The sequence below is a fragment of the Metabacillus sp. Hm71 genome (assembly GCF_051842955.2).
Classification (GTDB): domain Bacteria; phylum Bacillota; class Bacilli; order Bacillales; family Bacillaceae; genus Metabacillus.
Genome location: NZ_CM200278.1, coordinates 688,358 through 746,028, shown reverse-complemented (window position 1 = coordinate 746,028; position 57,671 = coordinate 688,358). Strand labels below are relative to the sequence as shown.

The window sequence follows — 57,671 nt, the reverse complement described above, 5'->3', positions numbered from 1 at the left end:
GTATGCATATTTCCTATTTTTTTGCAAACGATATGGATTTATAATTCCTAAACTTGTTAAAAACATAATGACAACGGGAATTTCAAACAGAACTCCAAAAGGCAAAGTCATGTGAAGCAAAAATTGGAAATATTTCTCCGTTGTAAAGAAAGTAGTAAACATATCATTAGATAGCGACATTAAAAAATTTAGTACAAGAGGAAATAGAATAAAGTAACCAAAACTAATTCCTAATATGAATAGAATAAATAGTCCTGGAATATAAGCAATGGTAACTCTGCGTTCTTTTGGTGTTAAAGCTGGACGTACATACAACCAAGCTTGGTGCGCAGCAACTGGTATAGTAGCTGTTATAGCAACAACGCTTGCAATCATTAAATAAACGAGTAAGATATCACTCGGTCCTAACAGAGCCAGTTTAAATGGCAAGTCTTTAACTAACACATAATAAAAATCTTGGACATATATAAATGCTAGGACTAAAGACAGCAGAAAGACAACTAAAGTGATAATAATGCGTTTACGTAATTCCTCAAAGTGCTGAACTAAGCGCATGTTTTGATCTTCCAACCTAATCACTCCATGAAAAAGAAGATGTAAGACAGAACCTACATCTCCTATTATTTTTTGGTTAGTTATTCTTTCTTATTAGATGTTTCTGAATTTGAATCATCTGTTACAAGATCTCTGGTAGACTTTTTAAATTCCCTTAATGTTGAGCCAAAAGCTCTTCCGATTTCCGGTAACTTAGAAGGTCCGAAAATAATAAGGGCGATGATTAAAATTAGTATTAATCCTGGCCCGCCAATATTTTGAAGCATAATTTCCCCTCCTAATTTTTTGAAATTCATTAGACGCTTATAATCATTTTTAGAATAGCTTCAGCAAAAAAAGTCGTTTAAATCAATATTCTTACCGAGTTTTTTAAATCCTTGATTAATTTTAATTACAGTTGAGAATTTCGGGCGAATCGTTGCCGTACCCCAAATAGAGTAATAGCAGAGCAATAAATTACCAAACGATTGTTGTATTCGAATTAGCTTTATCTACCTCTAACGATGACGCAGAATGAACAATACGTGTATCCACACATGAACCATTGACTACAACTTTTCGATTCGAAGAAATACCATAAATCTTGGTATTAGTCACCCAGTTTCCATTACCACCCATAATTAGGATACGAGTGTTATTTTCTGGTTGAGCAGAATTGATAGTTGAAGCTGTGATATGATTATCATTTCCATTAACATGAATCAGTCCATAAAGACCATCACGCCCAATAGGGTCACTTTTCCAGTTACCTGCACCATCTCTAAGCGCTTGTACTTTTCCAGAAAATAAATTTCCATTTCCTTTAATAATAACAGCACCAGTGTAGTAGCTTTGGATATTATTCCCTGTAAACGTACAATCATTGGCTCCTATAGCTTCTAAACATACATGTCCATCAGGATAGATGTTGTTACCTACAATATTTGCCCAGTTAGGATTTTCTAAAAACACACTTTTTCCTAACGGTTGTGTTCCAAAGTAGTTATTAGCTACTAATAATTGCTGAGAAGCACCGACCGAAAGAAGTCCATTACGAACTTCTGAAATCCAACAGCCTCTTACTGTGCATGCGTCAGCTCCATTTAATCGTAAACCAGTATCTACGTTGATTGTTGAAACACCAATAATACGAACTGCATCATTATCTTGGTCGATATTAACAGCAATTTGACCTTTATCTGTTCCACGACCTTGAATCAAAAAGCTTTCCAGTTGAATCGAAGATACTCGTGGTGCTCCAACGCGTCTTTCAGAAACGATAGCTGTTTGACAGTTATTACCTAATACAAGTTTACTTCCTCCACCTGGATGAGTTAAACCTGTTTGTTCTTCGGGGTCGATATTCGAACGTGTACCTGCATTAACGCCTCTGATTGTCACATAAGAGCGATTAATTTTAATTGGAGAATGAATCCACATTTCTCCTGCTGGTAATTCAATGACTCCTCCAGATGGAGGCATATTATTAATAAGATTATTAATAATTGGTGCGTTGTCAAAATTGGGGTTATTTAACTGTGCTCCATGATCTACTGGGTAATAGATCGTTTCGTTGGCAGCGCTTACCTTTGTTGCCTTAAAAGGAAAACCACTTAAAAATGTTAAGAAAAAAACAGATAATCCTACTACAATGTTCCGTCGTTCTTTTGAATATGACCTTTCAATAGATATATTTGTTTCCATATTATCTCCCCCCTAAGGAATTTACGTATTTTCAAAACTTTTATAAGAAATAGGCTATAAAATACTTGATAGAGGGCTTTTATAAGCAAAAAAATTGCCACCCCCTGCCACATGCATCCCTTGAAGGAAAAGTACCCGTAGTAAACCAAAAATTACAAGGGCTTCCTACCATGCCACCACGTTGTACAAGCTTATAGAGTTAGCCTTACAATGGATGATCGAGCAACGGGTAGACTAACTATTTGTTTAGCAGACCTCTTGAACTAAATCAGCAATCGGCGTTAGCGAACTCTAGACAAACCGAACTTACCAATGGTTTAAAATGGAAAAACAATGACTTATTTGGCATGTCTTCTTTTTGTTCCCTTCGCCTTTGATATCCTTCTGTTAAACCATTGCGGAGCGATTACGTAGGATCACCACCTAAATAGTGGATAAGTTCTTGATACTTATTTAGTTTTCATAGAACTTTTGACACTACCGGAATTTAATTAATATGAACGATTTTCATAGCAAGACAAATATTGAAGATTGAATTTGTTAACGCTTACAAAACTGTTATTGATCACCCCCTTAAGACGTTCTATTATGAGTCATTTTCCTTAAAGATGTGAGTGAATCATTTTGATTAATCTTGTTGATAGGAGTTTCTATTAGTTAGTGGTTTCAAAGAAGTGGTAAGTAGAAACGGTGATTTTTTGTGGTTGAATACTCTGTTAAAACTGATTAAATTTGGATTTTCTTGATTGAATTTGATTATATTATGCTTTTCGAAGACTGTCAATATATTGGAGGAATTAAATAAATTATATTGTTAAAGGTTAACTATTCTCCCTATTTATAACTAATTACTTTTTTAAATCCCTTAGCGTTTTTAAACTTATTAAACTTTCATTCTGTCGTTTTCAAAAAACATTTTATAAAAAACTTTTTTTGTGAATCTCATTGTAAAGGTAAAAATTTTTAAAAGATTATTTGATAAGAATTGCAATGATAAGAGTCTTAATTTTTGAAGCCGGTGCAAAAGCAAACGCCATTTGTTTGAGTATTTCAGAAACCGCCAAAAGTAACGGCATTGATTTTTATGAATACATAAAGAAGCTTTTGACGGATCTACCGAATCTCGGCATTCATCAAAACCCCGAAATACTAGATCAATACATGCCCTGGTCAAAAATGATTCAGTTAGAATGTACTAAATAAATGAAACAGCTGTAATTCGATTAAAAAAATCAGAATTTACGGCTGTTTGTGATGCGGACCGAAAGGTGCGCTTTTTTTATATTTCGGGCTTACAGATGAAGTAAGTCTTTTATCAAAAATAACAATATCAAGATCAGAAGTTTCTGTTGCCTCTCCTCTAACTACACTTCCTGCTAATAAAGCCCCTTGGCAATTTGAAAAGTGCTTATCGATAAATTGTTTCGCTGCTGCTAATGGATCTTGCCTTTCGACCATTCATTTCACCTCAAACAATCTTTTAAATGCCTGTATAAATTGGTCAAAAAGTTTCTGAGAAATTGTCTGCTTATGTTATTGCAAAAAAGTCCCAGTTTGTAAAAGCATTATTTCATTTAAATATACTTCTTAATTAATAATCTTTAATTTATCAACTACTAGATAGAAGCTACTAGTGAATCTATGTAAAAGGAGGTGTGATAAAGTATGAATCCATCATTGGCCTGGAAGTTAAGAAAGGAAACAGCCAAGTTCAACCTTTTACCTCCGGTTCCTAATATTTAGAGCTTTAGGCTCATAAAGTTCGACTTGAAATTAAAGGTTTATTGCTTCGGTAATTCGGTAAAGCTCTGGACAAAAAACTCCCGAAACTTACGTTCCGCCAGGGACATATAGCGCCCTTCAAGCCATGCGATTTGGTAGGTACGCTGACAAATAGGATTATCGATAGGCACTAAATGAATTGACGTCTCTATTTTTTCAATTAAGGTTTCCGGCATAAAAGCAATACCAATTCCCATACGGATGAAATGACCTACTGCAGAATGTTCGTCGACTTCACATATAATATTCGGAGTAAATCCTGCTTTTTGACAAAATTCATCCGTCATTTCTCGGAATGGATTCCCTTGCTTTATACAAATAAAAGGATCATCAGCCACTTCACTCAAGTCTATGTTGCTCCGATTAGCAAATCGATGTGTATGAGGAACAGCTAGTAAGATTTTTTCAGTGAGAAAGGACAATCCCTCTATCCCCGTCTGCTCAATGGGAGGGAAAGTGATACAAAAATCGATATCTCCATTTCGGAGCTGTTGCACCTTTTCCCTCTCTGAAGCCTGAGTGATTTGAAGTTTGACATCAGGGTGCAAGGCTATAAAAGAACCTATTACATCAGAAAAGCATTTATGAGTTGTTGTTGCTAAAAATACACGCCCTCTTTCCACTCCCGCAAGATCTTCAACTTCTCTACGGCCCTCTTCAAGCAACATGAGTGCCATTTCTACTTTCTTCAAATACACTTTTCCGAATGAGTTGAGTCGAATGTTCCTTCCTTTGCGATCAAATAACGGTACACCCAAATCCTCTTCCAACCTAGCGATGGTTTTGCTGAGAGCAGGCTGCGCAATGCGAAGCTCTTGCGCAGCCTTTGTCATATGCTCCAACTTAGCGACTTTTAGAAAATAATGCAGTTGCAGCAGTTCCATGCTCGTCACTCCTTCATTCATATACTCGAGTATATATATAGATATATTAATATGTCTTTTTATTTATTAATAATCAATTATAGAATAAAACATGTAAGCAATAAAAGCTTGCAAAGATTTTAGAGGATTATACTGTTTTGATTATGAGTATTATTGATTAACTACTTCCAGTTTTGGGAGAGCATTTTTAAAAAGAAAATATAGGGAGTAAAAGATCATAACTATAGAGAGGAAGTGTAACCTTTGAAACTAAACCATATCAATCTAACGGTCACTGACGTTAACGCTGCTCGAGAGTTCTTGGAGAAATATTTCGACCTACAAACCAAGAGCACGCATGGTGATTCATTCGCTGTACTGTTAGACGAAGATGGATTATTGCTCGCTTTGATGAAAGGTACTCATGTCAGTTACCCAAAGTCCTTTCATATAGGTTTTTCGCAGGAGAGCGAAGAACGGGTGAACGAGATCTATCAACACTTGAAAAATGATGGATTTGATGTAAAACCGCCAAAAAGGGCTCATCGCTGGACATTTTATGTTAAAGCCCCGGGCGGATTTACCATCGAGGTTCTTAGTTGAATGAAGACATAAATATCGTTCAATAGCAGAATATGTTAATTCGTAATCCTAGGATTACATTTTAAAATAAATATGAAGGGACAATTATCTATGAATAAAGATCAGACAATTCGATTGCTTAACCTTATCGAACAAAAAAAAGAGATTTTAAATTTTGCCTGTCTGGATGATAAAAAGTTCAATTACCTAATTATACTCAATACCGTTCCATCTTCAGCTGGAACCCTTACCCCTTCAGGAGGGATTTAGCATGAAAGCCGCTGCAATTTCTACTTCTGGTCCTCCAAATGTTTTGCAAGTAATGGAATTTGATAACCCTCATTCTGGTGCAGGGCAAGTTCGGGTCCGGGTCAAGGCTGCTGGAATCCAGCCGTTCGACTTGGCGGTGCGTAGTAGTGGCTGGGCACCACCCGGTTTGGAGGTGCGGTATCCACAGATTCTCGGTAACGAGTTTGCAGGAATTATTGATCAAGTCGGGGATAAAGTCACAGACTTCTCTGTCGGCAATGAAGTACTTGGATGGGCTTTACTGGCCTGCTATGCAGAATATGTGGTGGTTAGTGTTGACCAGATTGTGCATAAGCCACAGAACATGCCTTGGGTAGAGGCTGGTGCAATAACAGCCTCTGGTCAAACCGCTCACACCGCGTTACAGGAACTTGGCGTTGACAAGGGAGACACCATATTGATTCACGCTGCAGCTGGTGGAGTTGGTACATTCGCAGTACAACTGGCCCAGGCATGGGGAGCAACTGTCATCGGCACCGCCAGTGAACACAACCACGATTACCTTCGATCGCTGGGTGCGATCCCCGTCACTTATGGAGAGGATCTTGCAGACAGAGTCCGTGCCCTAGCACCGGATGGCGTGGACGTAGCCTTCGATGCAGCTGGGGATGATGCTCTGCGCGCATCGTTGGAACTTGTCGAAAACAAAGACCGAATCGGCACAATTGTTGCGTTCGACCTTGCAGAGGAACTTGGTGTTCGCCCTATACGCAGCCAGAGGTCCGTGGATCGGCTAACTGAGCTAGTAGAACTATACTCGCAAGGGAAATTGCAGATCCATATCAGGAAGGCATTTCCGCTACACCAAGCCGTGGACGCCCATCGAGAGATCGAGAGTGGCCACGGCCGAGGAAAAGTGGTTCTTACAATTGGCTAAAGCGTACTATGGAAATGGATTTAGGGAATTTATGAAGAGTCTTCTCCCACTATTTGCGGCAGCCTCTTTGTATTACTTTTTTATTTAATTCTTTATTATCCTTACACTTTCTAAACAAGGGTGGAATAGCTTACAATCTGATGTGAAGGGTACCTCATTTCCAGTTTTACCTAACTTTATAACGAGTCTATTACTCTCAGATGTTCAACATGAAAAGGAGCGCTTATCTTTGTTCCTGAATAGCGCCCGATTCTAGAAGATCATTGCTTAAATCTCATTCAAGATAAGCACACGTAAGTCTTTTTGTATAACTTTCCTGAAGTCTTTCAGCAATTATATCAACAGTGGAGTTAGGAATCTTAGCGTGTTCAAATAGAATTTTAGCAGCAGATGGTAATGTTTCTTTATTAGCTCAAGTGGACGGGTCCCATAATTTTGACCTCTTAAAAGCTTTTGCACAATGTATGAAACATTCCTCTACTTTCACACCAATACCTACAATAGGTTTTTGTCCTTTAACAGCCATCTTTTCAAGAAGTTCATCATCTTTTACCAAACAAGCCTTACCGTTAACTCTGAGTGTTTCTCCTAATCCTGGAATAAAAAATAAAAGACCAACTTTTGGATTTAATAAAATATTACGCATTGAATCTATTCTTTTGTTTCCTGGTCTTTCTGGTATGATTAAATGCTTATTATCTAGTACACGAACAAATCCAGGCATATCCCCTCTTGGTGAAACATCACAGAAACCTAAATTATCAGAAGTTGAAATCACTAAAAAAGATGACTTAGAAATAAAATCATAACAATGATGGTCTAAATCTGTATCACCTTTCTTTTTATAATGATTTGGCTGTCTGAGTCATTTTGCTTAGAGCAGAATTTTCCCTTTGTTTTGTGACATCGGAAACGAACAGATGAGGAACCTTGCTTGGGCCCGCTTAATCAGCCGTTTATGTTGCGCTTATTCCATAACTCTACCCTTAAGGGCATAACTTACAATTTCCAGGTGAACCAAATAATTTCCTTCCTTACTCCACAATATGGCCCGATTAATTAATAAGAAAAAAATCCTCAAATATCAAAAATTCATATATAAAACGGTTGAACTTTTTCAAAACGGTGCAACTTTATTACAAATAGTTAAACTTTGTTTTAAACGGTCGAACTTTATTTTAAATCCAAATCGTTTCCATAAAACATGCAGAATCAGGAGGTATGATAATGTATTATGACGGGGACGCAATTGATATTATCCTCATATTCATTTTGCTTGCAATGGTACAGAGCCAGCCGACCTCGTGCAGTTGTAAATGAATCAGTAAGCTCTCAAACTTAAAGTTATTCGATGTTAATTTTACTAATTACTAAAAACCACTCACTTACTACAGTTCGCCAATACTTTTTCAGAGTAGAATAGGATATCGCTTATTTGAGAATAATACAAACTCGAACGGAAAGAAGATGGAAAAAGGTTCACGATTGTATAATCGTGAACCTTTTTCTGTTTTCAAGACAACGCATCCGTTTGTATCTACCCTGAGAAAGCTTGATCAATTACCTTTTCTAAGTTCAACTCTACATCACTAGTATAACGCTTCGTTACATTTACATCCTTGTGTCCTGCTAATTTTGCTACTGTGTGAATATCAATTCCTTTATTGATAAGCTTTTGGCAAAACGTATGACGTAACTTATGGGGATTCACATCGTATTTTTGCAACACATATTGTACTGCCCTAGTTGATAGTCTTTTATAGGTGCTTGAAACAAATAATGCTTCTCTGTTTGTATTTAAAGAATCGATATAATTTTTAAGGTGTTTCCTTACTTCTTTTGAAAGTGGAATTATTCTTTCGATTTCCCCATTTTTATCTTTTACAAGAAGCGTACCTTTCTTATCCGTTAGTTTAATATCATCAAAATTTAAATCACAGAGTTCTGAAATTCGAATCCCTGTATACAAAAGAGTATAAACGATTGCGATGTTTCGAAGGTTTCCGTCGAACTCAACCTCCAATAACAATTGCTTTTCTTCGCTTTCTTCAAGAGACTCGGGCATTTCACTTTCCTTGATTTTTTCTTTCCGTTTGATATCCAAGATAATTTGAGATCTCCCTAAAAAGCGTGAAAAAACACTTATTGCTGCAAGGTATTTTTCAATCGTACCCGCATTTTTTTGTTGTTCTTCCAAATAATCCATATATAATTGAACGTCATTCTTTGAAATCTGATCAAGGGATATATTTTTTGTTGTTAACCATGATTGAAATTTCTCAAGAACTCCTACATACGTTTTAATCGTACCATCAGCTTTTCCTTGTTCTTTTTGCCATTTTGCAAATTCATCAATTATACTTTCTTTGCCAGTGTTTTTCATATGAACCACCGCCTTAATTTTTAGAAAAGTATGATTTACTTTCATTATATAAGATGAATTCATATAACTCAACTTCTGTGAAATTATATATAAAAAAGAACTAATCCTAAAAAAGGATTAGTTCTTTTTGTTGTTAACTTTTGCCTGGCAACGTCCTACTCTCACAAGGGGAAACCCCTAACTACCATTGGCGCTGAAGAGCTTAACTTCCGTGTTCGGCATGGGAACGGGTGTGACCTCTTCGCTATCGCCACCAGACATATTTAGTTTAAAGGTTGTTCCTTCAAAACTAGATAACACTTCACAATTCAATTCACTAAAGTTTAACACATTATTAGGTTAAGTCCTCGATCGATTAGTATCTGTCAGCTCCACACGTCACCGCGCTTCCACCTCAGACCTATCAACCTGATCATCTTTCAGGGATCTTACTAGCTTACGCTATGGGAAATCTCATCTTGAGGGGGGCTTCATGCTTAGATGCTTTCAGCACTTATCCCTTCCGCACATAGCTACCCAGCTATGCCTTTGGCAAGACAACTGGTACACCAGCGGTGCGTCCATCCCGGTCCTCTCGTACTAAGGACAGCTCCTCTCAAATTTCCTGCGCCCACGACGGATAGGGACCGAACTGTCTCACGACGTTCTGAACCCAGCTCGCGTACCGCTTTAATGGGCGAACAGCCCAACCCTTGGGACCGACTACAGCCCCAGGATGCGATGAGCCGACATCGAGGTGCCAAACCTCCCCGTCGATGTGGACTCTTGGGGGAGATAAGCCTGTTATCCCCGGGGTAGCTTTTATCCGTTGAGCGATGGCCCTTCCATGCGGAACCACCGGATCACTAAGCCCGACTTTCGTCCCTGCTCGACTTGTAGGTCTCGCAGTCAAGCTCCCTTGTGCCTTTACACTCTGCGAATGATTTCCAACCATTCTGAGGGAACCTTTGGGCGCCTCCGTTACATTTTAGGAGGCGACCGCCCCAGTCAAACTGCCCACCTGACACTGTCTCCCGGCCCGATAAGGGCCGCGGGTTAGAATTTCAATACAGCCAGGGTAGTATCCCACCGACGCCTCCACCGAAGCTGGCGCTCCGGCTTCTCAGGCTCCTACCTATCCTGTACAAGCTGTACCAAAATTCAATATCAGGCTACAGTAAAGCTCCACGGGGTCTTTCCGTCCTGTCGCGGGTAACCTGCATCTTCACAGGTACTATAATTTCACCGAGTCTCTCGTTGAGACAGTGCCCAGATCGTTACGCCTTTCGTGCGGGTCGGAACTTACCCGACAAGGAATTTCGCTACCTTAGGACCGTTATAGTTACGGCCGCCGTTTACTGGGGCTTCAGTTCAAAGCTTCGCTTGCGCTAACCTCTCCCCTTAACCTTCCAGCACCGGGCAGGCGTCAGCCCCTATACTTCGCCTTGCGGCTTCGCAGAGACCTGTGTTTTTGCTAAACAGTCGCCTGGGCCTATTCACTGCGGCTTTTCCGGGCTATTCACCCTAAAAAGCACCCCTTCTCCCGAAGTTACGGGGTCATTTTGCCGAGTTCCTTAACGAGAGTTCTCTCGCTCACCTTAGGATTCTCTCCTCGCCTACCTGTGTCGGTTTGCGGTACGGGCACCTCACACCTCGCTAGAGGCTTTTCTTGGCAGTGTGGAATCAGGAACTTCGGTACTATAGTTCCCTCGCCATCACAGCTCAGCTTATGTGACAACGGGATTTGCCTCGTTGTCAGCCTAACTGCTTGGACGCGCTAATCCAACAGCGCGCTTACCCTATCCTTCTGCGTCCCCCCATTGCTCAAACGGTGAGGAGGTGGTACAGGAATTTCAACCTGTTGGCCATCGCCTACGCCTTTCGGCCTCGGCTTAGGTCCCGACTAACCCTGAGCGGACGAGCCTTCCTCAGGAAACCTTAGGCATTCGGTGGAGGGGATTCTCACCCCTCTTTCGCTACTCATACCGGCATTCTCACTTCTAAGCGCTCCACTAGTCCTTACGGTCTAGCTTCACAGCCCTTAGAACGCTCTCCTACCACTGTTCTAAAAGAACAGTCCACAGCTTCGGTGATACGTTTAGCCCCGGTACATTTTCGGCGCAGAGTCACTCGACCAGTGAGCTATTACGCACTCTTTAAATGGTGGCTGCTTCTAAGCCAACATCCTGGTTGTCTAAGCAACTCCACATCCTTTTCCACTTAACGTATACTTTGGGACCTTAGCTGGTGGTCTGGGCTGTTTCCCTCTTGACTACGGATCTTATCACTCGCAGTCTGACTCCTGAACATAAGTCTTTGGCATTCGGAGTTTGACTGAATTCGGTAACCCGATGGGGGCCCCTAGTCCAATCAGTGCTCTACCTCCAAGACTCTTAATTCAAGGCTAGCCCTAAAGCTATTTCGGAGAGAACCAGCTATCTCCAAGTTCGATTGGAATTTCTCCGCTACCCACACCTCATCCCCGCACTTTTCAACGTGCGTGGGTTCGGGCCTCCATTCAGTGTTACCTGAACTTCACCCTGGACATGGGTAGATCACCTGGTTTCGGGTCTACGACCACGTACTCATTCGCCCTATTTAAGACTCGCTTTCGCTGCGGCTCCGTCTCTTCAACTTAACCTTGCACGGGATCGTAACTCGCCGGTTCATTCTACAAAAGGCACGCCATTACCCATTAACGGGCTTTGACTACTTGTAGGCACACGGTTTCAGGATCTCTTTCACTCCCCTTCCGGGGTGCTTTTCACCTTTCCCTCACGGTACTGGTTCACTATCGGTCACTAGGGAGTATTTAGCCTTGGGAGATGGTCCTCCCTGCTTCCGACGGGATTTCACGTGTCCCGCCGTACTCAGGATCCACTCTGGAGGGAACGAAGTTTCAACTACAGGGTTGTTACCTTCTATGACGGGCCTTTCCAGACCGCTTCATTTACCCCGTTCCTTTGTAACTCCTAATAGAGTGTCCTACAACCCCAAGAGGCAAGCCTCTTGGTTTGGGCTTCTTCCGTTTCGCTCGCCGCTACTCAGGAAATCGCGTTTGCTTTCTCTTCCTCCGGGTACTTAGATGTTTCAGTTCCCCGGGTCTGCCTTCATTACCCTATGGATTCAGGTAAAGATACTGTTCCATTACGAACAGTGGGTTTCCCCATTCGGAAATCTCCGGATCAAAGCTTACTTACAGCTTCCCGAAGCATATCGGTGTTAGTACCGTCCTTCATCGGCTCCTAGTGCCAAGGCATCCACCGTGCGCCCTTAACAACTTAACCTTCGACAAACGATAAGCGTCGAATTTCTTCGTTGACTTCGCGTTCTGCGGTGCTCATGTACCAAAACCGTACACTCCGCTCCTCGACCACTCGTCGCCTCGAACTTCTCGCTTCTCCTTTGTCTCAAGACATAAGTGCTTACTTAATGTCCTGATTAAACATAATTAAGAGAATCACTAACTAAGCGTTTAAACTCAGTGAATTACTTGAATTGTTATTGTTATCTAGTTTTCAAGGAACAATGCCTGAGAGATAGTTCTCTCAAAACTAAACAAAATCAGAAACATCTTTTTATGAAGGATCTTGACCTTCATTTTATCCTTAGAAAGGAGGTGATCCAGCCGCACCTTCCGATACGGCTACCTTGTTACGACTTCACCCCAATCATCTGTCCCACCTTAGGCGGCTGGCTCCTTGCGGTTACCCCACCGACTTCGGGTGTTACAAACTCTCGTGGTGTGACGGGCGGTGTGTACAAGGCCCGGGAACGTATTCACCGCGGCATGCTGATCCGCGATTACTAGCGATTCCGGCTTCATGCAGGCGAGTTGCAGCCTGCAATCCGAACTGAGAATGGTTTTATGGGATTGGCTTGACCTCGCGGTCTTGCAGCCCTTTGTACCATCCATTGTAGCACGTGTGTAGCCCAGGTCATAAGGGGCATGATGATTTGACGTCATCCCCACCTTCCTCCGGTTTGTCACCGGCAGTCACCTTAGAGTGCCCAACTGAATGCTGGCAACTAAGATCAAGGGTTGCGCTCGTTGCGGGACTTAACCCAACATCTCACGACACGAGCTGACGACAACCATGCACCACCTGTCACTTCGTCCCCCGAAGGGGAACCTTCTATCTCTAGAAGTAGCGAAGGATGTCAAGACCTGGTAAGGTTCTTCGCGTTGCTTCGAATTAAACCACATGCTCCACCGCTTGTGCGGGCCCCCGTCAATTCCTTTGAGTTTCAGTCTTGCGACCGTACTCCCCAGGCGGAGTGCTTAATGCGTTTGCTGCAGCACTAAAGGGCGGAAACCCTCTAACACTTAGCACTCATCGTTTACGGCGTGGACTACCAGGGTATCTAATCCTGTTCGCTCCCCACGCTTTCGCGCCTCAGCGTCAGTTACAGACCAGAGAGTCGCCTTCGCCACTGGTGTTCCTCCACATCTCTACGCATTTCACCGCTACACGTGGAATTCCACTCTCCTCTTCTGCACTCAAGTTCCCCAGTTTCCAATGACCCTCCACGGTTGAGCCGTGGGCTTTCACATCAGACTTAAGAAACCGCCTGCGCGCGCTTTACGCCCAATAATTCCGGACAACGCTTGCCACCTACGTATTACCGCGGCTGCTGGCACGTAGTTAGCCGTGGCTTTCTGGTTAGGTACCGTCAAGGTACCGCCCTATTTGAACGGTACTTGTTCTTCCCTAACAACAGAGCTTTACGACCCGAAGGCCTTCTTCGCTCACGCGGCGTTGCTCCGTCAGACTTTCGTCCATTGCGGAAGATTCCCTACTGCTGCCTCCCGTAGGAGTCTGGGCCGTGTCTCAGTCCCAGTGTGGCCGATCACCCTCTCAGGTCGGCTACGCATCGTTGCCTTGGTGAGCCGTTACCTCACCAACTAGCTAATGCGCCGCGGGTCCATCTGTAAGTGGTAGCAAAAGCCACCTTTCAATTCCGAACCATGCGGTTCGAAATATTATCCGGTATTAGCTCCGGTTTCCCGGAGTTATCCCAATCTTACAGGCAGGTTACCCACGTGTTACTCACCCGTCCGCCGCTAATCTCAGGGAGCAAGCTCCCATTGATTCGCTCGACTTGCATGTATTAGGCACGCCGCCAGCGTTCGTCCTGAGCCAGGATCAAACTCTCCAATAAAGTAGTAGTTTGACTTGCTCATATAATGTCTTTATAAAAGACTTGAATTAACGTTGACGTTTCTGTTTTGTTTAGTTTTCAAAGAACTATTTTTCGAGATGAAAATGAACTGATTTCGAAGAATCAGCGACAAAAACTATTGTATCAAACAACTTCATTTTTGTCAACTTCTACGAAAATTTTTTAAAAGAAAAAATCCGCTAATCTCTATTTAATATTTTATAGCGACAAATAAAAACTTATCATTTAATTTTGTAGAAGTCAATGATAAATTCTCAATGTTTTTTTCAAATTAGGTAAATAATATACCATCCTGTTTGAAAAGAGTCAATATGTTTTAATCGACTACTAAATTAGCGACAAGAACTATTGAATCAAACAAATTCACCTTTATCAACTTCTGTTAAAAGTTTTAAAGGAAGAAAATATCGCTTAATATCTTGCAGCGATGAATAACATCTTATCACTTGTTTTCGTAGAAGTCAATAACTAAGTAAAGTGTTTTTTTAATTTTTATTTTGTTCAATATGAGGAACATAAATAATAGGGAATCTAAACATAAAGGCATGTTGAGGGAGGTTAAAGCCTAGAAAATAAGGTATATTCTTTCGACCTCTTACATAAAGTGTTACAGGTTAACGTTGTTAATGTGTTACAACCATTGTAAATAACGAAAAAAAGATTGAGGGAGGAAGGAGTAACAGTTAATGGAAAAGGAAGCTTTCTAAGGGATTATATGTATCAAAACGGAGAGGCATACGATACATATGTATATTCACTACTTAAAAAAATAGATAGGATTCTTCTTCAATTAAAGGAGTGCTTAAGTTCAACAAGAATGAACATATGTGAGAACCTTACTGAAGACTTTAATCAGGTTTAAACCTGATTTTAAACTTAAGTGTAAAAAAACGGCAGCGTAATAGCTGCCTTTTATCATGTTCACATAATAGGTTTACACCAAAGTTTTGATCGAATAAAGTTAAATTCCAAAGTCATATAACATAATATCTGATATTCTAGTGATAGATATTTTAAAAAGAGTGGTAAGAATGTAATGGAATTACAAACAAAGATATTAGATGAAATCATGAACAGTAAAAGGGAAATTGAGCTGATATTACTAAATGGATTCCGTATGAAAGGAACCATTGAAGGTCATGATAAATTTTCGATCGTTTTTAAGTCAAATGGACAGCAGCAGATGATTTTAAAACACGCAATCTCTACAAGCGTTAGATAATACACCCTACTTTAACATGGAATAATACATATATCGGATTAAATATATTTATAATATTAAAATAGCTTGGGTCAACGTTGTCTTCAAAGCATCAATAGTCCATATAAGGAGAGAGTGAAATTTTGAAACCAGAGGGAACTGAGACATTTATATTACTGGATCAAATTATTGTAACTGAAGGCTTTTTAAATTCTAATCCGAGTGTTAAAAAAATACAGCAAGCTATGAATCATGTTAAACGGACAGGCTACTTAGATGAACCTATTACGATTAAGAGGGATACAAAGATCCTTACAGATGGCTACACACGTTATCTTGCTGCTCAAAAGATCGGGATCGATTTAGTCCCTATTGCTTTTGATAATAAGTTTAATTAATTATAAAAAAAAACGCCCCAATTGGAGCTTTTTTTACCGATCAAAAAGGGAAAGGAAATTTCCCGAATGATTACCAATCCTTTTTGAAGCGAATAGAGAAATCAACCCAAGAATAAGAAGAAGAGCACCAATATAGAGGGAGTTTATTTCAATAAAGGCCAATAAGAATAAATAAAAACTAAAGGTTAAAAATAGCCACCCCACAATTAACAAGATGTTCGAATAAACCTCACGCATAGGGATTCAACCTTTCTATTAAACTTTTATTATATTTTAATGTACTCTCCAAATTTTGGAAAGGTTTTTGATGTATTGTAATTGTTGTTCAACATATGTGTAAACCTTAATCTTAATGAAGCTATTCAGACAGGTTGAAACCTGATTCCAACTTAAGTTTGCAAATAAAAAGGCCACTCATGTTAGAGCAGTCATTTGCTGAAATAATACTTTGGACAAAAGTAACAAAATCTATTTAACATACTTTTAAATATGCAAAGTTTTCATACTTATCTATTGTATTAAGTATTAAATGAAGTGATTTCTTTGTTTCTTGTATTTCTTTTTCGATCCTCTCTAACATTTGGATCATTTTTTCTATTTCACGAAGATCCATTGTTCACACTCCTTTAAAGCAGCAATTTACCGATAAGAAATTTAACTAGGAACAATCCCCACTTCAATTTCAGAATATTATACTTTAGACCTACTCTAAATTCATCTACCATGTAAGACAAGAATTATTTAAAAGTTGTAACATTATTGTGAAAGCATTGTAATAAACAAAAAATAAAAGCTAAGTGTCAACTTTCAATTAGGTGTTGTCCCTTAGCTTTTAAAACATGCTATCAAATACGTTTTTCCTTTTGATAAAAAAAGTGACTCTAAATGAGTCACTTCAGGCTGTCGACAAAGTCGGCAGCTATTTTCTTTATCTTTATAAGGTTCAATATATAGTATGATATTTTTGAATTGATATCAATATATGTGAAATTCATGAAGTGAAAACCCCTTTTTCTTCAGTGCTTTTTCTGAAGAAAGGGGTTTGTCTACGGTCTAAAGCCTAATTTCTCAACATTATTGAGAAATTAGGCTTTTTAATATTGAAAATTCCTTAACGTTGAAACCGCATTTTTATCAGAACTGGATAAGTGATAAAATCATTGGTATTATTTAGCACTTGAATTTTATTACATCTGCATGGCGTTTTTTGGACTTATCTTGGACTTACCCCTTATTCTATTCGCATCAAGTTAAAAAGTTAGCTGGCTGCTTGCTGACTCCGTCTTAGGAACAATAGGTTCTACCTTCCCAAGCCAGAAAAGATAAGTTAATGCACCGATTAAGGTAGCTGCTCCAGATACTAAAAGAGCTGGGATAAACGAATGGGTAGACGCAATAATGAAACCAGTTACAATAGGTCCCAAAATACCTCCCATATTCGAAACGCAGTTTTGAAGTCCCCCCACTATGGAAGTCATATTACGAGGTGCTACGTCTCCAGGAAGCGACCAAATAGCGCATGCGGCAGTGGTTAAACCGGCATAAGAAATGGACAATAACGCAATTGAAATGATAGCTGAATCAACTAATCCGGCAAAAGCAATCAAAGTTGCTAACAACATACCTCCAACAAGGTTCAATTTACGGACAAAGGTTAAAGAATACCCTTTTGTGTAAAGATGATCGGCAAACCAGCCTGCACAGAGTTCAGCTACAAGGCCAAATAAAGGGGGAATCATCGACACCCATCCCATTTTCATCAATTCAAAGCCGCGTTCTTGTACAAGGTAAGCCGGGAACCAGGTAATAAAGAAATAAATGGCATAGTTTAGCATGAAAAATCCGACACACATTGCTTGAATATTACGGTATTTAAGAAGTTGATACCATTTCATCGGCTGTGTTTTATCCAGTCCGTCTTTTTTGACCTGTCCATCACGAATATAGGTAAGTTCTTCTTGATTTACATACATATGTTTTTCCGGATCACGGTAATAGGCCCACCAGATAGCTACCCAAATCAGCCCTAAAAGACCGGATACAATAAATGGAACTTTCCATCCGAAAGCAGTCATTAACCAAACAACAAACGGCATCGCTAACGCTGTCCCTACTTTGGAACCGCTGTCAAAAATAGCAGAGACCCTTGTCCTTTCTTTGTCAGGGAACCATTTAGCTGTTACCCCGGCACTGCTTGGATATGCTCCAGCTTCCCCCACCCCTAAAAGAACACGGAATATTAAGAGAGATTTCATGCCTTGGCTAACAGCTGTCAATGCCGTGGCAATCGACCACCAAGCAACACAAAAAGCAAGCGAGAATCGTTGGCCAACTTTGTCAGCTAACCACCCCGCAGGAATCTGAAATAACGCATAGCTCCAAAAGAAAGCAGACATGATAATTCCCATTTGCGCCGCATCTAGTCCGAATTCCTTCATTAAAGCTGGGGTGGTAGCAGATAGGACTGTGCGGTCCAAATAATTAATGGCTATGGCTGCCCACATGAATATAGCAATCTTCCAACGAACGTTGGTTCTTTTTTGATGTATTTCTCTCATATAAAAACCTCCTATTACTGAAATCGAGCTCAAGTAAGGGTAAGAATATTATAACAATATTGAAATTCGATTTATTAATTTATCAAAGGCAAGGATACTATATTGGCAGGTCTATAGAGGAAAAACCGCCCCCTAAAATCATAATAAGATTTTAGGGAACCATCTTGTAATTCTATCTGTCTATGCTTTTACAAATACAGTTTTGATTGCGGTAAAAAATTCGATTGCTGCCTGCCCCTGCTCGCGGGAATGTGAGCTAGACTGTTTCATGCCGCCGAATGGTGCCTGTAATTCAACACCGGCGGTTTCAGCATTAATACGGACAAGTCCTGCATCTATGTCGATGATGAAGGACATCATTGCGCCGATGTCTTTCGTATAAATGGAGGCACTAAGCCCAAATTCAATATCATTAGCCTGCGCTAATGCTTCTTCGATCGTATCCACTTTGATAAGGGCCAACACCGGACCGAAGATTTCCTCCTGGGCAATGACCATTCCATTCGTAACATCCTCAAATACAGTCGGTTGGACATAAAAGCCGTTTTCGCATCCATTCCCGGTATGGCGTTCACCGCCGTATATCAATCTTGCTCCCTCTGCTTTCCCTTTTTCAATATAAGAAAGTACGGTATTTAATTGGTTCTCACTGGCGCATGGTCCCATCCATGATGTATCTTCCATGCCGTTTCCGATTTTTATCTCTTTCACCTTTTGAAGTAGTTTCTCTTTAAATAAATCATATACCTCTGTATGAACAAATACCCGGCTTGTGGCTGTACATTTTTGACCTGTCGATCGAAAGCCGCCGCTGATAGTTCCTTCCACCGCTAGATCGAGGTCAGCATCCGCTGCAATGATGACTGGATTTTTCCCTCCCATCTCCAGCTGATATTTCGCACCTCGAGCCAGGGCCGCCTGTCCGATCTGTTTGCCGGTAGCATTTGATCCTGTGAAGGTAATACCGTTGACATCTGTATGGTTGACCATCGCTGCTCCGACTACGGAGCCAGCCCCAGTCACCATATTCACTACACCATCCGGAATACCTGCCTCATCCATGCATTCGATGACTTTCGCCGCCGTAACAGATGTTTCTTGTGCAGGTTTAATCACAACCGTATTGCCGTAGATCAGCGCAGGTGCCATTTTCCAAATCGGGATGGCTACTGGAAAGTTCCACGGGGATATAACACCGATGACTCCAAGAGGAACACGTTTTGTAAACATCAACGCTTGACTGTCACTGGCTGGAATAACATCACCCGCCTTGCGCATCCCCTCGCCTGCATAGTATCGGAGAATAGCGACACCACGCATTGTCTCACCTTTGGCTTCAGAGAATGTTTTGCCCATTTCCATTGTCATCGTTTCAGCAATCTCATCAAGACGCCTTTCTAGACTATTCGCTATTTTATAGAGATAATCACCGCGTTCTGCTCCTGAAAGACGGCGCCATTCTTTTTGAGCCCTCTTTGCTGCTTCTACAGCTCTATCTACATCTTCCCCACTCGAACTCTGAATGTAGCCGACGATTTCGTTTTTATTAGCAGGATTAATGGATATATCGACTTTTTTTCCGAGAGATGATACCCATTCTCCATTAATATAGTTAAGGTAGGTTTTTACCTGTGTTATAGTGGTCAAAGTTCTAACTCCTTTTCATCTTTTTTTAAAATGTAGGGCCAATCCGCCAAATACCGAAATCATGCTGTTTAAGAATTTCCGCTTTTGTCAGCTTACCAGAAGCAACAAGCTCGATTTCATCGAAAATACGCTGGCCGACCGACTCAATCGATTCTTTGCCTTCGATGATGGTTCCGGCGTTCATATCAATGTTCTCTTCCATTCTTTCAAAAATTCCTGAATTAGTCGCAATCTTGATAACAGGCGCGATTGGTGAACCGGTAGGTGTGCCCCTTCCAGTAGTAAATAAAACAATTTGGGACCCGCCTGCTACCATACCTGTCATCTGTTCAATATCATGCCCAGGGGTATCCATCCACACCAGTCCTTTTTTGGATGGCACCTGAGCATAATCGATCACCTCTTGTAAGGGCCTGCTTCCAGATTTATTTGAAGCACCTAACGATTTTTCTTCTAAGGAACTCAAGCCTCCCTTGATATTTCCAGGGCTCGGATTCCCTGTCCGGATATCCACTCCCATCGTAATGGCACGGTTTTCCATAGCACCGATTACTTCATATACACGCTTGGCTGTCCTATCATCCACTGCACGCTCCGCCAATAGATGTTCCGCACCAATTAGTTCTGTTGTTTCTGCTAAAATCGCAGTGCCACCTTGGTCAACAAGCATATCGCTAACAACCCCTACGGCAGGATTGGCTGATAAACCAGAACAGGCGTCCGAACCGCCGCATTCTGTTCCGATAATAAGCTCACTGAAATCACAGAGTTCCTTCATTTGAGCGGAAGCAGCCTGTACCATTTTCGCTGCTATTCTTGATCCTTCAGCAATAGCGCCAAGCGTTCCACTGTAGTCCTGAATGGAAACTACTTCAACGGGCTTTCCTGTTTTAGCAATTTCTCCCGCAACACTGCGTGCCTGATGAGTTTCGCAGCCAAGACCCAGAACAACTACTCCATAAACATTTGGATTTGCGCCCATTCCTACATAAGTCCGGAATGTTTGATCATAATCGACACCTACTTGTGCACACCCATGCTGATGGATGAAAGAAACCGTTCCTTGCACCAATTCCGTAATTTGTTTAGCCGCCTGTGCAGCACAAGTAATCGTAGGCAAAATTAAAACATGATTTCTGACTCCAACTTGACCGTTGGGACGCCTATATCCCCAAAACCGTTTTCCTTCAATCAACTTTATCCCCCCGTCCTCTTTTTCCTTCCAGATTATGAATATGAACGTGTTCACCCGTACTGATATCAGTAGTGGCAGAGCCAATTACCGCGCCATATTTAAGAATATCCTCCCCTTTGGAGATCGGCGTGACAGCAAATTTATGCCCGAATTCAATTTTTTCTTTTATTTCAACATTAAAGCTTCTCCCTTGGCATGTGACCCTGACATCACTTCCTTTTGGAATACACTCTAAAGCCACAGCCACTTTATCATTTGGTTTCATCATCACCGTTTTAAAAGCTGTACTCATTAAAAATCTCTCCTAAGATATTGGCTTTCTTATTTAATTAGTTAGAAAACTTTTTACAAATTGGGTACCACTGCTTCGGCCAGACGTACCGTATTTTTTAATACCCCAATATCCGAAATTTCAATTTCTATTTGGTCTCCATCCGCCAAAGTAAATTCATTTGGTGGAACAATACATGTTCCTGTTAATAAAACTGTTCCGTTAAAAATCTGATTGTCTTTAATGAGATAAGAAACAAGCTCATCAAAGGTTCGCTTTAATTGACGGGTATTGGCGCTCCCTTCCACCACTCTCTCACCGTTTCTATAGATTCTGCATGTAATCTTAAACTGATAAGGATCTTTAACCGCTTCCGTCAAAAGAATAGCAGGGCCAATAGAGCAGGAATTTCTCCAGATTTTTGCTTGAGGCAAATAAAGTGGATTTTCTCCCTCAATATCACGGCAGCTCATGTCATTTCCGATTGTATATCCTAAAATTTCTCCCTCACTATTGATGACAAGTCCTAACTCCGGCTCAGGGATTTGCCATTTAGAATCTGTTCGAAGAAATACCTGATCATTTGGCCCCACAGTTCTTACAGCAGTGGATTTAAGAAAAATTTCGGGGCGTTTGGCATCATAAACCTTGTCATAAAAAGTAGCTGAGCCGATTATTGTGTCAGTGGATTCGAAGTTTCTGGCATCTCTGCTTTTTTCATATGTAACTCCTGCTGCCCACACTTCTGGAGCTTCAATCGGAACAAGCAATGATAGTTCTTCTAGAGATTGCGGAATTGGATTCAATCCAGAGATAACGCTTTCAACAAAGTGAAGAAGAGAAGTATTTTGATCTTTAGCTTGTTGTGTCAACTCCAAAAAGTCTTTTTGCGGCAGTGAATAGATGAGCCCATCATTAGTTAATGCAGCTAGAACGGGAACAGATTTTTCATTTAAAAAACAAATAATACGCATATAGTCCTCCTTTTTATTTCAGAAATTATTCCTGATAAATGGTTGTTTCCCTCTTCCTCTACTATTTTTTTGGCGTTGCTCACTAAATTTAATTGCAAATTTCGTGCCAAAAGGATAAACATTATTAATTTTCAAAAAATAAAAACCCTTACAACTCTGAATTTGTCAGGCTGCAAAAAAAAAAGCTCCTTTTCATTAAAAGGCAAGGAACCCTTAATATTTGCTACTAATTTACTTTTAACTTTTCATATTTGAAATCCAGATTTCAAATATGAAACACACTGATCAATTTATATAAAAGTTAACTTATTCTGTAAGATCTTTGTTTATTACAAAATCGTTGAAAAAAATAAATAAGGACGTGTACATTACCGCGCTTGTTAATCCTCCGTTTTTATTCTATTCTTCTATCAATCTATTAGTTAATCTGCCTAGTTGTTCAAATAATTCGCATGCACTATAGACTCATTTTTACAACGTTGGCCTTAACCAAAATACTCCTTATCTGTTGTTCCCCCCGCTCATCCAACTTAGTCCCTTGGGCTTTTACCACAGGTATCATTGTTCTTCCTGTAAGCATAACCGACGTCTTCATTGCTGAAATAAAAGGTTGTGAACCATCATAAATACTCATAAGCTCGCTAATTATTTTCTGCATGGAAACTACTTTAGATAAATCCCCACCCCAGTAGGCTTTATAAAGCTCATTGAAAAGTTCAGGTACTACATTCGTAAGTCCACACAGTACCCCATCGCCACCAGCCATTAAGTTCGGAACAAAATATTCGTCAAAACAAGAGAAAACACTAAAGTTTTTAACCGCAGATTTTACAACCTAATCAACCGGCGAGTGAGTGAAATGCTATCCACTGTATCTTTAATAGCGACAATATTCGGAAAATCTAGAGCCAGCCTTAGAACTAACTCTGGACTTATATTGATCGTCCTATCTGGGAAATTGTAAATCATGATGGAAGTTTCGTAGACTGATGTAGCTTTGAAATAAAGTTTAATCAAAAACATCTCACAAACCCGTATTTTATGGTAGATAAGAAAAATCCATTTTGAAAAAAGTTTGATCAAAATGGATTCTTATCTGCAGATTTAAGTTTCAGTTCTATAAAAAAGTTTGATCATTTTCTACCTCCGTTGCTCCACAATCGCGCCCTTCTGGCATAACTAAAATATGATCTCATTCTTAAAATCAATTAATTCTTCTTTCACTAACGTCCCGTTGAACAATCTCGAACAAAGTAAAGACTATGGCTATTTATATATTAAAACCCTCAATAAATCTCAATGCACTTTGTGAATGGTGATCAGCTAGACCTTTTGCAAATTGTTTATCTGGAAATCCTCGATGGAATAGCTTTAAACCACCTGAGGTTAACGAGATATGATGGTGGAATCGATAAAATAACATCCTGTTATAATCAAGAGCATCATTCTTTAGAAATCGGTAAAAATCCCCAAAACGAAACTCTAAAAAACTGTGTTCATGTTCAATATCAAAGAACATTGCTCCTTCAATATCAATCAAAAAGGGGTCTAATTCATCATTAACCAAAACATGGTCAGGACCTAGTTCTCCGTGTATAAATCTATACTGCGTTCTGGGTTTAATTCTTGATTCAAGCTCGTACAAAGTGTCGAGTAATTTAATTTGATTAGCTCTGATGCATTCAAGATATTGAGAGGCATAAGATAACTGTTCTTTTGCATTCTCCATTAGTAACAGATGACAACTTTCTGTATTAATCAACTCATGATTTAATTTCCCATAAGATTTTTTATTATTGGTATGCATGCGAGCCAGCATATCACCCAACTTCTGAAACAATTTATTTTGAACTTTTGAATCTGAATGATGAAAATAATCTTCTGCTTTGTGTCCAGCCACATATTCAACGAGAGCGTAATCAAACGGGTAACGGGTTCTTTCTGTATTTAAATCATATAGAGCAGGAGTTCTAATACCTTGTTGGATTAAATATTGGTTGTTTAATTCAAATAAATCACTACCATAAGAGCGTTCATTTATATCTGCATTTGCTTGTTCTTCTTGAAAATAATTCGAAGCAGGATCCCATATATACAAAACGCAGGAAAATCCATTACTAAAATCAAGTTTAAAAATTACCTTTTGTGCACCGCCATTTATTTTCAAAATCCTCACAACTAAATAATCGGAACCAAAAACCTTCTTTACATAATCCTGTAAATCATCAAGAGCGAGGTGACAAGTAACTTCCATCTAACAACACTCCATTTCTCAATTTTTTCTTGCACCAACTATACAAGAAAAAATTCAGAAAATATAGACTATTTGTTTGTGATTTGTTATGATGTTGAATAGAGTCTTGATAAAAATAGACATGAAAAAAACTCCTTCGGATTTTATACCAAATGGCGTTTTTTTGATCATATTCATAACATCAAATTTTTACTAGTGTTAACCTGCCATGTTTAAGTGAAAACCCTCACAATCTCTACTCTATATTTCAACATAAATATACAATTTTATTGAAAACGTTCCTCAACAATCCGGCCCTTTTCATGCAAAATAAGCGCAGATCCTTATTCCGGAAATGCGCCAGATTCTTGAATAAAAACAACAACTTAAACTAGAGGTGAAACCCTACCCCTTCAATAACCGCCATCCGTTTGCAAAAGAGGAAGTGGTGACGTTAAAAGGTAATAAGTTACCTTTTGGACACTGTTAGATAGGAAATGATAAGTTGAATTTTGACCTTAATCCATAATACATTTTTCGCATGATACATCCCCTTGTTTCTTTATTGTTGCAGTGCTTTTAAAATTATACATGTTCAAAAATATGCCAGCACATATAAGAAGTGCCCCGATAATAATACCAACTGTTATGATCTCCCCAAGTTGTAGCCATCCAAATATAATACCTAGAATAGGAACAAACATTAATGCCATAGATGCTTTTGAAGCATCTATTTTATTTAGTACCCAAAACCAAACTACAAATGTAAAGGCAGTTGAGAACAAACCATTAAATAATAGTGATAACACTGCCGCATTAGACCACTCGATTGAATGGTTTGGTTCTAATATTAAATAGAAAATAAATAAAAATATTGTTCCCATAATAAGTTGCCAACCATTCATATGAATAATATCTATATTTTTGAACTTTAATTTGCTAAAAACATTTGCTGATGCCCAACTAAGGGCTGAAAATAATACTAATAACTCTCCAAATACTACTTTTGGATCAAAATTAATAATTTCTGTTCCTAAAATAAATAAAAGACCGACTAGGCCAAATATCAATCCCACCATTTTATAAATAGTAACTTTCTCATTTAATTTAAAATGACTAATAATTGTAACAAATATAGGCATTGTGTACACTAAAACAGAAGTTTTTCCTGAATCAACAAATTGCATACCATAAGTCAATATTCCCATATAACCTAGAGCCATGAACAAGCTCATGATGAGATAGTTTTTAAAATTCTCCTTACCTACTTTAATCCTTTTCCTTTGTATTATGAGAAGGATAAACAAAGGAATCGCCCCAATTAATAAACGTAGAGATGAAAATAAAATCGGGGGGATGTCACTAATTGCTATTTTCATCGTAACCCATGTATACCCCCAAACAAGAGTAACAGAGATCATTCCCAAGAAAACTTTAAACATAATTTAATCCCCTTTCTTCTGAAGTGATTTCATAGTATGTTATATTTATTTATAACTCAAATACATTTATTTTATAGGAGGTATAACTGATTGGTTATGAACATGAATAACCTAAAAATATTTATGAAAGTCGCCGAAAAATTAAATATTACAGAGGCTTCTAAAGATTTATTTATATCACAACCAGCAGTAAGTAAGGCGGTAAAAAATTTAGAAAAGTCCCTCAATATTAAATTATTCATTAGGGATAAACAAAAGGGATTAATGCTTACTGAAGTGGGGAAAGAAATTCTGATTTTAGCGAGACAAATGAAAGTTATTGAGAACAAAATATATCAAGTTGCTGATCGAGAAAATAAACTTCTTAGCGGTAAGATTAAAGTAGGTTCTTTTCCTGCTGTATCAACAAATATTTTACCAAATACCATCGCATTATTCAGGTCAAAATATCCACTTGTTACTATAGAATTAGTAGAAGGGACATCAAATCAAATAAAAGAATGGGTGGAGGATCGGACTGTTGATATGGGTATAGTTGCCTCTCCCTTTGATCCGTATGAATTTGAAATAATAAACAATGATTATATGGTTGCAATAATTCCTGAAAATCATAGACTAAGTCAAGAAAATAAGATTGATTTAGAAAAATATCAGAATGAAATTATTTTTTGTAAAGGTGGACATGAAATTGCTATATCAAGAATATTTCAAAAAAATAATATTGAGTTTAAAGAGAATCTAACAGTCCAAAATGCTCAAACTTTAATTAATATGGTCAAAAATAACTTAGGTATAGGTATTATTTCGAAATTTACACTTTCTTCTATGTCTCATAATTTAATCATAAAAAACATTAATCCAAGGATAACTCGTGATATCGGTATAATAACACACTCATTTAATGAGGTAACACCTGCCACAAAAGAATTCATCACCATTATGATTCAATCTCATAAATCTGAGTCTTTTATGGATCAAGAAGTTTCAGAAATTGACATTTAAAGAGCTTAACCAGGAAATAAATTTATCTTACAATAGCCAGACTCCTATAAACGTTTGATCCATTCTCGAGAACCTAAACGTTGAGAGGAGTCATTTTTTTATTATAAAGGCTTATTCAATAATATGGCCCGTTTGTGGAATACTGTTTTTCGATAAATAACTCCTTTGGACACAACATAATCTAAAGGGTTAAAACGGTGCAATTTTTTTACAAACGATTCAACTTTTTTCAAAACGGTTTAACTTTTTTATAAACGATTCAACTTTATTTCAAATCTACAACTGAGCTGTAGCTGCATAATAGTTATATAGGTTTTCATCATCGAGTTTGAAATAGTATGGTAAGATAACGACCGCAGCATCCGCGCCTTGATGCTCAGCAACCTGAGTTAGATGAACAACCTCTTCGACGGAAGTTCCTCCTTTTCCTATTAAAACTGGTACCCTGTGATTCACTGTTTAGGTTGCAAACGTAATAAAACCCTTTTCTCTTCCTGTGTAAATGGGGAAGAACTCTCCCATGCTTCCAAGAAATAACAGACCATCAATACCATTATCTATTAAATAGTCAATGTGTTCATGCATACCTTTAAAGCCAATCTTTCCTTCTTGGTCCAGAAGCGTAATAACGGGTGAAATAACCCCTTTAAACACTATAGTCCCTCCACTAAAATTTTCTTGCATGCTCACTAAAACTTAAATACAAATTTCGTGCCAAAATGACGTGATTATATCTATTTTATTAAATATTCCAAACAGCCAAATATTTGGTTATCAGGCTTAAAAAAAGCAGCTCTTATTCATTTAAGAACAAGAACTACTTATAACAGCATGATTACTATTTATATTTCATATTTGGAATTTGTTTTTAATATGAAACGCAATTTCATTTATGAATGTTCAGCTTACGCCAAAGGGTAGTTTTGCTTATTCCAAAATCCATGCAAAGTCTATCCCTGTTTCCATTGTATCGCTCAAGGAGCTGCTTCCAGAGCTGGTTTTCCATTTCCTCGAATTGTTTTGAAAAGGTAATCTGTAACTCGTCAAAATTTTGTCCACCTTTTTCGCAAAGTTTTCCTTTCTTCTCGGCCAGCAGCTCAAGGAGCTTGGACTCTTTTAACTCCTCACCATCCTCAGCACAAATCACTAATCTCTCGATGAAGTTTTGCAATTCACGTGCATTTCCGAACCAATCATAACTCTTTAGACAATCAAAAAGTTGATCCTGTGGCCAAAACAAAACTTTTTGCTCTTTTATACATTCACTCTTTAAAAAAGATAAAGCCATGGGGACTATATCGTCTTTACGTTGCCTGAGTGGAATTAATGGTAACTCCAATACACTCAGTCGGTAATAAAGATCTTCACGAAACCGTCCTAAACGAACCTCTTCACGTAGATCCCGGTTGGTTGCACAGATTATCCGGACATCAATAGGGATTAGCCGATCACCTCCGACTCGACGAACCTCCTTTTCTTGCAATACCCTTAGAAGTTTCGCTTGAAAGTTAAGGGAGATTTCCCCCAATTCATCGAGAAATAACGTCCCGCCATGGGCTAATTCAAAAAGCCCCATCTTACCGCCTTTAACAGCTCCTGTAAAAGTACCCTCAACATAGCCAAAAAGTTCACTTTCCAGAAGACTTTCACTTAAGGCAGCACAGTTTACGGAAACAAAAGGTCCCTTAGCCCGCTTGCTCTCATTATGAATACTCTGTGCAAAGATCTCCTTTCCAGTACCTGTCTCACCATAAATCAAAACTGTACCATTAGATCTAGCGTACTGTCTCGCTCGATTAATACATTTGATTATTTCTGGACTACTACCTTGAATATCTTTAAAAGTTTGCTTGGCCACTAACCCCTTCTCATTAAGCCGAGTCCTGATGTTCATTTCTAAATTTTGAATGTCACGGATTTCTTGGAAAATAGCTACAGTACCATGAAACCTGCCATGAATGATAATAGGAACCCGGTTACAAATAATCTTCTTACCATTAATCTTAAGAAGGATATTTTTTTCTTCATTATGTATGGATAGGATTTTATTTAATCGACTTTCAGGTAAACACTCATCTAGCTTTCGGCCAAGAACTTGGTTTATGGGCACTCCAAATATTCTCTCAGCTGATGTATTATATACAGAAACATTCTCGTCACTATCAATTGTAAGAACTGCCTCTGTTGTAAAATTAAGAATCGTTTCTAGTTGTTTTAAACGGGCCTTCTCTTTTTCCATAGATTTCAAAATGGTAGACGCTTCATTAAGGGCCATTTGAAGGGACATAGGACCTGATTCTAAAAGACATCCATATATCCCATGGTTTACCGCCTGTTGTGTGGCTACTACATCACCCACTACTGCTTCTATGCCTCCGTCTTCAATTAGATGTTTTACCATTTCTGGTATTTCGTTAACATCTTGACAGGGCACGAATTGCAAATCCAAGTCCATAATGTTCTTAAAATGTTGCGCTTGAAATAAAATATTTAAAGTTGTAATAAAGGCGATTTTTTTGAAACCTTGCTCACTTGCCTTACTTAACGCCATTAAAATGTCAACTGACGTTACGGGTATTTCAATTACTGGTAAATCGAATGTATTTCGTAAAGCTTGGGCCGTTCCCCCACGAGAGATAAGGATTTTTGCACCTTGATTAATGCAAGTTCTGATTTCGTTAAGATTTTCCTTGAGATTCCCAGGAATAACTGTAAAAGGAATATTACTACTTTTAATCATCCTTTCGGCCTGCTGCACCATGGTTTCATAGGGGGCAATGATGAGTATATTGTTCATTGGGTAGACACCTCTAATTTTTAAATAATTTCTCCGTAATTAATTCCCGACATAAGCTCCCTTATAGTTTTAATAAAATTTCCTTAGTATTTTGAAGTCAGATTATTATGAGTAACACTAAATTACGTAGATAAAGCATATAATAAGTTTTTGCATCGCGAACAAACCAAATATTCCCTTTCTCGCAGCTGATGTTTGAATACATCAGAAGTAAATCTTCTATTCTTTAAAGAAGGATTTTATATTTTGTTTCCCCCAATCGTACATCATTAAAATGACCGGCATTAAGCTTTGGCCTAATTCTGTTAATGAATATTCCACTCTTGGTGGAACTTCAGGGAATACTTTTCGATGAACAATACCATCTTCCTCTAATTCTCTAATCTGAGTTGTCAATACCTTGTGGGTGATTTTTGGAAACAGACGCTTAATTTCGCTGAATCGTAAAGTACCATCAGTTCCTAAATAATAAATAATCGTTATTTTCCACTTGCCGCTAATAAGGGACAATGTCAATTCTTTTTCACAATTAAATTCTCCATTTTTTATTTTCTTCCTTACTTCCCTCCGTAATTCATCCATAAAATAACCTCCACTTCCCTGCAGTCTAAAGGTATCCTTTTAGTAACCTTCTCACAAAAAAGTGCGTTCTTCCATAAAAAAGGATTATTTTTTAGAATAAATTCAAGATAGAGAATATTGGGATTTAAAGTTTTTATAAAATTAGAGTGTACATTCTAAAAAAAAGCTCTATCAAAATGATAACCAATATCTCTATGTAAGGTAAATAGAATGGAGGATGGAAGAATGATAGGAAACAGAGCAGTAGTTTACAGGGGTGCAGGACGTGTAGCCGTTGAAGATATTAGCTATCCAGATTTAATCCTAAGAGACGGACCTGGAGTAAATCCTTTAAATGTCGGCCGTAAGTGTGAACATGGAGTTATTCTTAAAGTCGTTACGACCAATATTTGTGGAAGTGATCAGCATATGGTTCGCGGTCGGACAACTGCTCCTGAGGGACTTGTTCTCGGTCATGAGATCACGGGTGAAGTCATTGAGGTAGGACGCGATGTTGAATTTATAAAAAAAGGAGATCTTGTATCCGTTCCATTTAATATTGCTTGTGGCCGTTGCCGTAGTTGCAAAGAACGCAACACTCATATTTGCGAGAACGTTAACCCGGATCGTCCCGGTTCCGCTTATGGCTATGTAGATATGGGCGGATGGGTCGGAGGCCAATCCGAGTATGTAATGGTACCATACGCAGACTTCCAATTACTGAAATTCCCAGATAAAGAACAGGCCATGGAAAAAATTCTCGATTTAACGATGCTTTCCGATATCTTTCCAACTGGTTATCACGGTGCGGTAAGCGCTGGCGTGAAGCCTGGTTCTACCGTATATGTTGCTGGAGCTGGACCAGTCGGCTTGGCTGCTGCCCATTCTGCTCAACTTCTTGGCGCCTCTGTCGTTATTGTTGGTGACTTGAATAACGAGCGACTTGTCCAAGCTAGAAGCTTCGGCTGTGAAACGGTAAACCTAAAAGAATATCCAAATCTTGGGGAACAAATTGAGCAAATTTTAGGCATTCCAGAAGTTGATTGTGCAATTGATTGTGTCGGTTTTGAAGCCCATGGACATGGTGCAGGAGCCGGTGAAGCTCCAGCAACTGTATTAAACTCTATAATGGAAGTAACACGTGCCGGCGGACGGCTTGGTATTCCAGGTCTTTATGTTACTGGTGATCCGGGCGCGATCGATAATGATGCGAAAATTGGTACATTGAAGGTCCGTTTGGGGCTCGGCTGGGCCAAAGCACATACCTTTGTGACTGGTCAAACACCGGTTATGAACTATCACCGTGACTTAATGATGGCTATCCTAAGCGGAAAAGCGCAAATCGCCAAAGCTGTTAATGCAACACTGATTTCATTGGATCAAGCACCAGCAGCATATACTGAATTTGATCAGGGTGCTTCCAAGAAATTTGTTATTGACCCTCACGGAATTTTTAATAAATAAAGTCTGTCAGAAGCATTCTCTAAAAAACCCGATGAGCACATTTTGAGACAAAAGGGCATTTTGTAGGTGAACAACACGCTTGAAAAAAGTATTATCCCGGTTATCTAATCATAAAAAATTAGGAGGTTCATTAAGATGAGCAAAATCACATTAGATTTAGCCAAAGAAATTATCGCAGGTGCTGAAGAAGAAGCACAAAGAATTGGGGTTTCCATGGTTATCTCAGTAATGGATGAGGGTGGAAATCTAATTGCTACTCACCGAATGGATGATGCTTGGTTTGCCAGCATCGAAATTGCCCAAAATAAGGCCTGGACGTCTGTTGCCTTAAAAATGCCTTCTGCAAACTTAGCCGATGCAACGGTTCCTGCAGCTGAGCTTTACGGTTTAAATACAACAAACAGTGGACGCCTTGTCGTTTTTGGCGGAGGAATCCCTCTAGTCAATGATGGAAAAGTGGTAGGCGCTGTAGGAGTTAGCGGCAGTACGGTTCCCCATGATATCCAAGTTGCAGAGGCTGCTGTTAAAGTATTTAACAATAAGTTATCGCTATAATAAATGTTCGGAGTTAATGGTTATTTTTGTTATCTTGTTAAAAAACTGAGTTTCAAGCATTTAATGGGAATAAGTTGTACCACATGTTTTTTAGCCAAATAAACATGTGGTATTTTACTTTTTTACAGCATTTCTCATCCTCAGATGATTTCCCTTCACTTTATTGAAAATCCCCCTAGTGAAACATTCAAATTCCCAACGGCTTATTTGCTATATCAGTCTTCATCACTTCCTTAACCAATCCCTCTTCTATCGAAGATAAACATACATTCCACTTGAATAATATAAAAACCTACTTACTTTTATGTCGTCCTTTTTGCTTCTGATTGATTGTCAATGTCTACGTTTTATCAAAAACAACTACATAACAAAAAATGCTTTACTAAACAAAAAACCACATTTACTTTATGATATGCTTATCCACAATTAATCTTAAACTAATTCAACTTCTGTAAAATCAGCAACTCTTCCTCCTCAATCTGGCCCGATCGTGTTATAAGGTTAGCCAGATATTTCTGGTTGAGCATTTTTTATATCGATATATGATTACTATAGCCGGGGTAGAACGTATGGCCCGTGGGACAAAGATCCCCTCCGCAAAACATTTCACCCCCTACTTGTAGAAACATGTTTGAGGCTGGTTGGGACTAAGATCTCGTATAACAAACGAAGCTATGATACTACAGGGATGATATAGGGGTACCGGTAAATATTTTTGGAGGAGGAATTTTATGAGTCCAGTCATTGGTGAACAAACTTAGAAATTGTCAGGGCCATGGCTAAAAATAGAAAATTAATTATACTCTATACAAACTTAGTTTACATAAACACAATTTTAAGAAATCAAAGAGCTTGAGCACCTTTTTAGGTATCTAACCTCTTTTTTTGATAATTTTGAATCCATTTTTGTCTTCATCTCATACAGTATTGAAAAGGCAAAAAGGAGGTTTTGCTAATGGAAATACCTGTGTCTGGACTTATGTATCATTCAGATGATTCAGATCCTATGCATTCCCACCATCTTTATATAACTTCATGGGATGGAAGACCTGTCCATGTCCACGAATTTAAAGGAGTTACCTCTTATGATGTAGGACATGAACACAGATATGCTGGAACTACCGAACCTGCTCCAAGTGGAGTTCAGCATACTCACAAGTATTTTACTTTTACTTCTTTCAATGATGGTCACAAACATCAGATCCGTGGTGTAACAGGTCCTGCTATTCCCCTTCCTGGTGGAGGTCATTATCACAAATTTAATGGGGTTACCACTGTAGATGGCGCTACTCCTCATAGACATAAATATAGTGGAAAAACAAGTCGTTAATAATTTTTTATAAAAACTCATCTATTCGATGAGTTTTTATATTGATCAACATATCTAATCTGCTACTTGAATAGCAAAATGAGTTTTTAAGTAAGGGATAAGGACACATTTCCATTCAAACTCTATATTATTCTCTATCTATGTCCATTCAAAGTTAAGCCCTTGGGCGGCCACTTAAGAAAGTGGCCGTTTTGAATTTGTAATGGTATTTTTTTAGAAATAATATTTTATACAAATTAAAATTGTATTGCATACTGTTTGCTAACACTATAATAAGTAAAATCAAGATAAAATCGAAACAAAAAGCTGTTTTAAAATAAGCCTGAAGCTAAGAAAAAAATAGCCAATCCATGTGTCAAGGTAGAGGCAATAATCCCATACTTCATTCGAACAATAGAACAAACAATTCCTTCATATAGGGTGAAAACAAGTATTATTACTCCTAAATCTGTTACTGTTGCTGCAAGAAATATATGTCCCACTGCAAATAATAACCCCGACAGAAAAACAGATCGCCAAGGACCTGTTAATCTATTAAAATATCCTTGCAGATATCCTCTGAACAAAACTTCTTCCATAAAGTTCCCAAGCAATGCAATAAAAAATAAGGGAAGCAGAATATTTTCCGGAACTCCTCCTCTCTGTTCAATAGGGATAACATTATACATATATAAAAATGGGGAAATAACAACAGCTGCTCCTAACAATCCTGCACAAATTGAAATTACCTTTTTTTGTCCGAACCATAATAGATATACGCTCAATCTTGGATTTAAATAGATAACTACCAATGTAAGTAGCAAGGATGTCAATCCTAATGTATAAAGGATTGGTCCACTTTCTATAAAACGAAGCCATACTGTATTTTCGGTAACACCAAACTGCCAGAATCCCATTGGTGTCATTGCATCCCGTATCAATATAAATCCGAAAACAAGCAAAAACATTTTTATGATCTCATCTTTATTGGGCAGTAATAGATAAGTTATTAATATTAAAATTAGACCTGGTGAAATTCTCAAAGAATACTCTAAAATTTCCATAATAACTTCTCTTCACCTCCAATTTCAATGATCGCATCACAAGCAATGTTATCGACCAAAAGAGGTTGGGTTTCTTTATTTACCTAACCTCTTTGAATGCTTCATTTGTTTTAATTTAATGTCCTGTTCTTCTCTTGGAAGAGCGATTTGTTGATAAACGTACCCCATTCAACGACATAAAATTAATTAAGTTCTACATGAACATGAACATCATGTTCCTTTATTAAAACATGTTCTACATTTGTAGAAATATCATGAGCACTAGTAATATCCAGTGTTGAATTCACTAGGATGACAACATCAACAACCGTATTATTACCATACCTTCTTGCCTTAATGTCTTTAATTCCCTTAACACCATAAGTATTTAGAATGGCTTCTTTATACGACTGAATCTCCCCTTCGTCAAAACCATCTGTTAATTGATGGGAAATTGCTCTAAACCAGGCATACAACTCAATTTTTTTAGAAAACGCTTATCTTATTACGGATAAGCACTCTATAGCTTAATAATAGTCGTTGATGTGGTAAACTTTTATCTTATTCCAGATAGATTTCCAATTCTTTTTGGTTATACGTTCATTATAAATGTTAGCTCGTTCTTCAGATTCTGCAAAATAAGGTGTAGGTTTTACTTCTAAATGAATAACATCTCTAATTCCATAAGGGGCTGTTAATATTACATTGTCTTTTTCATCTAACTTTACTCCTAAAGCTGTTGCTGTTTCAGGAAACTTCGATATAGCATCAACAGAAGAAAAATATGGAGGCATATTACTTTTAAAATGCATTCTCGCTTCATTCTTTACAGACCAAGGGATATTCGGTAGTAGACATTTTAGCTTTTCTTCGATTTTCTTTTCTTCTAATACATCAATATTTGTCGTGTCAAAATAAATTACGTCAATGTCTGAAAGAGCTGTTCTTTCCCTAAAATCGTGTAAAACATCCCAAATTTTTGATCGAACAAATCCAGCACATACCCACCAATCCGGTAAATCCAACGATTTTGTACATTCCAATATTTCCATCATCCATTTATCTTCTCTAATAAGAGAAATGATTGTTTTTTCAGTAATCACTATAAGATTTCTCCTAATAAAATTTATCTTATTAGTTAATTCTTTAATTTCACGTGAAAATCCTTCCTCAACAATATGGCCCTGATTGTTGAAAAAACTAATGACGATTGTTCAACTAAAGGCAAATAGTTGATGAGTTAAGAATATAATTAATTCCAAATCGGGGACAAAAATTAGGTTGTAATTGAGTAGTGGAAGGATTGATTTGAAAAAGGATAAATTAGTTCTTATAGCGAATTTGTTGAAAATGCAGTTATTCAAGGGGAAGCAACCTTAGTAGGGAATCATATAAAAGGTAATAAAGCAAGTGATAAGCTATTTGAAATCATAAATATTGGATAAGGAGGGATATAAAATGAACGCTATTAATCGTTGGATTGTTTTTATACTTCTTGTTTTCATTTCTGGTTTAATGGTCAACAAAGGATTAGATTTATGGTCTCTTGGAGCAAATTTGGATGGTGATGGCATTGGAATACACTTTTTAGGATTAGAGATAAATGATCGAGTACCAGAAGCGAATATTCCTACATATGCAATTGGTTTCTTTGTTGCAAGTTTTATTACTTTGTTGATTGCCTTTGCACTTGTTGGAAAAACGTTTTTAAAGCTAAAAGGTAACACAACAATAAGTTAATTGTTGTTAGATATGCAACTAACCTCTGCAAGAGTTTAGATCAGAACAGTCATTTGAACAAAGGGGTGCAAGAATTAAAGTTAGGAACTGCAATTTTGATGGCTTTTTCTTATTCTACTAACGGCAAATAGTTAAAGAAGAATGAATGTGAATTGTAAAATTTATTCGGAGAAAATATTGACTTCAGGAAAATTCTTGAATACACTGTCATTAATTATGAAATAAAGGCTATGAAGAGAAAAAGTAAAATGATTTTGTTTTTCACCAGATATTGACTTCCCAAATGGCAATCAAATTAACAATATATTTGACAACAGATTTTCATTGTACAACAAGTTTGTCATCATTGAAAAAATCTTAGCATTTGGTTGTCATACCTAAAAACATGATAAAAACAAGAAAACGACGCGTTCCAATTCACGCGTCATTTTTATTGTCATTTTATTAATATGAAACTCATTTATGCACTTTCCTGTGCACTTACTTTTAAATTTGTTTTATTAACGCCCTTATGATTAAGGATTAAGCAAAAAAGAGAGAGAATCGATAATAATAGAAAACCTAAAACATAATCTCCTGCCAAATCTTTTGTTAAACCAAGGACAATTGGCGGAAAAAAGCCTCCAACTCCTCCAATTGCACCGACAATCCCTGTTACCGCACCTGTATTTCCTTTAGAGATTTCAGGTACCATTTTGAAAACCGCACCATTTCCTATTCCTACTAATAGTGAGATGATCAAACAATTTATACTAAAGAAAAGGAAGTTTTCCATAGTAAAAGCAATCAACAGCCCACAACATGTTACTCCACTAAAAACGAGAGCCAACAGCCCTTTTGCTCCAAAACGGTCGGAAAGATAGCCTCCAACCGGGCGTATAAGCGTAGCCAAAACAACGAAAATAGCTGTTTTTATTCCGGCTTCAAGGGCTGAAATCTTAAAAAGATCATTCAAAAATGTAGGTAAATAAATACTGAACGTCACAAAAGTTCCAAATGTAAGGAAGTAAAAAACCGATAAATACCATGTTTCTTTAAATTTTAATACGGAAAGAGATTCCTTTAAAGTTTTATGTTTATCTGTTCTTTGTCCATCTTTTGTCCCTACCCAGAAAAGAATGGACATACATGCCATCGCAATGGCAAGGCTCCAAAATACCCATGAGAGGCCATAAGAGCTAAAAATGGACGGTATCAAGAAATTCGCGACAGCTGATCCTAAATTTCCCATCCCAGCAATTCCTAAGATCAACCCTTGTTTTTGTGGAGGATACCATTTGGATACATAGGTGATGGAAATGGCAAATGTTGTCCCTGCCATCCCGATAAAGAATGCCCAAAATAACAACATGGCAAAAGAATCTGCAAAACCTGCTCCAACCATAGGTAAGATAAGCAGCAACATCGTCAACGCAAAAATTCTTCTCCCGCCATATCGATCTGTTAATATCCCCATTGGAATTCGCATTAAAGACCCCAATAATACTGGGGTAGCAATAAGAATGCTTTTTTGAGTAATACTTAACTGATAAATTTCTTGAATTTCTGTAGCAATCGGTGCAAAAACCGACCATACGGTAAATGAGACAATCATTGACACAGTTGATAAAACTAATACCGATGTTTGACCATTTGAATTCTTCATAAAAACCACCTTGTGATTCTCTTGGTGCTAACTATATAAGTTCCAAGATACTATTTAACAAAATGAAAATCATATATACGACGAGCACAGTGATTGATCAACAATTTTAAAATATGAGTGTTTAATATAAAACAGGAGCTTTTTTTGAAAAGATTACTCTTATTACTAATATTAAAAATGCAAAATGGCCGATGTTTTTCATTGTGATTTCCTCCTATTTTTTTCTGAACTTTTTGTTAATTTAAAAATATCACGTCTTGTAAAATCTTCACATAAACATGTAAGGAAATATAACACAGAATTTTCACAAGTATCGCGGACCACTAGATTTTTAAAGAGCATATTGATTGATCAACAATTTTAAAATATGAGTGTTTAATATAAAACAGGAGCTTTTTTTGAAAAGATTACTCTTATTACTAATATTAAAAACGCGAAATGGCCGATGTTTTTCATTGTAATTTCCCCCTAATTTTTCTGAACTTTTTGTTAACTTAAAAATATCACGTCTTGTAAAATCTTCACACAAACATGTAAGGAAAAATAACACGGAATTTTCACAAGTATCGCGGACCACTAGATTTTTATATACTTGTCGATGCGATGATTCAAGTAATGATGTTATTTTTCATTTGTGAATCGTTTTTTTGTTATCGGAAATGATGCATAGAGGGGAACACAAACATTATGGGGGAATTTTGTATACTAAAGGTGATTTTTCAAACTAAAAAAGCCGATTCCCCCAATTCTTTAAGGAATCAGCTGATTTGAATTTTATACTACAATCGGGCCCTTTTGTGGAATAACTCCTTCAATTTCATTCTTATAAGTTTTATTATTTGCTGAGAACTCCTTTAATTGAACAACATTCATTTCCTAAGTATTCATCCCTTAATAAACCGTATTGAGCTAAATCGTAAAATTTTTCAAATCTATAAACGTGTTGTTTTAAAGTGCCTTCATATTTTAATCCAATCTTCTCCATAATTCTCCACGAACCAGGATTTTCCGTAAATGCTTGGGCGTAAACCTTGTTTAATTTTAAATCGTTAAAACCAAACTCTAGAACAAACCTCGCTGCCTCTGTGCCATAACCTATATTCCAAAAAGGTTTACCAATCCAATAACCTACGCAGTGTCTCGTTCTGAACGATTTCCACTATTTAATCCAATTCCTCTTGCTCCTACATTTTTCGCAAATTTCTCAGCTTCAGTTTAAAAGCTTTCCAAAACCTTTATTTCTATAATTTGACTCCACTATCAAAGCAATTACACGAGCATAAATTCCATCATTGTTATAAAGAACTCCAGTATGAAATCCAATCATCCCTACAACTTTTTGATCATAAATAGCAACAAGTGGATAATGGTTTTACTTCTGACAATCCGCGTTCTGAAGACCCCATTAAGAGTATGAATGATATCGAAAAGGGAATTAAAAAATCTACTCCATCACAATATGCATTATTAGTTGATGGAGAAAAAGCAATTTTAAGGCCATTAAAATTGCTTTAAAAAATGACGTTGTGATTATAGCTGGTAAAGGGCATGAAACTTATCAAATACTTAAAGATAAAACAATTCAATTTGATGATAAAGACATAGTTAGAAAGGCTATTTCAGAAAAGTAGGTTATTCAAGAAAAGGGCGCGTTCGTATTATAAGGTCAACTAGTAGTGATACTGGTTGACCTATTTTATATGGGTTATGCTTTAGGTAGTCGGGGTAGGACGATAGGGCGCGTGGGACTTGATCCCGTCCAGAATAATGTCCACCTCCTACTTGTAGAAACATGTTTGAGGCTGGTTGGGGCTTTGATCCCGAATAACAAGCGAAGCTATGAAACTACAAGATAGTTAGGAGCTACCGGCAAATAAGTAAAAGGAGATGTGATAAAGTATGGATCCAGTTATTGGCCTGGATGTAGCAAAAGGAGAAAGCCAAGTCCAAGCCTTCTTGGCAAGAAAGCAACCTTTTGGAAAAACCTTTAAGTTTAAGCATGATACCAATGGTTTACATGATTTTTATGTATTTTACAAGGAAGTCAAAATGAACGCTGAAGCAGATCCTGTGATCATTTTTGAATCTACTGGACACTATCATGAACCTGTACTTCAATATCTTGAGGAGAGGAGGATAACCTACTATTTAATAAATCCAGTGGTTTCTTACGAAACTAAAAAGAGTAGCCTTCGAAAGGTTAAGTCAGACCCAGCTGATGCTCGACATTTATGCGAACTCTACTACAAGGAAGATCTAGAAACATTTCACCGAAAAAATGTTCAAACCATGAACTTACGTAATTTATCTAGACAACATGATTCATTAACTCGTAATTACGTACAGTTAAAGCTACAGTTTCAAACGATTCTAGATCAAGTTTTTCCTGAATATAAAGGCGTTTTTGGGAATTTGTATTCACAGGTATCTTTAAAGACCTTGCTTTTATATCCTACTTCAGACGTCGTTTTAAAGGTAACAACAGAAGAAATAGCGAGTATGATGCATAGTCTAGGAGGAAAACGTTCGTATGCATGGTTTTGGGATAAAGCGAATAAGCTTAAAGAAGCAGCAGAACGAAACCCATTTAAGAAAACCCTATATAAGAGCCATTTAGTGACCTTAAAGATGTACATCCAAATGCTTCTTCAACAAAAAGAGTTTCTATCCATCCTAGAACAAGAGATTAATGAATTAGCTATACAGTTTGAGGAGTATGAGATTCTCCGTTCCATACCGGGAGTAGGATGTAAGATTGCGGCTACACTCATTTCCGAAATCGGGGAAATCAGGCAGTTTAGTCACCCTAAAAAGCTAGTGGCCATGCAGGAATTGATCCCAGGATCTATCAATCAGGTAAGTTTACAGCTACTATAAACCGCATCACGAAAAGAGGCTCTTCCAAGCTAAGACAAGCTTTATATACAGCCGTTCAGTGTGGATTAACGAATAATCGAAACACCAAACTTAGAGAGTTTTACGACAAAAAAAGAAGTGAGGGAAAACCTCACAAAGTAGCGATAATAGCCTGCGCCAACAAGCTATTACATTGGATTTATGCCATTCTTAAGCATAAAGAGAGTTTCATAGCATAACCAACACCTAATAATTACATTATTTACAAAAACTTCAATTTAATATTTTGAAGTCTTTTTGTCATGCCTTCTTTTATTGTAACATTACTTATGAATTAATATTAAGCCAAAAATATTGACTTATATTAGCTGGTATTCTTTAAAAAGGAATGCTCTTTTCGTATCCAATTAAAAGGAAGTAAATGTTATTTTTATAATAAAGATGGTTGCTCTTCTATTATAGGGGGAGAAAGCTTTAATACGATATATGCTACAATATTAAAAAAGGTAAACTTTGGAGGCACTCCACTGCAATAAGACTTATAACGAAATTAAGTTCTTGATATATCCCGTCAAGGACATATTATGAAACAGTGCTTTAATAAAGGAGTTGTATAAAATGGATAAAAAAAAAGATACAGAAATAAAAAGCTCTTCAAAAGCAGAAAACATTCTACCTCAGATCAATAGTAAAACTAAGCTAGGCGACTTGCGAAAAATCGCGAAGGACATTAAAAAAGATCACGAACTAGCTATGGAACTTTGGTCAACCGAAGAGTTTTTGCCCAGACTATTAGCAATCTTAATTATGGACAAAAAACTTCTTTCAAAAGATGTGCTAAATAAGCTTGATAAGGATATGCAGACTCACACTTTTGATGAGCGAAATAACTTAATGGATTGGTTAATGGCTAATCAGCTCACCAAAGACAAGAAGAAAATTGCATTGATGGAGTCATGGGAAAATAGTCCTTCTGCTCTTCAAAGGCGAGCTTTCTGGTATTATCAAGGGCGATTGAGATGGACTGGACAAACACCGCCTGATAACACCGCAGACTTGCTAACTGCATTAGAAGCTAATATTGCGCAGGAAGAACCGGAAGTTCAATGGGCTATGAATTTCACCGCAGGCTGGATAGGCGTTTATGATGAAAAGAATCGTGCACGTTGTATTAAACTTGGTGAGAAAACGGAACTATACAAAGATGAAATAGTAGCAAAAGGATGTACTCCCAGCTATTTGCCGGAGTTCATTACGATTGAAGTTAACAAACGACATAATAATTAGTTACCTCTGAAAAATTTATTAGGGTTTAATGCAAAAAATAAAGGAATTCAAAGGCTCAATACGAAAATTGTAATAGGCTTGGACCGAAAAATAAAGAAAACAACGCGTTATGGCAGCTAGTTAGTGAAATATGCAAGGAAGATGTAAAGGATTAACCCATATTATCTCTTTTTGATCTGTAGGGCGCTTATCTTTAAGAAGAACAACTTTCCAGCTGAGCAGTACAACGATACTATTCAATAGAAAAAGATCTTCCACAATCGGGCGCATTTCTGCAAGAGGAAATACTTTTCTTTTTTAAGAGATAAGAAAGTATAAATTTTGTACTTAGTTTTGGTGTCTAGCTCCAGCGCCTAGCCCCTCGAGGTCATAAGCCACAAATGAATTGAAGACAAAGAACTTCTTCTATTCATTTGCGTCTTATGCTTGTCGGGGCTGATCAAGGCGTTTGCGCTTTTCTTATTAGTGACTGATTTTTAAGCATTTCTATTTTGGATTTTTTTAGTATTTAAATGAAAACAAAACGAGGAGAAATTTATGTGCCGAAACATTAGAACATTATTTAATTTCGACCCGCCAGCTACCGATGAAGAGATTCATGCAGCAGCTATTCAGTACGTCAGAAAGATAACGGGCTATAACAAGCCCTCAAAGGCGAACGAGGAGGCGTTTAATCGTGCAGTCAATGAAGTAGCAATGATTACTAGGAATTTATTGGACACTCTGGAAACCGGTGCAGAACCTCGTAATCGTGAGGTCGAAGCTGAGCGTGCTCGTGTCAGAGCAGCTAAAAGGTTTGGTACAAGTTAGCGAGGAAAAAAGAGTTAAAGCAATTGTTGATATTCTGCAATCGGGCACTATCCTTGAATTAAGGGTAGTGCTTTTTCCTTTTAAGGGCCATTTAATGGAGAAAAACTGTAACTCATTTAACTGGAAATCGTCTAACAATTAAGGGGGGATCTGATGAAAAAATGGATTGTAAAGTTCTTTGTAATTTTTACTTTTATACTAGTTCTAGTTGGTTGTAGTAAAAGTCAAGAAAATATTGATAAGGTAAATGTTTACGAAATGAAGAGTTTTTCGTCTGTTGAAAAAGATTCGTTGACTACATTTACCGACTCAAAAGTGGTTAATGATTTTATAAAGGCTTTTAACAATGCTAAAAGGGAACCCGGTATAGTGAATATGTCTGACCCCGATAATAAGGTTGACCTTGGAGACGAAACATATTTTCTTTGGATAAGTGAAGAATATGGAACTATAATGAATTTAAATGATACTAATACTATTTACACTCTGTCAAAAAGTTCAGCTAAAACTATTAACGAGTTATTAAATTAAAGGGCAATTCAGGAGAAGAATTGTGCTCCTTCTTTAACCGTTTATAATAAAATTGCACTATTTTAAAAGTTTCACAATTTATAAAAATGATGAATCAAAAAATATATGTGATTTCGTTTTTTCTAATTGAGCAGGATCGTATGAAGAAGCCTGGAGGATTGTCAATGAATATAGATGAGGAAATTTCCATTTTAGAATACAGTCCCGATTGGGAGAACTGGTTTGAAGAAGAAATAATTTCTCTAAAACCGATTTTTCGACCAAACACTACGTTTGAGCACTTTGGCAGCACATCAGTACCTGGACTCACTGCCAAGCCTATTGTTGATATATTGATAGGACTGCATGGAACATTGGAGATTACTGTTAGCCAAAAAAAGGAGTTAGAACAACTTGGATATGAATGTCTTGGAACAGCTGGTGTACAAGGAAGGATTTATTGTCGAAAGCGTGGCATACGCTCGTTCAACCTCGCAGTAACTCAATTCAATTCGACGTTATGGAATGACAATTTAGAGCTAAGAGATTATTTGCGTAGCCACCCTGATGAGGCCGAACTTTATGCTCAACATAAATTGGACGCATATCACCTTGGATATCGAAAATTATTAGCGTATTCGGATTACAAATCTGATTTTATTGCTCAACTTCTCAAACGTGCAAAGGGCTTCTAGGAACTTTTCGAAATTCATAGATCTATTTGACGGCGTGTTTGTCCTCGAGGTCGACATTGACACATTGAACCGGAGGCTTGACGAGCGACCAGAAAATGAATTTGGCAGAAAAAAAACGGAACGGGAACTCATTGCTCGATTGCACCAAACGAAAGAAGACATTCCAAAAAACGGAATTATAATCGACGCCACCGCACCGATCGAGCACGTCGTTGACGAGATCGTCCGTCAAAGCGAAGAAAATAAACGCCAACGACAGTAACTTACGGTCGCTCACGGACAGCCCAATACACCAGTGCACCTGGATACGAATAGTCCCATCAACTACGAACGGGGGCTTTTGTTCAATAACAATCTTCAACAATCGGGCCTCGATTGTTGAACAAAAAGTAAAAAGGTGGTACATATTATATATGACTAATATGTACCATCCCTTATTTTTATAAATTAGGTCTTGAAAACACTAAACCTAATTGTTTATTCCTGATTAATTGCACTTTCATCCATATAAGCAACTTCCCATAAATGACCGTCTATATCCTGAAACCCCCATATATACATAAAACCATGATCTTGAGGGTCACTAAAAGATTTACCACCAGATGATAATGCCTTATTTACTAACTCATCCACTTGATCCCGGCTTTCAGCTGATAAGCAGAAAATTGCTTCGGAAGAAGTAGCAGTATCTGCAATTTCCTTCTTACTAAACCCTTTGAAACGTTCTTCAATCATAATCATAGCAAAGATATTGTCACTGATGATCATACAAGATGTGGTCTCATCGGAGAATTGTGGGTTGAACTCAAAACCAAGCTCCTTGAAAAAATTGGTGGACTTGTTCGAGTCTTTTACCGGTAAATTGATAAAGATATTTTTAGATGTAAATGCCACTTTTATTACCTCCTGTTAATATTATTGGCAAGAATGCCATGCCCATTTTATTTCCTTTAACTAAACTGCACTGTTAAAGAATATCCCTATAGGTACAGGTTTCTTTACTGAACTACGTGGTATTCCCTTATTTCAGCTGCTGAAGAACTTCTTCCAGGCGGTCCCAAGTTTCGGTGATTCCTTGCAGCATGCCCATGTCCATGACGGTCTTGAGAGACTCTGCCGACGAATATTCAGCACGGTTGATCAGCTTCGTCTTGCTGCCCAAATCGATGAATTCCAATGTAACATCAGTCGATGGCATTGCGTCATTCGTATTGCCTGTGTCATCCGAGAAGAAATCGACGTAGACGATCTTCTCCGGCTCAATGATCATCTTATAAACCGCTTTGCCCCAAGATTCCATACCGTAAAATTCACCTTGGTTTTGATCCACACACTTCATACAGTAGTGCCAAACGCCACCCGGCCGGAAATCGACGTTGCAGACAGGAAGCTCCCAACCTCTAGGCCCCCACCAGCGTTTGAGATGCTCGGGATCTTTAAACATCTTGAAAACGAGGTCGCGCGGCGCGTCAAAAATACGCTCCAGCACTAATACCCGATCGTTCTCCACTCTCGAAATCATTGTGTTGTTGGACATTTCCATTCCTCCCATTAATTTTTGTATTAAGTCGTCACTTTTTTCTGTAGTAATCTTTTTTGTCACAATATCAGTCTTTTCTTTGCTGCAATTCACGCAAATAGTCATCCAAGCGATCGAATCTTTCATGCCAGACATGTTGGAATGACTCCAGCCAATTATCTAGATCTTGGAACGGCTGCTGCCGTAGCTTGTAAATTCGCCGATTAGCAATTGCTTGCACCTCGACGAGTCCTGATTCATTAAGTACACGGAGATGTTTAGAAGTTTGTGGCTGGAGAAGACCAAGTCGTTCAGCAATTTCCCCTACAGTGAGAGGGCCATCACGCAAAAGTTCAACAATGTGTAGTCGGTTGGGCTCAGCTAGTGCATTCAAAGTTGTTGTAATTTTTTTGCCCATATTACTATTCTCCTTTCACATTCAATATAACGCATAGGGAATATTCCTGTCAAGGAATATTAAAAGCTTATTATGTAAAAAAATTTCCTTATCTTTCCCTTCGTTCAAGAATCTCCATTTATTGGCCATTTAATGGATTATGATGATCGCTATTTTTAAAGGACTTTATTGTCTCTTAACATCCATTTCGAATGCTATTTATCGTTTAAAAAGTGTGCAATTTATCTTTTAAAGTCACACAAATGCCAACTTCACTTTTACGAAGTAGGGTTTCCGAAAGGTCGTAGAAAAGTAGAACGGCTTTTCCAGACAATGGACCTTTTCAACACATGCCTGGTCATAAAATAACATCTAAAAAAACTAAACACCTTTCCTTAGACGAATAAAAATATCCAGGAGGCTCACCCTTTCGACTAAAGCGAACATCATCTCAAAGGCTTTAAATATAACCAAATCAGGTCTTACTTTATATTGATTCTGACCTGCTTTTCTCATTCTTCGTTTTCTTCTTGAAACCATTACGAACCATGACAACAATCAGCATCAGCAAGGGAATAATGATAAAAAGAGCGAAAGCAACATAATGAGTGAGGAGACCTTCTTCCGTTTGTTCCGCAAAATCGGAAGCTATCACCATTGACATAAAAGTCAGAATAACGCCAACTGGTAACACAATTTGTTGATGGTTTTTTAACTTGAACAAATCTACTATTCCGATTAATACACTATAAAAATAGATAGATGCTTTGAAAAACACTGTAAGCAGCATCGTAAAAACAACAATAGCATCCATTCGTTGAATAAACTCGAAAAGGTTGACCTTTCCAATGGTTGATAACAAAGGAAAAGTAGATCTCTCCACTTGTTCAATATTAAGCACGGCGATATTTAAACTTGTTGTATAAGTTAAGACAAGACCGCTTGTAATTAAGGCAGACAGCCACACTTTTTTCACTAATTCAGGTCGATTTAAGTAAGGAAGAAGCATCGTAAAAACAAGCATTTCTGTAAAAGGGAAAATAAGTATGTCACGAAAAGCTGTCGTTACGATTGGTTTCCATCCATGTTCAAGAGACGGTTGTAAATTATGGATATCGACATTACCTGAAAGAAATACTAAAAGATTACCTGTGAAGCCCATAAAGACTAGAATGACTATAAATACTTCTGCTGTTCTCCCTACTACTTCAATCCCTAGATAAAGGACATAACAAATGGTAAAAACGAATAAGATAATGATTGCTAATAATGGTGTTTCCGGCAATGTCGATGAAAGCAGCAACTCACTGAACTCACGTGTATTTCTAGCAGAAATGTACAAAAAGAAGAGGATGTATAACAATCCAATCATCCATCCTACGTATTTACCAAATATTTTTCTGGCATATCCGGTAAGTGGTAGATTAGGATATTGACGAAATAAAAAGTAATAAATGAAAAATACGATCATTCCCCCCGCACATTCCTAAAAGAATCGCAAGCCAAGCGTCCTTTTTGGCACCTACTCCATAACTTATGACCAATGCAGTCCCCATCTCAAACATGAACATCATGGCAAATAATTGAATGACGCTAATTTTGGCTTTCTCCATCTTCTAGGCCTCTCCCCTCCTTACTGGCTTGATCCGTACGTTTGTATGTCTCATCTAATCATTCATTCTATCCTAGATTCCTATCTTTAATACTTTTAGGGATCGAGGGATGTGTACTACATTTAGTGCGTCCGTTTTTGTATTGAAGATAAAGTTTTTTCTTCATATTAGCATCGATTAGCTCAGACCTCTTGTAATTGTGTTCGTAAGTGCACCAGGTTTGGCTAAATTAAGAAAAGCGCAAGCGCCTTGATCAGCCTAGGGCAAATAAGACGCTCATGAATAGAAGGCGTTCTTTGCCTTCTATTCATGTTTGACTAGACCCTAGAGCTGATGGCTCCTGGAGCTAGATTCAGAAACGCAAGCTATGTTAAGAAAATATATAAGTTCTGATTATTATAAAGAAAACTCGCCGACTTGCGAGCTTGAAAGGTTGAAGCGTGATGAGTAGTTGCGCTGTTACTTTATACTTAAAATTGGCCACTAAGTCGAATTCCCTTCTTCGCTGCCAATTTATACATTCTTAAAGTGTAAAACTTTCTTATATGATGTAGATGTTATAATAATGATTACGATAAAACACACAAAAAAGCGATTCTATATGAAATCGCTTTTCAACATTTCGTGATGAGGTTGCCTTGTTTCTTTCATTGTCTTCCTCGGTCAGACGGACAACTCTGTATCAATAAAAGAGTTGTTTCTTTTTCTAATTCACGATGTAATTCTTCTCCCATGCGCTTCATACCTTCAATAATTTTCTCTTTAGGCATATTCGAGTAATTTAAACGTAAAGTATTATTCTTTGTGCCATTACTTGCTCAAAACCTATTTATAAAACAACAATCTTTTAGTTTTTATAACGTTTAGTAATGATTTGAAAAGTTTATAAGCTATCCTTACTCTAAAAATGTTTCGAATTCTCAGTTACAGTTATTTTTTCGACCTTTCTCTCTTTTCTAGTCGCAAAAATGATAATTGGAATAAGCAGTAATGAAAGCACAGCACCAGCAATGGAAAGAGCTGCATAACTAGAATATGCTACAACTATTCCTGATAAGCCTCCACCTAATGCTCCTGACAAAGCAATTAAAACATCTACAGAACCCTGCGTCTTAGCCCGAGTAGCTGGTGATGTTGCATCTACAAGAATGGCTGTACCACTAATTAGACCAAAATTCCAGCCAAGTCCAAGTAAAACAAGTGCTGTAATGAGTACGACCATTGAATCAGCAGGACCCATAGCACTTAGAATGCCAGTAGCAAGCAGCGTAACGCCAGAAGCAATGGCCATTGTAACACGGCCAATTTTATCAACAAGAAAACCAGTTACTAACGAAGGTAAATACATAGCACCTATGTGAAATCCAATGACAAGCCCTACTTCATTCAACCCATGTCCATGGTGTCCCATATGTATGGGAGTCATCGTCATAATTGACGTCATCACAAATTGAGTTAGAACCATTACGGAAGCACCTGCAAAAATGCCTCGCCTGTTTATCGATAAAACAGTAGATTTTTCCTCTAAAAGACTATTATTTGTTTGAGTGTCTGCTATTGCTTTTGCAACAATAAAGGGATCAGGACGAAGAAAAATTAAAAGAACCAAACCGGCAAGTAGATAAGCTGTAGCAGCTAATATAAATGGACCAGCTAAAGAAGGAATTCCGATCGATATCGCAAACTCACCCATTACATCCACCAGGTTTGGTCCTGCAACTGCACCGAATGTGGTGGAAACCATGGCCATACTAACAGCCTTTGCTCTTTGTGCCCGGTTTGCCAAGTCTGTTCCTGCGTAACGTGCTTGTAAGTTTGTTGCAGATCCTGCTCCATAGATAAGCAGTGAAATAAATAGAAGGAAAATGCTATTTAATAATGCTGAAATGACTACTCCAATGGCACCGATACCGCCAGCCAAAAATCCTGCCGCAAGTCCAGAACGACGTCCAAATCTCTGAGAAAGTCGTCCCACAAGCAGTGCAGCCCCTGCTGATCCTAAAGTAAATAATGCCGTAGGAAGTCCCGTTACACTATCTGTTCCTAACATGTCTTGAGCTAGAAGTGCCCCCACTGTTATTCCTGCTGCAAGTCCTGCTCCTCCAAAAATCTGGGATATGACAACAACCATTAATGTTCTCTTATATAGTTGTTTTTGTTTTTCTGAAGAACGAATGTAGACTTGTAACCAAGCTGATTGATCGTCTAATTTTTTTACGCTATCTTGTAACATTATCGAACCTACCTTTCTAGAAAACTCATTCTCTTTTATATAGTCCTCCAAACTAGATTTCAAACATCTTAACACGCATAAAAAAACCATACAATATTATAATTGTATGGCAAACGATTTTATAAATGTATATCTTTTAATATTAGGTAAGATCGTTCAGTAAACGTTTAAGGATCATCAATCCTTGCTCAAGCTCTTCAAGCGTTTCTGGTGCACAGACAGCAACCCTTACAGCCCTTTCTGGACAACTATTACCAACGACAAAACGTTCCGCCGCATACACTTGTACCCCATGCTGTGCAGCTAATCTTTCAAATTCAGCTCCTGTGGTTTTGCCTGGTAATAGTAACCAGCGAAAGATACCTGAATCAGTTCCTAAACAGGTATAATCTTCCAAATATCGATTAACGACTTGGTTTCTGCGAATGGTTTGTTCCCGATGAACATCAATGATCGTTTCAAATTGATTCGACACAATCGTACGTGCCGCCAGTTCTGCTAATAATGGTGAAACGGATATATTTAAATTATATAGTGCCTTTGAAATTTGCTCCTTGAATCGACTCGGAACTGCTGCATAGGCTAGTCGTAACCCCGGTGCTATTGATTTCGATAAACTCGCAATATAGATAGCCTGGTCTGGTGCGAATGATGCGACTGCTGGAAGTGTTTTTTCGTTGTGAAGATGATACGTCGCATCTTCAATAATGAACTGATTATACTTTTTGGCAATTGCTGCAATCACTTTTCGATTCTCGACAGACATACAGCAAGCTTTCGGATTATGATAATCTGGAATCAAGTAAATGCCTTTAATTTTGTCATTTTTACACGCATATTCAAAGGCACTTGGACTCATTTCATTGTTCGCTGATTTTATCGGTACAATTTGCACACTAAGCATCGCTGCAACCGTTTTTAAGCCAGGGTACGTATGATGGTCAGCACCAATGCGATCTCCAGGCTTACAAAGACTTGCCAGTGTAGCAGCAATCGCATTTTGGCCCCCGTTAGCAAATAAAATGTGATCAACAGTTGTTTCAAATCCACCTCTTCGGATTAGCTTTACAGCTGCATCCTTTTGCCAAAGGCTTTCGCCTGCTCGACCATAACCAAACCATCTTTCATAATCTGTCTCTTGCAGCATACTTTTTAGTTGCAGCAGCAGTGGCTCGTAAGAAGCATTATCTGGAAGTGTTGCTCCCATTTCAATTAATTGCTTCGGCTTTGTTTCTTCGAGTAAATACGCATTCGATAACGCATCATACGATACAAATGTCCCGCTTCCCACCGATGCACTTAACAAGCCCTTTAACTCACACACTTTAAACGCTTTTGAAATCGTACTCAGATTTAAATCTAAATAATCGGCCAGTTCTCGCTGTGGGGGAAGTTTTGTTCCCGGCAATAAAACTCCGTTTAAAATATCCTCTTCCAATTGCCCTGCAAGTGCTTGATAAATTGGCTTTTTCGTTTTATCAATCGATGGTTTCCAGCTCATCGGATAGTTTTCAAAAGAATTGATCGGCATGATACCCATCCTTTTTTACACAATTATATTATTATATCGTTTTTAAAACTATTATAATTTCCCCTTAATATAATGCCCTTTAGTGAGATATCCGAGCAGCAATTATTTTTACTTATTTTGTCGGATATTGCAAAGGCATAAAAAATGCCTTATTCCAATAACGAAATAGAAATCTCCAAAAATTTGTATAATTTTACATTCTGTACATATTCTATGGGTACAGAATTAAACAGTTGAAAGGAATTAATTCATATGGATCGAAATATCTCACAAGCGATTTTATGGTCACTCATTGGAAGTACGATCTTATCCACAATATTTAGTTTTATTGTGATTTATCGGCTAGAAAGAGGTATCAGGAAGGTATCTAAAATTGAACAGCGTTTAGTTGATACAAAAGGAATGTATAATTTGGTTTGAAGGAAATGTAAAATCAATAAAAAGCCGATCCGTCATTATTCTCCCCCATGTAAGGGTTCCCTGTTAGAGTATGATCATTTTTGATAGTCCTTTAACACCCATTTTTCTTGCTCTTACTTTTTTTGCTACTTTAAATCCTCTTATTTATGAACATTTAACTTATAAGCGGGGAGAACTCCTTTGGATCACCATTAAAATGATCATGTATTTATCCCCCTCATATTGACCATATTTTTCCACCTGTTTATAATTGATAGTAAAGTATAAACGAAAATAACCAAAGGAGATGCAAATATGCCACATTATGCAAGACCTCCTTGTTAAGATTTAGAGTTAAATCGAGCGCGAGCACCTCCACTCCCTGATTGACAAACTGTAATCAGAATGGAGAGGAGTGCTTGATCAGCATGGATTATAGGACGAATATTTGGAAACTATATGGCATTCGTTTTTTTCAGAGCCTTATCCCTGCATATGTGATTGAAAGGTTGTTCTGGGAAGAAAGAGGCATGACGATTCAAATGGTCGTGTACACAGAAATTATTTTTGCGATTACCGTTTTTTTCCTTGAGGTTCCGTCAGGTATTATGGCCGACAAGTGGGGCCGGAAGAACATGATCCTGGTAGGTTCCCTATTGGAAGCCTGTATGTTTCTCATCCTGATTTTCGCAACGGAATTCTGGCATTTCGCAGCTGCGATTTTTCTCTCGGGAATTGCTCGTTCTGCATGCAGCGGAGCGGAAAATGCCCTGCTTTATGACTCATTATTGGTAAATGGTAAGGAACGATTGTTTGAAAAGTATCTTGGTCGCTTGAATGTCTTTGATATAACGGCCGCTATCGTAGCAGCATTAAGTGGAAGTTTTTTGGCAAGCTTGTTTCCCTTTGAATATAACTATTGGTTATCGCTTTCCAGCATGCTTGTGTGTGTCTGTTTGTCGTTCATGCTGTCTGAGCCAGTGGTTAAAAGTGATACCGAGGAATCGTTAGCGTTCAAGGAATATATCATTGCATCTGTGCGGTTCTTCAAAAGGAACCCAAGCGTTTGTCTCGTGGTCCTTTCCGGTATGGTAACGGGTGCCGCCTTGAATTTCATCTGGGAGTTTTGGCAGCTTTACTTGAACAGGCTTGAGATTCCAGTGGTCTATTTCGGATTATTTTCAGCGATGTTTATGCTGTTAAGCCTCCCTGGAAATTTGCTTGCCCACATATTGATCAACCGATTCAGGTACAGAACCTTGCTTTTAGCTGTGGCTGCCGTGTTGGCTATTGGATTTTTATATGTTTCAATTATTAGAGACTTCACTGGTTTAGTAGCAGTTTTCCTGATATTTTTGGTTTCAGGCATCATTGAACCGATTGTTAGCGGATATTTGCACCATAAAATGGATTCCTCGATGAGAGCCACTATTGATTCGTTTCAATCATTGGGGCTGAATGGAGTACTCATCTTGACTGGTTTGGGGTTTGGGTATTTTTCATCGGCATTTGATGTGTTTGGCGGATTTGGGTTTATTGGTTTGATTTGTGGAGGATTTTTTGTATATTTTTTGTTTGCGTCGAAAAAGGCAATTGAATAGAAAAAAGGAAATTGGCTGCCCTTGTGTCACTCTAGACCTCATGGGCAGCCTCTATTACTCTTTCACCTTATTTATCTCTACTATAGTAAGTCTGAGTCCATAATTACTGAAGTAAAAAACTTTTGTTTATTGATCACTTATCACTGTCAATGAACAGTGACAGGCACTTTAAATGATTACATCAATTCCTGAACTGCGGCAGCGATGTCTTTCGGAGTAAGTTTATAGAATTCTTTTAGGTAGTCGACTTTACCGACTTGGCCAAATTGTTCTTTTACTCCAATTCGTTTCATTGGAGTTGGGCAGTGTTCACTTAGTACTTCGGCTACTGCGCTTCCTAAGCCGCCAATAATGTTGTGGTTTTCTGCGGTGACAATGGCTTTTGTTTTTTTAGCATATTTCACGATTACGTCTTGGTCAATTGGTTTAATTGAGAACATATCAATGACGGTTGCTTCGATTCCTTGTTCTTGAAGCAAGTCGGCTGCTTTTAACGATTCTGCTACCATGATGCCGCTCGCAATGATGGTCACGTCGACGCCTTCGCGCAGCACCTTTCCTTTGCCTGTTTCAAAAACTTCACCCTCATCGTAAAGTTTTACCGCATGTTTACGAATGGTCCGGATGTAATGGATTCCGTGCTCTTTTTCAATTTTTCGAAGCAAATAGCGGAGCATGGTTGCATCGCTTACTTCATAAACCGTTGCATTCGGAATCAAGCGAACTAGACCAAGGTCCTCAAATGTCATGTGAGTGCCTCCGTTATGCTCAGCCGTTACCCCCGAATCAGACCCTAATATTTTCATATTCGTCTTTGCATATGCACCGGAAACAAAAAGCTGATCAAAGGCACGACGTGTAGCAAATTGGCCGAAAGTATGGACATAAGGGATTTTGCCTGTTAGCGACAGTCCAGCTGCAACTCCAAGCATATTGGCCTCCATGATCCCGCAGTTGATCAATTGATAAGGAATTTCTTTTATGATTTTATTCGTCGTAATCGCACTCATTAAATCGGCTTCTAAGCCAATCACATTCGGATTTTCTTTCGCCATTTCTAAGAGAGTATTGGCATACGTTTGCCGCATTTCCACTTTATCTAATTCATAGTTTTTGGATGGTGTCTGAATCATACACTCACAGCCTTTCCAAGTTTGTTTTCCAACTCAGCGATCGCAGCTAAAATTGCTTCTTCATCCTCTTGGTTTGGGCGGATATGATGGTTGTCTGCCTTCTCTTCTAAATAAGGCACACCCTGACCCTTGGTAGTATCCAAAATAATGGCAACAGGCTGATTTGTTTGCGCCTTTCCCTTTTCAATAGCTTCATAGATTTGTTCTAAGGAACTTCCATCTACTCTCATAGAATAAAAACCAAATGCTTTAAATTTATCCACAAAATCAAGTGGGTCAATAATATCCTTTGTTAAACCGTCCAGCTGTTTTTTATTGTCATCAACAAACACGAAGAGGTGATTCAATTTATGATGGGCTGCAAACTGGAAGGCTTCCCAGCATTGTCCTTCATTTAGTTCACCATCCCCAACAATACAATACGTAAAATGATCTTTAGCTGAAAGTTTATGAGAAAGTGCGACACCAACTGCTGCTGATATCCCTTGCCCTAAAGACCCTGTCGTCATATCAACACCTGGTGTTAAATTCCGATCAGGATGCGAAGGAAGGGACGTTCCATTTTGATTTAGTGTATAAAGCACTTCTTCAGAAAAAAAACCTTTCACTGCTAAAGTTGCATAAAGTCCTGGGCCGCCATGGCCTTTTGATAAAATAAAATAATCGCGATCTTCCCATTTCGGGTTTTTTGGATCCACTTTCATCACTTCGCCATATAAGACCGCTAAAACTTCAATGATCGACAAACTGCCGCCGTAATGTCCAAAACCAAGATTGTAAAGCTCCTTTAATGTCTTTAACCGAATTTCATCACGAAACGTTTCTAATTTTTGAAAATCGATGCCCATGTAAAATCCTCCCTTATTAAAATGAGGTGGCAAGCACCCTTCCATCATTTAATCATGAGACCTTGGGAAGGGGATTCTACCCAAGGTCTCCTAACTATTTAAAAATTAAGCTCCAATTTGTTTTGAGTTCGTACTTTCTTTACCTTTTTTGAAAAAACCCATTGCTACAGCAAGAACGACTAAGCCTACAACTGTAATCGTAACACCAGCAGCGCCAAACGATTTTGCGACATTTCCTAGAAGAATACCAGATGCAGCAAAGTCAGTATCAGAGAATGTTGTACTTGCAAAGCCTAAATCACCAAGAACAGGCATCAAGAATACAGGAAGGAAGGTAATCAACAAGCCATTGGCAAACGACCCAATGGTAGCACCGCGTACACCACCTGTTGCATTACCGAATACCCCTGCGGTGGCCCCTGTAAAAAAGTGAGGAACTACGCCTGGCAAGATAATAACCGCACCTGCAAAACCAAGGATCACCATCCCGACAATACCGCCAAGGAAACTGCAGAAGAACCCAATTAATACGGCATTTGGTGCATATGGGAATACAATCGGACAATCGAGAGCTGGTTTGGAGTTTGGAACAAGCTTCGTTGAAATCCCTTTGAAAGCGGGAACAATTTCAGCTAACACAAGACGAACACCTGACAGGATCACAAAAACTCCGGCAGCAAACGTAACAGCTTGAATGAGAGAGTATACAAGATAATGAGTGCCTCCGCTAAGCTCTTTCTCTACATAAGAAGGTCCGGCAAAGAGAGCAATGACGAAATACAGAATCGTCATCGTTAACGCAATGGTTACAGAGCTATCACGCAAGAATCCTAATCCTTTAGGGAATTTAATCTCTTCTGTCGAACGAGATCCTTTTCCAACAACCTTCCCTACAAGACCGGACAACACATATCCCAAGCTTGAGAAGTGTCCAAAGCCTACATTGTCATTACCCGTAATTTTACGCATAAATGGCTGACAAATCGCTGGGAAAAACGCCATGATTAGACCTAAAGCAAGAGAACCAACGATAATAAGAGGGACTCCCTTTAACCCTGAAACAACCAAGATAACAGCCAGCATACAAGCCATATATAATGTATGATGACCAGTTAAAAAGATATATTTTAATCTCGTAAAACGTGCGATCAAAATATTAGCCAGCATTCCAAAGAACATGATAAGCGCGGTAACGCTGCCATATTCTGATAAAGCCATCGCCACAATGGCCTCGTTATTTGGAACAACCCCGTTTACATGAAAAGCCTCTTGGAACATCTTACCGAATGGATCAAGCGATCCGACGATGATTCCCGCCCCTGCAGAGATAACGAGAAACCCTAAAAAGGTTTTCGTCGTTCCCTTCACAATTTCACTAACTGGCTTTTTCAAAATAAGCAGACCAACTAGTGATATTAACGCAACCAAAACAGCCGGTGTACTTAAAATATCCATGATTAATTTAAGAATTCTTTCACCCATAATATTGCCCCCTTTTACGAATGATTGATTAAAGCAATCCTTTTTGCTGGAGCACTTCCTTTAGTTTTAAGCGAAGACCTTCCATATCAATAATGCTGTCGATTACAATAACTTCTCCTAAATGACCCATTCCTTCCGCAATGTCCTTTGCAGCAATAAAGAGATCCGCTGAATCTGGAGTTGCTGAGCTAAGATCAGAATGTTCTACTTCGATCCCGCTTACACCAAGCTCGGATAAGATTTGCTGCACATTCATCTCTAACATGAAGCTGCTTCCTAAACCTGAACCACATACTGCTAAAATTTTCATAATCAATTCCCCCTAATAATTTGGTCATTTATGTGTATTAAAAATATCTACTAAACTACTGCAGAATATTGATTAAATAATTCCTTAATCTTTTCAATGGAATCCACTTCTTTTAATAGATCAACATTATTCTTTTCACTAAGAAGTTTCGTCAATTGTGAAAGTGCTTTAAGATGAGTCGTATTATCAATCGCTGCGATGCAAAACAACAAACG

General features: G+C 38.2%; 47 protein-coding genes, 3 rRNA genes and 9 pseudogenes (2 of these 59 running past the window's edge). 18 read left to right on the top strand and 41 right to left on the bottom strand.

The genetic code is table 11. The annotated features are described in order from the left end of the window. From tatC to ACSVDH_RS03810, 3 genes are all read right to left on the bottom strand, one after another. Positions 1-570, bottom strand: the 5' portion of a protein-coding gene (gene tatC, locus ACSVDH_RS03820; protein WP_439253818.1) for a twin-arginine translocase subunit TatC. The gene continues 174 nt to the left of window position 1, outside the view; 570 of the gene's 744 nt are visible here — the first part of the coding sequence; its start codon is at positions 568-570; its stop codon lies beyond the left edge, outside the window. 65 nt (positions 571-635) lie between these two features. Then, positions 636-821: a twin-arginine translocase TatA/TatE family subunit gene (tatA, locus tag ACSVDH_RS03815; RefSeq protein ID WP_046514233.1), complete on the bottom strand. Its 186-nt coding sequence runs from the start codon at positions 819-821 to the stop codon at positions 636-638. A gap of 190 nt (positions 822-1,011) precedes the next feature. After that, positions 1,012-2,238, bottom strand: coding sequence for a NosD domain-containing protein (locus ACSVDH_RS03810; RefSeq protein WP_439253819.1), 1,227 nt, complete (start codon positions 2,236-2,238; stop codon positions 1,012-1,014). Between the two features lie 1,005 nt (positions 2,239-3,243). On the opposite strand from ACSVDH_RS03810, the pseudogene ACSVDH_RS03805 reads away from it, so the two are divergent. Further along, positions 3,244-3,441: pseudogene (locus ACSVDH_RS03805) on the top strand (transposase domain-containing protein); the annotation flags it as partial. Between the two features lie 93 nt (positions 3,442-3,534). On the opposite strand, the pseudogene ACSVDH_RS03800 reads toward ACSVDH_RS03805, so the two are convergent. After that, positions 3,535-3,696 (bottom strand): annotated as a pseudogene (locus ACSVDH_RS03800) (nucleotidyltransferase domain-containing protein); the annotation flags it as partial. A gap of 323 nt (positions 3,697-4,019) precedes the next feature. Continuing rightward, positions 4,020-4,904, bottom strand: a complete 885-nt coding sequence (locus ACSVDH_RS03795; RefSeq protein WP_439253821.1) for a LysR family transcriptional regulator — start codon at positions 4,902-4,904, stop codon at positions 4,020-4,022. Positions 4,905-5,147: 243 nt separating this feature from the next. Here ACSVDH_RS03795 and ACSVDH_RS03790 point away from each other — a divergent pair, with 243 nt between their 5' ends. Continuing rightward, positions 5,148-5,486, top strand: a complete 339-nt coding sequence (locus ACSVDH_RS03790; protein WP_439253822.1) for a VOC family protein — start codon at positions 5,148-5,150, stop codon at positions 5,484-5,486. A gap of 250 nt (positions 5,487-5,736) precedes the next feature. Further along, entirely contained in the window at positions 5,737-6,651 is a 915-nt protein-coding gene (locus ACSVDH_RS03785; RefSeq protein WP_439253823.1) for an NADP-dependent oxidoreductase, read from the top strand. A gap of 274 nt (positions 6,652-6,925) precedes the next feature. Here ACSVDH_RS03785 and ACSVDH_RS03780 read toward each other — a convergent pair. The 5 genes and pseudogenes from ACSVDH_RS03780 to ACSVDH_RS03760 all read right to left on the bottom strand — a co-directional run. Then, positions 6,926-7,492: pseudogene (locus tag ACSVDH_RS03780) on the bottom strand (pyridoxamine 5'-phosphate oxidase family protein); the annotation flags it as partial. A 696-nt stretch (positions 7,493-8,188) separates the two neighbouring features. Next, positions 8,189-9,034, bottom strand: a complete 846-nt coding sequence (locus ACSVDH_RS03775) for a tyrosine-type recombinase/integrase (RefSeq protein ID WP_439253825.1) — start codon at positions 9,032-9,034, stop codon at positions 8,189-8,191. Between the two features lie 142 nt (positions 9,035-9,176). Beyond that, positions 9,177-9,292, bottom strand: a 5S ribosomal RNA gene (rrf, locus tag ACSVDH_RS03770). Positions 9,293-9,369: 77 nt separating this feature from the next. Continuing rightward, positions 9,370-12,300 (bottom strand): 23S ribosomal RNA (locus tag ACSVDH_RS03765). Positions 12,301-12,625: 325 nt separating this feature from the next. Further along, positions 12,626-14,176: ribosomal RNA gene (locus ACSVDH_RS03760) — 16S ribosomal RNA — on the bottom strand. Together the 16S, 23S and 5S rRNA genes form the textbook arrangement of a ribosomal RNA operon. Before the next feature lie 1,057 nt (positions 14,177-15,233). Here ACSVDH_RS03760 and hfq point away from each other — a divergent pair. Both hfq and ACSVDH_RS03750 read left to right on the top strand, forming a co-directional pair. Beyond that, positions 15,234-15,419: an RNA chaperone Hfq gene (hfq, locus tag ACSVDH_RS03755; protein ID WP_439253803.1), complete on the top strand. Its 186-nt coding sequence runs from the start codon at positions 15,234-15,236 to the stop codon at positions 15,417-15,419. 122 nt (positions 15,420-15,541) lie between these two features. Continuing rightward, entirely contained in the window at positions 15,542-15,796 is a 255-nt protein-coding gene (locus ACSVDH_RS03750) for a ParB N-terminal domain-containing protein (protein ID WP_439253802.1), read from the top strand. A 472-nt stretch (positions 15,797-16,268) separates the two neighbouring features. On the opposite strand, the gene ACSVDH_RS03745 is transcribed toward ACSVDH_RS03750, so the two are convergent. The 10 genes and pseudogenes from ACSVDH_RS03745 to ACSVDH_RS03700 form a co-directional block, all read right to left on the bottom strand. Beyond that, entirely contained in the window at positions 16,269-16,409 is a 141-nt protein-coding gene (locus tag ACSVDH_RS03745) for a DegQ family regulator (protein WP_439253801.1), read from the bottom strand. Between the two features lie 637 nt (positions 16,410-17,046). Next, positions 17,047-18,354, bottom strand: coding sequence for an MFS transporter (locus ACSVDH_RS03740; protein WP_439253800.1), 1,308 nt, complete (start codon positions 18,352-18,354; stop codon positions 17,047-17,049). 180 nt (positions 18,355-18,534) lie between these two features. Continuing rightward, positions 18,535-20,001 (bottom strand): alpha-ketoglutaric semialdehyde dehydrogenase GucD, encoded by a 1,467-nt coding sequence (gene gucD, locus ACSVDH_RS03735; protein ID WP_439253799.1) that lies wholly within the window; start codon positions 19,999-20,001, stop codon positions 18,535-18,537. Positions 20,002-20,026: 25 nt separating this feature from the next. Further along, positions 20,027-21,193, bottom strand: coding sequence for a UxaA family hydrolase (locus tag ACSVDH_RS03730; protein WP_439253805.1), 1,167 nt, complete (start codon positions 21,191-21,193; stop codon positions 20,027-20,029). Next, positions 21,189-21,488, bottom strand: coding sequence for a UxaA family hydrolase (locus tag ACSVDH_RS03725; RefSeq protein WP_439253797.1), 300 nt, complete (start codon positions 21,486-21,488; stop codon positions 21,189-21,191). The genes ACSVDH_RS03730 and ACSVDH_RS03725 overlap by 5 nt, the downstream gene beginning before the upstream one ends. 53 nt (positions 21,489-21,541) lie before the next feature. Then, complete coding sequence (locus ACSVDH_RS03720; protein ID WP_439253796.1) at positions 21,542-22,441, bottom strand: fumarylacetoacetate hydrolase family protein; 900 nt, start codon at positions 22,439-22,441, stop codon at positions 21,542-21,544. A 457-nt stretch (positions 22,442-22,898) separates the two neighbouring features. Further along, positions 22,899-23,261, bottom strand: a pseudogene (locus ACSVDH_RS03715) (dihydrodipicolinate synthase family protein); the annotation flags it as partial. Between the two features lie 8 nt (positions 23,262-23,269). Further along, on the bottom strand, positions 23,270-23,464 hold the full coding sequence (locus ACSVDH_RS03710; protein ID WP_439253795.1) for a dihydrodipicolinate synthase family protein: 195 nt from the start codon (positions 23,462-23,464) through the stop codon (positions 23,270-23,272). A gap of 247 nt (positions 23,465-23,711) precedes the next feature. Next, positions 23,712-24,695 (bottom strand): phosphotransferase, encoded by a 984-nt coding sequence (locus ACSVDH_RS03705; RefSeq protein ID WP_439253794.1) that lies wholly within the window; start codon positions 24,693-24,695, stop codon positions 23,712-23,714. A gap of 497 nt (positions 24,696-25,192) precedes the next feature. Continuing rightward, positions 25,193-26,116 (bottom strand): DMT family transporter, encoded by a 924-nt coding sequence (locus ACSVDH_RS03700; protein WP_439253793.1) that lies wholly within the window; start codon positions 26,114-26,116, stop codon positions 25,193-25,195. A 90-nt stretch (positions 26,117-26,206) separates the two neighbouring features. Here ACSVDH_RS03700 and ACSVDH_RS03695 point away from each other — a divergent pair, with 90 nt between their 5' ends. Next, positions 26,207-27,118: a LysR family transcriptional regulator gene (locus tag ACSVDH_RS03695; RefSeq protein ID WP_439253792.1), complete on the top strand. Its 912-nt coding sequence runs from the start codon at positions 26,207-26,209 to the stop codon at positions 27,116-27,118. A 276-nt stretch (positions 27,119-27,394) separates the two neighbouring features. Here the strand turns inward: ACSVDH_RS03695 and ACSVDH_RS03690 are convergent. The 3 genes and pseudogenes from ACSVDH_RS03690 to ACSVDH_RS03680 form a co-directional block, all read right to left on the bottom strand. Continuing rightward, positions 27,395-27,772, bottom strand: a pseudogene (locus tag ACSVDH_RS03690) (dihydrodipicolinate synthase family protein). A 232-nt stretch (positions 27,773-28,004) separates the two neighbouring features. Beyond that, positions 28,005-29,915, bottom strand: a complete 1,911-nt coding sequence (locus ACSVDH_RS03685) for a sigma 54-interacting transcriptional regulator (RefSeq protein WP_439253790.1) — start codon at positions 29,913-29,915, stop codon at positions 28,005-28,007. A gap of 219 nt (positions 29,916-30,134) precedes the next feature. Then, positions 30,135-30,497, bottom strand: coding sequence for a winged helix-turn-helix transcriptional regulator (locus ACSVDH_RS03680; RefSeq protein ID WP_439253789.1), 363 nt, complete (start codon positions 30,495-30,497; stop codon positions 30,135-30,137). Between the two features lie 225 nt (positions 30,498-30,722). Here ACSVDH_RS03680 and fdhA point away from each other — a divergent pair, with 225 nt between their 5' ends. From fdhA to ACSVDH_RS03665, 3 genes are all read left to right on the top strand, one after another. After that, the gene (fdhA, locus tag ACSVDH_RS03675) at positions 30,723-31,940 is read left to right on the top strand and encodes a formaldehyde dehydrogenase, glutathione-independent (RefSeq protein ID WP_439253788.1); all 1,218 of its coding nucleotides are present in this window, start codon (positions 30,723-30,725) and stop codon (positions 31,938-31,940) included. 135 nt (positions 31,941-32,075) lie between these two features. Then, positions 32,076-32,495, top strand: a complete 420-nt coding sequence (locus ACSVDH_RS03670) for a GlcG/HbpS family heme-binding protein (RefSeq protein ID WP_439253787.1) — start codon at positions 32,076-32,078, stop codon at positions 32,493-32,495. Positions 32,496-33,450: 955 nt separating this feature from the next. Next, complete coding sequence (locus ACSVDH_RS03665; RefSeq protein WP_439253786.1) at positions 33,451-33,825, top strand: YmaF family protein; 375 nt, start codon at positions 33,451-33,453, stop codon at positions 33,823-33,825. Between the two features lie 311 nt (positions 33,826-34,136). On the opposite strand, the gene ACSVDH_RS03660 is transcribed toward ACSVDH_RS03665, so the two are convergent. The 3 genes and pseudogenes from ACSVDH_RS03660 to ACSVDH_RS03650 form a co-directional block, all read right to left on the bottom strand. Further along, positions 34,137-34,868, bottom strand: a complete 732-nt coding sequence (locus ACSVDH_RS03660; RefSeq protein ID WP_439253785.1) for a CPBP family intramembrane glutamic endopeptidase — start codon at positions 34,866-34,868, stop codon at positions 34,137-34,139. Between the two features lie 182 nt (positions 34,869-35,050). After that, positions 35,051-35,317, bottom strand: a pseudogene (locus ACSVDH_RS03655) (cation transporter dimerization domain-containing protein); the annotation flags it as partial. Positions 35,318-35,374: 57 nt separating this feature from the next. Next, positions 35,375-35,902 carry a nucleotidyltransferase family protein gene (locus ACSVDH_RS03650; protein ID WP_439253804.1) on the bottom strand — a complete coding sequence of 176 codons (528 nt, stop codon included), beginning with the start codon at positions 35,900-35,902 and terminating at the stop codon, positions 35,375-35,377. Positions 35,903-36,305: 403 nt separating this feature from the next. On the opposite strand from ACSVDH_RS03650, the gene ACSVDH_RS03645 reads away from it, so the two are divergent. Then, positions 36,306-36,587, top strand: coding sequence for a hypothetical protein (locus tag ACSVDH_RS03645; RefSeq protein ID WP_439253784.1), 282 nt, complete (start codon positions 36,306-36,308; stop codon positions 36,585-36,587). Between the two features lie 460 nt (positions 36,588-37,047). On the opposite strand, the gene ACSVDH_RS03640 is transcribed toward ACSVDH_RS03645, so the two are convergent. Together ACSVDH_RS03640 and ACSVDH_RS03635 are read right to left on the bottom strand one after the other, a co-directional pair. Then, positions 37,048-38,232, bottom strand: coding sequence for an MFS transporter (locus tag ACSVDH_RS03640; protein ID WP_439253783.1), 1,185 nt, complete (start codon positions 38,230-38,232; stop codon positions 37,048-37,050). Between the two features lie 835 nt (positions 38,233-39,067). Continuing rightward, positions 39,068-39,559 (bottom strand): annotated as a pseudogene (locus ACSVDH_RS03635) (GNAT family N-acetyltransferase). A 47-nt stretch (positions 39,560-39,606) separates the two neighbouring features. Here ACSVDH_RS03635 and ACSVDH_RS03630 point away from each other — a divergent pair. The 6 genes and pseudogenes from ACSVDH_RS03630 to ACSVDH_RS03605 form a co-directional block, all read left to right on the top strand. Next, positions 39,607-39,863 (top strand): annotated as a pseudogene (locus tag ACSVDH_RS03630) (UDP-N-acetylmuramoyl-L-alanyl-D-glutamate--2,6-diaminopimelate ligase); the annotation flags it as partial. Positions 39,864-40,131: 268 nt separating this feature from the next. Next, positions 40,132-41,327, top strand: a pseudogene (locus ACSVDH_RS03625) (IS110 family RNA-guided transposase). 379 nt (positions 41,328-41,706) lie between these two features. After that, positions 41,707-42,375: a DNA alkylation repair protein gene (locus tag ACSVDH_RS03620; RefSeq protein ID WP_439253351.1), complete on the top strand. Its 669-nt coding sequence runs from the start codon at positions 41,707-41,709 to the stop codon at positions 42,373-42,375. A gap of 537 nt (positions 42,376-42,912) precedes the next feature. Further along, positions 42,913-43,185 carry a DUF2277 domain-containing protein gene (locus ACSVDH_RS03615; protein WP_439253352.1) on the top strand — a complete coding sequence of 91 codons (273 nt, stop codon included), beginning with the start codon at positions 42,913-42,915 and terminating at the stop codon, positions 43,183-43,185. A gap of 153 nt (positions 43,186-43,338) precedes the next feature. Beyond that, entirely contained in the window at positions 43,339-43,716 is a 378-nt protein-coding gene (locus tag ACSVDH_RS03610) for a YhfM domain-containing protein (protein ID WP_439253353.1), read from the top strand. A 164-nt stretch (positions 43,717-43,880) separates the two neighbouring features. Beyond that, positions 43,881-44,390, top strand: a complete 510-nt coding sequence (locus ACSVDH_RS03605) for a GrpB family protein (protein ID WP_439253354.1) — start codon at positions 43,881-43,883, stop codon at positions 44,388-44,390. A gap of 22 nt (positions 44,391-44,412) precedes the next feature. On the opposite strand, the gene ACSVDH_RS03600 is transcribed toward ACSVDH_RS03605, so the two are convergent. From ACSVDH_RS03600 to ACSVDH_RS03565, 8 genes are all read right to left on the bottom strand, one after another. Further along, positions 44,413-44,751 (bottom strand): hypothetical protein, encoded by a 339-nt coding sequence (locus ACSVDH_RS03600; RefSeq protein WP_439253355.1) that lies wholly within the window; start codon positions 44,749-44,751, stop codon positions 44,413-44,415. A gap of 116 nt (positions 44,752-44,867) precedes the next feature. After that, positions 44,868-45,284, bottom strand: a complete 417-nt coding sequence (locus tag ACSVDH_RS03595; RefSeq protein WP_439253356.1) for a VOC family protein — start codon at positions 45,282-45,284, stop codon at positions 44,868-44,870. Positions 45,285-45,411: 127 nt separating this feature from the next. Continuing rightward, a complete protein-coding gene (locus ACSVDH_RS03590) occupies positions 45,412-45,927 on the bottom strand; it encodes an SRPBCC domain-containing protein (RefSeq protein ID WP_439253358.1) in 516 nt (171 codons plus the stop codon). A 70-nt stretch (positions 45,928-45,997) separates the two neighbouring features. Continuing rightward, positions 45,998-46,327, bottom strand: coding sequence for an ArsR/SmtB family transcription factor (locus ACSVDH_RS03585; RefSeq protein ID WP_439253360.1), 330 nt, complete (start codon positions 46,325-46,327; stop codon positions 45,998-46,000). 466 nt (positions 46,328-46,793) lie between these two features. After that, positions 46,794-47,777: a GerAB/ArcD/ProY family transporter gene (locus tag ACSVDH_RS03580; RefSeq protein WP_439253361.1), complete on the bottom strand. Its 984-nt coding sequence runs from the start codon at positions 47,775-47,777 to the stop codon at positions 46,794-46,796. Continuing rightward, positions 47,731-47,919 carry a GerAB/ArcD/ProY family transporter gene (locus tag ACSVDH_RS03575; protein ID WP_439253363.1) on the bottom strand — a complete coding sequence of 63 codons (189 nt, stop codon included), beginning with the start codon at positions 47,917-47,919 and terminating at the stop codon, positions 47,731-47,733. The genes ACSVDH_RS03580 and ACSVDH_RS03575 overlap by 47 nt, the downstream gene beginning before the upstream one ends. Before the next feature lie 901 nt (positions 47,920-48,820). Further along, a complete protein-coding gene (locus ACSVDH_RS03570; RefSeq protein ID WP_439253364.1) occupies positions 48,821-50,152 on the bottom strand; it encodes an MFS transporter in 1,332 nt (443 codons plus the stop codon). 142 nt (positions 50,153-50,294) lie between these two features. After that, complete coding sequence (locus ACSVDH_RS03565) at positions 50,295-51,683, bottom strand: aminotransferase-like domain-containing protein (protein WP_439253366.1); 1,389 nt, start codon at positions 51,681-51,683, stop codon at positions 50,295-50,297. Between the two features lie 252 nt (positions 51,684-51,935). Between ACSVDH_RS03565 and ACSVDH_RS03560 the strand changes: the two genes are divergently transcribed. Then, positions 51,936-52,103 (top strand): hypothetical protein, encoded by a 168-nt coding sequence (locus tag ACSVDH_RS03560; RefSeq protein ID WP_439253367.1) that lies wholly within the window; start codon positions 51,936-51,938, stop codon positions 52,101-52,103. Between the two features lie 407 nt (positions 52,104-52,510). Beyond that, positions 52,511-53,683: an MFS transporter gene (locus ACSVDH_RS03555; RefSeq protein WP_439253369.1), complete on the top strand. Its 1,173-nt coding sequence runs from the start codon at positions 52,511-52,513 to the stop codon at positions 53,681-53,683. A 176-nt stretch (positions 53,684-53,859) separates the two neighbouring features. Here the strand turns inward: ACSVDH_RS03555 and ACSVDH_RS03550 are convergent, their stop codons facing one another. The 5 genes from ACSVDH_RS03550 to ACSVDH_RS03530 all read right to left on the bottom strand — a co-directional run. Then, on the bottom strand, positions 53,860-54,816 hold the full coding sequence (locus tag ACSVDH_RS03550) for a transketolase family protein (RefSeq protein WP_439253370.1): 957 nt from the start codon (positions 54,814-54,816) through the stop codon (positions 53,860-53,862). Continuing rightward, entirely contained in the window at positions 54,813-55,664 is an 852-nt protein-coding gene (locus tag ACSVDH_RS03545) for a transketolase (protein ID WP_439253371.1), read from the bottom strand. Before ACSVDH_RS03545 ends, ACSVDH_RS03550 begins: the two co-directional genes overlap by 4 nt. A 105-nt stretch (positions 55,665-55,769) precedes the next feature. Further along, positions 55,770-57,146, bottom strand: a complete 1,377-nt coding sequence (ulaA, locus tag ACSVDH_RS03540) for a PTS ascorbate transporter subunit IIC (RefSeq protein WP_439253372.1) — start codon at positions 57,144-57,146, stop codon at positions 55,770-55,772. Positions 57,147-57,174: 28 nt separating this feature from the next. Next, complete coding sequence (locus ACSVDH_RS03535; protein ID WP_439253373.1) at positions 57,175-57,456, bottom strand: PTS sugar transporter subunit IIB; 282 nt, start codon at positions 57,454-57,456, stop codon at positions 57,175-57,177. Positions 57,457-57,506: 50 nt separating this feature from the next. After that, positions 57,507-57,671, bottom strand: partial view of a BglG family transcription antiterminator gene (locus tag ACSVDH_RS03530; protein WP_439253374.1) — the end only. Its footprint extends 1,899 nt past the window's final position; the window shows 165 of its 2,064 coding nt (coding positions 1,900-2,064); its start codon lies off the right edge, out of view — the gene reads right to left on this strand; the stop codon is at positions 57,507-57,509.

What these genes read in the sequence shown, in the direction of transcription:
- ACSVDH_RS03550 (WP_439253370.1), bottom strand. Translation starts at nt 54,816, where the DNA reads ATGATTCAGACACCATCCAAAAACTATGAATTAGATAAAGTGGAAATG.
- ACSVDH_RS03570 (WP_439253364.1), bottom strand. Translation starts at nt 50,152, where the DNA reads ATGTTACAAGATAGCGTAAAAAAATTAGACGATCAATCAGCTTGGTTA.
- ACSVDH_RS03705 (WP_439253794.1), bottom strand. Translation starts at nt 24,695, where the DNA reads ATGGAAGTTACTTGTCACCTCGCTCTTGATGATTTACAGGATTATGTA.
- ACSVDH_RS03575 (WP_439253363.1), bottom strand. Translation starts at nt 47,919, where the DNA reads ATGGAGAAAGCCAAAATTAGCGTCATTCAATTATTTGCCATGATGTTC.
- ACSVDH_RS03535 (WP_439253373.1), bottom strand. Translation starts at nt 57,456, where the DNA reads ATGAAAATTTTAGCAGTATGTGGTTCAGGTTTAGGAAGCAGCTTCATG.
- ACSVDH_RS03680 (WP_439253789.1), bottom strand. Translation starts at nt 30,497, where the DNA reads ATGGATGAATTACGGAGGGAAGTAAGGAAGAAAATAAAAAATGGAGAA.
- ACSVDH_RS03725 (WP_439253797.1), bottom strand. Translation starts at nt 21,488, where the DNA reads ATGAGTACAGCTTTTAAAACGGTGATGATGAAACCAAATGATAAAGTG.
- ACSVDH_RS03560 (WP_439253367.1), top strand. Translation starts at nt 51,936, where the DNA reads ATGGATCGAAATATCTCACAAGCGATTTTATGGTCACTCATTGGAAGT.
- ACSVDH_RS03710 (WP_439253795.1), bottom strand. Translation starts at nt 23,464, where the DNA reads ATGTTTTTGATTAAACTTTATTTCAAAGCTACATCAGTCTACGAAACT.
- fdhA (WP_439253788.1), top strand. Translation starts at nt 30,723, where the DNA reads ATGATAGGAAACAGAGCAGTAGTTTACAGGGGTGCAGGACGTGTAGCC.
- ACSVDH_RS03670 (WP_439253787.1), top strand. Translation starts at nt 32,076, where the DNA reads ATGAGCAAAATCACATTAGATTTAGCCAAAGAAATTATCGCAGGTGCT.
- ACSVDH_RS03615 (WP_439253352.1), top strand. Translation starts at nt 42,913, where the DNA reads ATGTGCCGAAACATTAGAACATTATTTAATTTCGACCCGCCAGCTACC.
- ACSVDH_RS03610 (WP_439253353.1), top strand. Translation starts at nt 43,339, where the DNA reads ATGAAAAAATGGATTGTAAAGTTCTTTGTAATTTTTACTTTTATACTA.
- ulaA (WP_439253372.1), bottom strand. Translation starts at nt 57,146, where the DNA reads ATGGGTGAAAGAATTCTTAAATTAATCATGGATATTTTAAGTACACCG.
- ACSVDH_RS03810 (WP_439253819.1), bottom strand. Translation starts at nt 2,238, where the DNA reads ATGGAAACAAATATATCTATTGAAAGGTCATATTCAAAAGAACGACGG.
- ACSVDH_RS03620 (WP_439253351.1), top strand. Translation starts at nt 41,707, where the DNA reads ATGGATAAAAAAAAAGATACAGAAATAAAAAGCTCTTCAAAAGCAGAA.
- ACSVDH_RS03660 (WP_439253785.1), bottom strand. Translation starts at nt 34,868, where the DNA reads ATGGAAATTTTAGAGTATTCTTTGAGAATTTCACCAGGTCTAATTTTA.
- ACSVDH_RS03720 (WP_439253796.1), bottom strand. Translation starts at nt 22,441, where the DNA reads ATGCGTATTATTTGTTTTTTAAATGAAAAATCTGTTCCCGTTCTAGCT.
- ACSVDH_RS03785 (WP_439253823.1), top strand. Translation starts at nt 5,737, where the DNA reads ATGAAAGCCGCTGCAATTTCTACTTCTGGTCCTCCAAATGTTTTGCAA.
- ACSVDH_RS03745 (WP_439253801.1), bottom strand. Translation starts at nt 16,409, where the DNA reads ATGGATCTTCGTGAAATAGAAAAAATGATCCAAATGTTAGAGAGGATC.
- ACSVDH_RS03650 (WP_439253804.1), bottom strand. Translation starts at nt 35,902, where the DNA reads ATGATGGAAATATTGGAATGTACAAAATCGTTGGATTTACCGGATTGG.
- ACSVDH_RS03590 (WP_439253358.1), bottom strand. Translation starts at nt 45,927, where the DNA reads ATGTCCAACAACACAATGATTTCGAGAGTGGAGAACGATCGGGTATTA.
- tatA (WP_046514233.1), bottom strand. Translation starts at nt 821, where the DNA reads ATGCTTCAAAATATTGGCGGGCCAGGATTAATACTAATTTTAATCATC.
- hfq (WP_439253803.1), top strand. Translation starts at nt 15,234, where the DNA reads ATGGAATTACAAACAAAGATATTAGATGAAATCATGAACAGTAAAAGG.
- ACSVDH_RS03605 (WP_439253354.1), top strand. Translation starts at nt 43,881, where the DNA reads ATGAATATAGATGAGGAAATTTCCATTTTAGAATACAGTCCCGATTGG.
- ACSVDH_RS03555 (WP_439253369.1), top strand. Translation starts at nt 52,511, where the DNA reads ATGGATTATAGGACGAATATTTGGAAACTATATGGCATTCGTTTTTTT.
- ACSVDH_RS03645 (WP_439253784.1), top strand. Translation starts at nt 36,306, where the DNA reads ATGAACGCTATTAATCGTTGGATTGTTTTTATACTTCTTGTTTTCATT.
- ACSVDH_RS03775 (WP_439253825.1), bottom strand. Translation starts at nt 9,034, where the DNA reads ATGAAAAACACTGGCAAAGAAAGTATAATTGATGAATTTGCAAAATGG.
- ACSVDH_RS03580 (WP_439253361.1), bottom strand. Translation starts at nt 47,777, where the DNA reads ATGATCGTATTTTTCATTTATTACTTTTTATTTCGTCAATATCCTAAT.
- ACSVDH_RS03585 (WP_439253360.1), bottom strand. Translation starts at nt 46,327, where the DNA reads ATGGGCAAAAAAATTACAACAACTTTGAATGCACTAGCTGAGCCCAAC.
- ACSVDH_RS03640 (WP_439253783.1), bottom strand. Translation starts at nt 38,232, where the DNA reads ATGAAGAATTCAAATGGTCAAACATCGGTATTAGTTTTATCAACTGTG.
- ACSVDH_RS03685 (WP_439253790.1), bottom strand. Translation starts at nt 29,915, where the DNA reads ATGAACAATATACTCATCATTGCCCCCTATGAAACCATGGTGCAGCAG.
- ACSVDH_RS03795 (WP_439253821.1), bottom strand. Translation starts at nt 4,904, where the DNA reads ATGGAACTGCTGCAACTGCATTATTTTCTAAAAGTCGCTAAGTTGGAG.
- ACSVDH_RS03565 (WP_439253366.1), bottom strand. Translation starts at nt 51,683, where the DNA reads ATGCCGATCAATTCTTTTGAAAACTATCCGATGAGCTGGAAACCATCG.
- ACSVDH_RS03545 (WP_439253371.1), bottom strand. Translation starts at nt 55,664, where the DNA reads ATGGGCATCGATTTTCAAAAATTAGAAACGTTTCGTGATGAAATTCGG.
- ACSVDH_RS03665 (WP_439253786.1), top strand. Translation starts at nt 33,451, where the DNA reads ATGGAAATACCTGTGTCTGGACTTATGTATCATTCAGATGATTCAGAT.
- ACSVDH_RS03740 (WP_439253800.1), bottom strand. Translation starts at nt 18,354, where the DNA reads ATGAGAGAAATACATCAAAAAAGAACCAACGTTCGTTGGAAGATTGCT.
- ACSVDH_RS03700 (WP_439253793.1), bottom strand. Translation starts at nt 26,116, where the DNA reads ATGTTTAAAGTTTTCTTGGGAATGATCTCTGTTACTCTTGTTTGGGGG.